General features: G+C 61.8%; 46 protein-coding genes, 3 tRNA genes and 6 pseudogenes (1 of these 55 running past the window's edge). 24 read left to right on the top strand and 31 right to left on the bottom strand.

What is annotated here, in order from left to right; translation table 11 throughout:
- Positions 1-217, top strand: partial view of a basic amino acid/polyamine antiporter gene (locus ACF2JD_RS05050; RefSeq protein ID WP_440986911.1) — the final stretch only. The gene continues 1,184 nt to the left of window position 1, outside the view; only the last 217 of its 1,401 coding nucleotides appear in the window; its start codon lies off the left edge, out of view; it ends in the stop codon at positions 215-217.
- 68 nt (positions 218-285) lie between these two features.
- Here ACF2JD_RS05050 and ACF2JD_RS05045 read toward each other — a convergent pair whose 3' ends face one another.
- Entirely contained in the window at positions 286-1,125 is an 840-nt protein-coding gene (locus ACF2JD_RS05045; RefSeq protein ID WP_440986910.1) for a sterol desaturase family protein, read from the bottom strand.
- Between the two features lie 257 nt (positions 1,126-1,382).
- Between ACF2JD_RS05045 and ACF2JD_RS05040 the strand changes: the two genes are divergently transcribed.
- The gene (locus tag ACF2JD_RS05040) at positions 1,383-1,745 is read left to right on the top strand and encodes a hypothetical protein (protein WP_106886385.1); all 363 of its coding nucleotides are present in this window, start codon (positions 1,383-1,385) and stop codon (positions 1,743-1,745) included.
- A 122-nt stretch (positions 1,746-1,867) separates the two neighbouring features.
- Here ACF2JD_RS05040 and ACF2JD_RS05035 read toward each other — a convergent pair whose 3' ends face one another.
- The 4 genes from ACF2JD_RS05035 to ACF2JD_RS05020 form a co-directional block, all read right to left on the bottom strand.
- Positions 1,868-2,611, bottom strand: a complete 744-nt coding sequence (locus tag ACF2JD_RS05035) for an amino acid ABC transporter ATP-binding protein (RefSeq protein WP_163149812.1) — start codon at positions 2,609-2,611, stop codon at positions 1,868-1,870.
- Positions 2,595-3,554: an ABC transporter permease subunit gene (locus ACF2JD_RS05030; RefSeq protein WP_440986909.1), complete on the bottom strand. Its 960-nt coding sequence runs from the start codon at positions 3,552-3,554 to the stop codon at positions 2,595-2,597. The genes ACF2JD_RS05035 and ACF2JD_RS05030 overlap by 17 nt, the downstream gene beginning before the upstream one ends.
- A 96-nt stretch (positions 3,555-3,650) precedes the next feature.
- Positions 3,651-4,439 carry a transporter substrate-binding domain-containing protein gene (locus ACF2JD_RS05025; protein ID WP_162520050.1) on the bottom strand — a complete coding sequence of 263 codons (789 nt, stop codon included), beginning with the start codon at positions 4,437-4,439 and terminating at the stop codon, positions 3,651-3,653.
- 749 nt (positions 4,440-5,188) lie between these two features.
- Positions 5,189-5,374, bottom strand: a complete 186-nt coding sequence (locus tag ACF2JD_RS05020; protein ID WP_440986908.1) for a hypothetical protein — start codon at positions 5,372-5,374, stop codon at positions 5,189-5,191.
- Positions 5,375-5,408: 34 nt separating this feature from the next.
- Here ACF2JD_RS05020 and ACF2JD_RS05015 point away from each other — a divergent pair, with 34 nt between their 5' ends.
- Positions 5,409-6,068: a diguanylate cyclase gene (locus ACF2JD_RS05015; protein WP_440986907.1), complete on the top strand. Its 660-nt coding sequence runs from the start codon at positions 5,409-5,411 to the stop codon at positions 6,066-6,068.
- Positions 6,069-6,156: 88 nt separating this feature from the next.
- Here ACF2JD_RS05015 and uhpC read toward each other — a convergent pair.
- From uhpC to ACF2JD_RS04975, 8 genes and pseudogenes are all read right to left on the bottom strand, one after another.
- Positions 6,157-7,476: pseudogene (uhpC, locus tag ACF2JD_RS05010) on the bottom strand (MFS transporter family glucose-6-phosphate receptor UhpC); the annotation flags it as partial.
- Positions 7,477-7,503: 27 nt separating this feature from the next.
- Complete coding sequence (gene uhpB, locus ACF2JD_RS05005) at positions 7,504-9,021, bottom strand: signal transduction histidine-protein kinase/phosphatase UhpB (protein WP_425934686.1); 1,518 nt, start codon at positions 9,019-9,021, stop codon at positions 7,504-7,506.
- Complete coding sequence (uhpA, locus tag ACF2JD_RS05000) at positions 9,018-9,608, bottom strand: transcriptional regulator UhpA (protein ID WP_139437025.1); 591 nt, start codon at positions 9,606-9,608, stop codon at positions 9,018-9,020. Before uhpA ends, uhpB begins: the two co-directional genes overlap by 4 nt.
- Before the next feature lie 189 nt (positions 9,609-9,797).
- A complete protein-coding gene (gene rnk / locus ACF2JD_RS04995; protein ID WP_025327497.1) occupies positions 9,798-10,193 on the bottom strand; it encodes a nucleoside diphosphate kinase regulator in 396 nt (131 codons plus the stop codon).
- 588 nt (positions 10,194-10,781) lie between these two features.
- A complete protein-coding gene (locus ACF2JD_RS04990) occupies positions 10,782-11,027 on the bottom strand; it encodes a hypothetical protein (protein WP_440986906.1) in 246 nt (81 codons plus the stop codon).
- A 228-nt stretch (positions 11,028-11,255) separates the two neighbouring features.
- Positions 11,256-11,942 carry a hypothetical protein gene (locus tag ACF2JD_RS04985; protein ID WP_440987205.1) on the bottom strand — a complete coding sequence of 229 codons (687 nt, stop codon included), beginning with the start codon at positions 11,940-11,942 and terminating at the stop codon, positions 11,256-11,258.
- Between the two features lie 62 nt (positions 11,943-12,004).
- On the bottom strand, positions 12,005-13,372 hold the full coding sequence (locus tag ACF2JD_RS04980) for an alkaline phosphatase (protein ID WP_440986905.1): 1,368 nt from the start codon (positions 13,370-13,372) through the stop codon (positions 12,005-12,007).
- 23 nt (positions 13,373-13,395) lie between these two features.
- Complete coding sequence (locus ACF2JD_RS04975; protein WP_371158544.1) at positions 13,396-14,787, bottom strand: alkaline phosphatase; 1,392 nt, start codon at positions 14,785-14,787, stop codon at positions 13,396-13,398.
- Between the two features lie 326 nt (positions 14,788-15,113).
- On the opposite strand from ACF2JD_RS04975, the pseudogene ylqF reads away from it, so the two are divergent.
- A pseudogene (ylqF, locus tag ACF2JD_RS04970) lies at positions 15,114-16,065 on the top strand (ribosome biogenesis GTPase YlqF).
- A 180-nt stretch (positions 16,066-16,245) separates the two neighbouring features.
- Entirely contained in the window at positions 16,246-17,394 is a 1,149-nt protein-coding gene (locus tag ACF2JD_RS04965) for an MFS transporter (RefSeq protein ID WP_440987204.1), read from the top strand.
- A gap of 173 nt (positions 17,395-17,567) precedes the next feature.
- Here the strand turns inward: ACF2JD_RS04965 and ACF2JD_RS04960 are convergent, their stop codons facing one another.
- The 3 genes and pseudogenes from ACF2JD_RS04960 to dinG form a co-directional block, all read right to left on the bottom strand.
- The gene (locus ACF2JD_RS04960; RefSeq protein ID WP_440986904.1) at positions 17,568-18,464 is read right to left on the bottom strand and encodes a histone deacetylase family protein; all 897 of its coding nucleotides are present in this window, start codon (positions 18,462-18,464) and stop codon (positions 17,568-17,570) included.
- Between the two features lie 72 nt (positions 18,465-18,536).
- Positions 18,537-19,196, bottom strand: a complete 660-nt coding sequence (locus ACF2JD_RS04955; RefSeq protein ID WP_440986903.1) for a DUF2057 family protein — start codon at positions 19,194-19,196, stop codon at positions 18,537-18,539.
- 144 nt (positions 19,197-19,340) lie between these two features.
- Positions 19,341-21,414, bottom strand: a pseudogene (gene dinG / locus ACF2JD_RS04950) (ATP-dependent DNA helicase DinG).
- 385 nt (positions 21,415-21,799) lie between these two features.
- On the opposite strand from dinG, the gene ACF2JD_RS04945 reads away from it, so the two are divergent.
- The 3 genes from ACF2JD_RS04945 (at position 21,800) to ACF2JD_RS04935 (ending at position 25,351) form a co-directional block, all read left to right on the top strand.
- Complete coding sequence (locus ACF2JD_RS04945) at positions 21,800-22,870, top strand: porin (protein ID WP_408752717.1); 1,071 nt, start codon at positions 21,800-21,802, stop codon at positions 22,868-22,870.
- A gap of 202 nt (positions 22,871-23,072) precedes the next feature.
- Positions 23,073-24,014, top strand: coding sequence for a hypothetical protein (locus ACF2JD_RS04940; RefSeq protein ID WP_440986902.1), 942 nt, complete (start codon positions 23,073-23,075; stop codon positions 24,012-24,014).
- A 146-nt stretch (positions 24,015-24,160) separates the two neighbouring features.
- Positions 24,161-25,351, top strand: coding sequence for an amino acid aminotransferase (locus ACF2JD_RS04935; RefSeq protein ID WP_111910086.1), 1,191 nt, complete (start codon positions 24,161-24,163; stop codon positions 25,349-25,351).
- A gap of 139 nt (positions 25,352-25,490) precedes the next feature.
- Here the strand turns inward: ACF2JD_RS04935 and ACF2JD_RS04930 are convergent, their stop codons facing one another.
- The 3 genes and pseudogenes from ACF2JD_RS04930 to ACF2JD_RS04920 form a co-directional block, all read right to left on the bottom strand.
- A complete protein-coding gene (locus tag ACF2JD_RS04930; protein ID WP_440986901.1) occupies positions 25,491-26,996 on the bottom strand; it encodes a helicase HerA-like domain-containing protein in 1,506 nt (501 codons plus the stop codon).
- Positions 26,997-27,122: 126 nt separating this feature from the next.
- Positions 27,123-27,618, bottom strand: a pseudogene (locus ACF2JD_RS04925) (DUF2062 domain-containing protein).
- Positions 27,612-28,130 carry a DUF2062 domain-containing protein gene (locus ACF2JD_RS04920; protein WP_025327482.1) on the bottom strand — a complete coding sequence of 173 codons (519 nt, stop codon included), beginning with the start codon at positions 28,128-28,130 and terminating at the stop codon, positions 27,612-27,614. The pseudogene ACF2JD_RS04925 and the gene ACF2JD_RS04920 overlap by 7 nt, the downstream one beginning before the upstream one ends.
- 28 nt (positions 28,131-28,158) lie before the next feature.
- On the opposite strand from ACF2JD_RS04920, the pseudogene ACF2JD_RS04915 reads away from it, so the two are divergent.
- From ACF2JD_RS04915 to ACF2JD_RS04860, 12 genes and pseudogenes are all read left to right on the top strand, one after another.
- Positions 28,159-30,416: pseudogene (locus ACF2JD_RS04915) on the top strand (DNA internalization-related competence protein ComEC/Rec2).
- Between the two features lie 204 nt (positions 30,417-30,620).
- Complete coding sequence (msbA, locus tag ACF2JD_RS04910) at positions 30,621-32,390, top strand: lipid A ABC transporter ATP-binding protein/permease MsbA (RefSeq protein WP_440986900.1); 1,770 nt, start codon at positions 30,621-30,623, stop codon at positions 32,388-32,390.
- Positions 32,390-33,385 carry a tetraacyldisaccharide 4'-kinase gene (gene lpxK / locus ACF2JD_RS04905; RefSeq protein WP_440986899.1) on the top strand — a complete coding sequence of 332 codons (996 nt, stop codon included), beginning with the start codon at positions 32,390-32,392 and terminating at the stop codon, positions 33,383-33,385. The genes msbA and lpxK overlap by 1 nt, the downstream gene beginning before the upstream one ends.
- 153 nt (positions 33,386-33,538) lie before the next feature.
- Positions 33,539-33,739: a Trm112 family protein gene (locus tag ACF2JD_RS04900; protein WP_005331987.1), complete on the top strand. Its 201-nt coding sequence runs from the start codon at positions 33,539-33,541 to the stop codon at positions 33,737-33,739.
- Positions 33,736-34,485 carry a 3-deoxy-manno-octulosonate cytidylyltransferase gene (kdsB, locus tag ACF2JD_RS04895; RefSeq protein WP_440986898.1) on the top strand — a complete coding sequence of 250 codons (750 nt, stop codon included), beginning with the start codon at positions 33,736-33,738 and terminating at the stop codon, positions 34,483-34,485. The genes ACF2JD_RS04900 and kdsB overlap by 4 nt, the downstream gene beginning before the upstream one ends.
- A gap of 210 nt (positions 34,486-34,695) precedes the next feature.
- Positions 34,696-35,340 carry a UvrY/SirA/GacA family response regulator transcription factor gene (gene uvrY, locus ACF2JD_RS04890; protein ID WP_025327477.1) on the top strand — a complete coding sequence of 215 codons (645 nt, stop codon included), beginning with the start codon at positions 34,696-34,698 and terminating at the stop codon, positions 35,338-35,340.
- A gap of 130 nt (positions 35,341-35,470) precedes the next feature.
- Positions 35,471-37,339, top strand: coding sequence for an excinuclease ABC subunit UvrC (uvrC, locus tag ACF2JD_RS04885; RefSeq protein WP_440986897.1), 1,869 nt, complete (start codon positions 35,471-35,473; stop codon positions 37,337-37,339).
- 256 nt (positions 37,340-37,595) lie between these two features.
- Positions 37,596-38,150, top strand: coding sequence for a CDP-diacylglycerol--glycerol-3-phosphate 3-phosphatidyltransferase (gene pgsA / locus ACF2JD_RS04880; protein WP_025327475.1), 555 nt, complete (start codon positions 37,596-37,598; stop codon positions 38,148-38,150).
- 181 nt (positions 38,151-38,331) lie between these two features.
- Positions 38,332-38,407, top strand: a tRNA-Gly gene (locus ACF2JD_RS04875).
- 35 nt (positions 38,408-38,442) lie between these two features.
- Positions 38,443-38,516: transfer RNA gene (locus ACF2JD_RS04870), tRNA-Cys, on the top strand.
- Between the two features lie 41 nt (positions 38,517-38,557).
- Positions 38,558-38,644 (top strand) — tRNA-Leu (locus ACF2JD_RS04865).
- A 66-nt stretch (positions 38,645-38,710) separates the two neighbouring features.
- Complete coding sequence (locus ACF2JD_RS04860; RefSeq protein ID WP_440987203.1) at positions 38,711-39,325, top strand: glutathione S-transferase N-terminal domain-containing protein; 615 nt, start codon at positions 38,711-38,713, stop codon at positions 39,323-39,325.
- Between the two features lie 214 nt (positions 39,326-39,539).
- On the opposite strand, the gene ACF2JD_RS04855 is transcribed toward ACF2JD_RS04860, so the two are convergent.
- The 4 genes from ACF2JD_RS04855 to ACF2JD_RS04840 all read right to left on the bottom strand — a co-directional run bounded on the left by ACF2JD_RS04855 (position 39,540) and on the right by ACF2JD_RS04840 (position 41,833).
- Positions 39,540-39,788, bottom strand: coding sequence for a GlsB/YeaQ/YmgE family stress response membrane protein (locus ACF2JD_RS04855; RefSeq protein ID WP_025327423.1), 249 nt, complete (start codon positions 39,786-39,788; stop codon positions 39,540-39,542).
- Positions 39,789-39,907: 119 nt separating this feature from the next.
- The gene (lpxH, locus tag ACF2JD_RS04850) at positions 39,908-40,636 is read right to left on the bottom strand and encodes a UDP-2,3-diacylglucosamine diphosphatase (protein WP_440986896.1); all 729 of its coding nucleotides are present in this window, start codon (positions 40,634-40,636) and stop codon (positions 39,908-39,910) included.
- The gene (locus tag ACF2JD_RS04845; protein WP_440986895.1) at positions 40,633-41,346 is read right to left on the bottom strand and encodes a DUF4269 domain-containing protein; all 714 of its coding nucleotides are present in this window, start codon (positions 41,344-41,346) and stop codon (positions 40,633-40,635) included. Before ACF2JD_RS04845 ends, lpxH begins: the two co-directional genes overlap by 4 nt.
- Positions 41,336-41,833 carry a peptidylprolyl isomerase gene (locus tag ACF2JD_RS04840; RefSeq protein ID WP_025327420.1) on the bottom strand — a complete coding sequence of 166 codons (498 nt, stop codon included), beginning with the start codon at positions 41,831-41,833 and terminating at the stop codon, positions 41,336-41,338. Before ACF2JD_RS04840 ends, ACF2JD_RS04845 begins: the two co-directional genes overlap by 11 nt.
- A gap of 203 nt (positions 41,834-42,036) precedes the next feature.
- Here ACF2JD_RS04840 and cysS point away from each other — a divergent pair, with 203 nt between their 5' ends.
- Positions 42,037-43,413, top strand: coding sequence for a cysteine--tRNA ligase (cysS, locus tag ACF2JD_RS04835; protein WP_234689896.1), 1,377 nt, complete (start codon positions 42,037-42,039; stop codon positions 43,411-43,413).
- Between the two features lie 202 nt (positions 43,414-43,615).
- Here the strand turns inward: cysS and ACF2JD_RS04830 are convergent, their stop codons facing one another.
- The gene (locus ACF2JD_RS04830) at positions 43,616-45,790 is read right to left on the bottom strand and encodes a hypothetical protein (RefSeq protein WP_440986894.1); all 2,175 of its coding nucleotides are present in this window, start codon (positions 45,788-45,790) and stop codon (positions 43,616-43,618) included.
- Positions 45,791-47,109: 1,319 nt separating this feature from the next.
- On the opposite strand from ACF2JD_RS04830, the gene ACF2JD_RS04825 reads away from it, so the two are divergent.
- Together ACF2JD_RS04825 and ACF2JD_RS04820 are read left to right on the top strand one after the other, a co-directional pair.
- Positions 47,110-48,150, top strand: a complete 1,041-nt coding sequence (locus ACF2JD_RS04825) for a diguanylate cyclase (protein ID WP_440986893.1) — start codon at positions 47,110-47,112, stop codon at positions 48,148-48,150.
- A 113-nt stretch (positions 48,151-48,263) separates the two neighbouring features.
- Positions 48,264-48,551 carry a hypothetical protein gene (locus tag ACF2JD_RS04820; RefSeq protein WP_440986892.1) on the top strand — a complete coding sequence of 96 codons (288 nt, stop codon included), beginning with the start codon at positions 48,264-48,266 and terminating at the stop codon, positions 48,549-48,551.
- A gap of 176 nt (positions 48,552-48,727) precedes the next feature.
- Here the strand turns inward: ACF2JD_RS04820 and ACF2JD_RS04815 are convergent, their stop codons facing one another.
- The 7 genes and pseudogenes from ACF2JD_RS04815 to ACF2JD_RS04785 all read right to left on the bottom strand — a co-directional run bounded on the left by ACF2JD_RS04815 (position 48,728) and on the right by ACF2JD_RS04785 (position 55,187).
- Positions 48,728-48,955, bottom strand: coding sequence for a hypothetical protein (locus ACF2JD_RS04815; protein WP_440986891.1), 228 nt, complete (start codon positions 48,953-48,955; stop codon positions 48,728-48,730).
- A 362-nt stretch (positions 48,956-49,317) separates the two neighbouring features.
- Positions 49,318-50,091: a transporter substrate-binding domain-containing protein gene (locus ACF2JD_RS04810; protein ID WP_440987202.1), complete on the bottom strand. Its 774-nt coding sequence runs from the start codon at positions 50,089-50,091 to the stop codon at positions 49,318-49,320.
- 162 nt (positions 50,092-50,253) lie between these two features.
- The gene (locus ACF2JD_RS04805; RefSeq protein WP_025327412.1) at positions 50,254-50,751 is read right to left on the bottom strand and encodes a GDYXXLXY domain-containing protein; all 498 of its coding nucleotides are present in this window, start codon (positions 50,749-50,751) and stop codon (positions 50,254-50,256) included.
- 216 nt (positions 50,752-50,967) lie between these two features.
- Positions 50,968-51,975, bottom strand: a complete 1,008-nt coding sequence (locus tag ACF2JD_RS04800; RefSeq protein WP_289984626.1) for a DUF4401 domain-containing protein — start codon at positions 51,973-51,975, stop codon at positions 50,968-50,970.
- A gap of 93 nt (positions 51,976-52,068) precedes the next feature.
- Positions 52,069-53,008: pseudogene (locus ACF2JD_RS04795) on the bottom strand (DUF2157 domain-containing protein).
- A 208-nt stretch (positions 53,009-53,216) separates the two neighbouring features.
- A complete protein-coding gene (locus ACF2JD_RS04790) occupies positions 53,217-53,774 on the bottom strand; it encodes a TMEM165/GDT1 family protein (protein WP_440986890.1) in 558 nt (185 codons plus the stop codon).
- Positions 53,775-54,680: 906 nt separating this feature from the next.
- Complete coding sequence (locus ACF2JD_RS04785) at positions 54,681-55,187, bottom strand: hypothetical protein (protein ID WP_440986889.1); 507 nt, start codon at positions 55,185-55,187, stop codon at positions 54,681-54,683.
- Positions 55,188-55,277: 90 nt separating this feature from the next.
- On the opposite strand from ACF2JD_RS04785, the gene ACF2JD_RS04780 reads away from it, so the two are divergent.
- Positions 55,278-57,671, top strand: a 2,394-nt coding sequence (locus ACF2JD_RS04780) for an immunoglobulin-like domain-containing protein (protein WP_440986888.1), incomplete at its 3' end; no start/stop codon positions are given.

Genomic DNA, 57,671 nt, shown 5'->3' with positions numbered 1-57,671 from the left:
CCTGGTGTCGAGCGGTTACGGTCTCTGGCTGCTCTATGCCGCCGGGGTGGAGTATCTGCTGCTCTCCTTGCTGCTCTACGGGCCGGGTCTGCTGCTGTTTCTCTACAGCCGCCGCCAGCTCGGGGCGGATCAGCGGCTCAGCCTGCGCGAGCGGCTGCTGGCCGGGATCACCCTGGTGAGCCTGGTGCCGGCCATCTGGTCCTTTGCCCATGTCTGAGTGAGGTGGTGACCCGATGAAAAGAGCGCCCTGGTGGCGCTCTCTTTTTTGGTGGCGGGTGGCGCGACTCAGGTACCCCCCGGGCCCGCCGGTTTGCCAAACAGCACCTTGATCTTCTCTGACCAGGGCAGGCCGCGGGCGTCGTGCAGCATGTCGCGCCACTCGTGGAAGGTGAGGGTGAGGGGATTGAAGCTGTGGACGGGCTTGGTGATGCCGAAGCGACAGGGCTCGCCCAAGTCTTCCTCCACGAAGGTGCCAAACAGCCGATCCCAGATGATCAGCACCCCGGCGAAGTTGCGGTCTATGTATTTGGGGTTGCTGGCGTGGTGCACCCTGTGGTGGGAGGGGGTGTTGAAGACCCGTTCCAGCCAGCCCAGCTTGCCCACCACCTGGGTGTGAACGAAGAACTGAAAGCCCAGGCTCAGCAGCACTGTGGCGACCACGGCCTCGGGGGGGAAGCCGATGAGGATCATGGGGATCCAGAACAGCCACATGCCGGAGACAGGGTACATCAGGCTCTGGCGAAAGGCGGTGGAGAGGTTGAGCCGCTCCGAGCTGTGGTGCACCACGTGGGAGGCCCAGAGCCAGCGCACATGGTGGCTGGCGAAGTGGAACAGCCAGTAGCAGAGATCCTGCAGCAGGAAGAGCAGCAAGAGGCTCCAGAGGTTCAGCTCTATGTCGAACAGTCGCCAGCCCCACAGACCCTCATAGAGGTAGGCGATGGCGATGGCCGCCAGGGCATCGCCCCCCTGGTGCATCAGGGCCAGGGCGGCGTTGGCGAACAGGTCCCGCCATTGGTAGGTGGCGGTGGGAAAGGCTGCCCCGTGTTTGCGCAGATAGAGCATCTCCCAGCCGACGAAGGCCAGAAAGAGAGGGGAGAGGTAGAGCAGCAGAAGTTGCACATCCATGTGAGGCATCCGGTTGGACCAGTTGGGTTCCAGCATACCGAATGGATTTAAAAATTCATTAACATTTGATGACCCAGGTGTGCCTGCCGCTACCGGTACCGAGATCCAATGGCTTGTTTTTGCTGACAAAGCCTGGCCGTTGGCGATAAGCCCTGGATGAGTCAGCTCTGGACGGTACCCGTCGTCCGGCGGGGCCTCGCATACACTGGGAGAACGAGGTTGCCAGGGGCGGCAGGGTGTCGCCAGTGGAGGGAAGAATGAGAGCGGTTCATCTGTGTGTCATGTTCGGCCTGCTGAGCGCGAGTGCGCAGGCCAATGACAGTTTCAACAGCGAGCTGAGTCATTTCGCGGGGGGCGCGGCCATGGGGGCAGGCTTCACGGCTGTGGCCGATCACTACGGCTATCGGGAGCACAGAGGCTGGATAGGGTTCGGGATCTCCACCGGGATCGGGGTGGTGGGGGAGCTGGCGTCGAGAAACGGCGACTTCTCTGCCCTGGACGCGGGCGTCAATGCGCTGGGAGCGGCGCTTGGCGCCTTTGCCACCGATCGCTGGATCCTGGCCCCCCTAGTGCTGCCCGAACAACACTACGCCGGGCTGATGGCCGGTTATCGCTTCTGAGGGGGGCTTCCGATCGGCCTCAACAACAGAGGGAGCCCAGGGCTCCCTCTGTTGTATCTCTTTCCCTTGCAGCACCTGACGCAGTCACTGGCGCAGGCGCTCTGGGTTGTCGAAGCTTGCGGTCACAACACCTGACTCAGGAACTGGCGCAGGCGCGGTGAGGGAGGGTTGTCGAAGAAGTCGGTGGGCTTCTCATCCACCAGCAGCTCGCCGCTCTCCATGAAGAGCACCCTGTCCGCCACTTCCCGGGCAAAGCCCATCTCGTGGGTCACCACCACCATGGTCATGCCTTCCCGGGCCAGGCCCTTCATGACGTCCAGCACCTCACCCACCATCTCGGGGTCCAGCGCGCTGGTGGGCTCGTCAAACAGCATGATGCGAGGCTGCATGGCGAGCGCCCGGGCGATGGCCACCCGCTGCTGCTGGCCGCCGGAGAGCTGGGACGGGTAGCTCTGGGCCTTGTTCGACAGCCCCACTTTCAGCAGCAGGGCCTTGGCCCGCTCCTCGGCATCCTTGCGGGACAACCCCCGCACCTTCTGGGGGGCGAGGCTGATGTTGTCCAGCACGTTCAAGTGGGGGAAGAGGTTGAAGGACTGGAACACCATGCCCACCTCTTCCCTCAGCTTGTTGACGTCGCCCGGCTCGGTCAGGCTGATGCCATCGACTTCGATATGGCCATCGTTGATGGTCTCGAGCTGGTTGAGGGTGCGCAGGAAGGTGGATTTACCAGAGCCGCTCGGGCCCACTATCACCACCACTTCCCCTTCGGCTACCTGGGTACTGACGTTCTTGAGGGCGTGCACCTCGGTGCCGTAGAATTTTTCCACGCCGCTAGCCTTGATAATGGGATCAGTTGCTGCGCGCATATTTCACCTCCAGACGACGCACCAGGAAAGAGAGAGTACCGGTGAGCACCAGGTAGAGCAGGGCCACGGTGAACCACACCTCGAACGGGCTGAAGGTGGAGCTGACCACCTCCCGCCCGGCCTTGGTGAGATCCGTGATGGAGATGACCGAGACCAGGGAGGAGTCCTTGATGAGGTTGATGAACTGGCCCGCCAGGGGGGGCAAGACCCGCTTGAACGCCTGGGGCAGGATGACGTAGCGCATGGTCTGGGCCGAGGTGAGCCCCAGGCTGCGGCCCGCCTCCATCTGCCCCTTGTGGATGGAGCTGATGCCGGCGCGCACGATTTCGGCCACATAGGCGCCGGTGAAGACGGCCAGCGCCGCTACCCCGGCGGTGAATCTGTCGAGGTTGAGCACAGTACCGATAAAGAAATAGACGATGAAGATCTGCACCAGCAGCGGCGTGCCGCGAATGAGCTCCACATAGGTGACCGCCAGGTTTCGCAGGGCGGGATTGGGGGAGAGGCGGGCGAGGCCGGCCAGGGTACCCAGCAGGATGGCGAAGATGCCCGCGACCAGGGAAAGCTTGACCGTGACCCAGACGCCCCAGGCGATGGGGCCGGCGGTCCAGCTCAGTTGGGTGTCGAGCGTATCGCCGATGAAGACTGTGTCCCCTTCGGCAACCTGGGCGCCTGTGCTGGCGATGGCCTGGCGACGGTTGGGGTCGAGATCGTCTTGCAGGAAGAGTTGTCCCTTCTCTGCGGCAGTGGTGCCAGCCACCACTGTGCCGTCAAATTCTGCGTACTGTTTCTGTTCGGCCTGGTAGGCGATGTACTGGGGAATGCGTTCCCAGCGCCAGGTGTAATCCACCGCCTGCACGGCCTTGTAGATGCCAAAGATGGCGGCCAGCAGCATCAGCAGGAAGACCCCGTGCCAGAGCAGCAGGTTGGGCTGTTTTTCCATCTGTCTTGTGATTTTGGGGTTGATCACTGTCACAACCTCTCTTGTCGTTATTGTGTGGGGTCTGCGTGAAGGGGCGGCGAACCGCCCCTTGAGAGGTTATTTGAGCTGGTTGAGCCAGGCGTTGGATTCAAACCACTTCTTGTAGAGACGGTCGTAGCTGCCGTCGCCCTTGATCTGGCGCAGGTAGTTGTTGAACCAGTTGAGGGTGTCCTGATCCCCCTTGCGGATGGCCCAGGCCAGCGGCTCGAAGGTGAAGGGTTTGTCGAGGTGCACCACGGCGCCGGTGTTCTGGGAGGCGAAGATGGCGTTGTAGGGCAGGTCGTAGACGAAGGCATCCACCTTGCCGTTGATCACTTCCAGCTTGGCGTCGTCCTGGGTTTCAAACTGCAGCAGGGTGGCCTTGGGGATCAGGCGCTTGACCGCCTGCTCGCCAGTGGTGCCGAGCTTGACCGCGATCTTGTACTTAGGATCGTTCAAATCGCTGAAGGACTTGATCTCCCCCGCCTTGTCCTTGCGCAGCACTATGGTCTGGCCCACGACTATGTAGGGGTCGGCAAAGTTGACGCGCAGGTTGCGCTGGGGGGTGACCGTCATGCCGCCCATGATGACGTCGAACTTGTCGGTCAGCAGGGCCGGGATGATGCCGTCCCAGGCGGTGTTGACGAACTCCACCTTCACGCCCATCTCCTTGGCGACCATCTTGGCCAGATCCACATCGAAGCCGATGTACTGGCCCTGCTTGTTGGTCATCTCGAAGGGTTGATAGCCGGCGTCGAAGCCGACCCGCAGCACACCGCGCTCCAGCACGGCGTCCAGGGTGGAGCTGGGCGCGGCGTTGGCGAGCCCGCACAGCAGCAGGGTAGAGAGAATGAGTTTTTTGATCATAAGTGACGTCTCTGTCGAAAGTGTGTTCGGCCTTGAACCTGCTCCGTGCGACTCCATGGCACAAGAGACTGCTGCATCCGGCAGCAGGCAAGACAGGATTATTGTCTTGATTGAGGCAAAAGCCCCATATGAGATTCTACTCCCCATTCATTGAGTGAAAAATGTACCAAAATCCGATTGTGTCAGACGACTCAATAGGTTAGTGGCGCTTTTTCCTCGCGGCACGGCTCATAAAACCACATGAAAACAACATATCTATCTAATGGCCGGTTCAAGCCCAAATTGTGTTCAATACATTTTGTTACACATGATGGGGCCCGCCATCAGGCTTGTCAATTGTTGCTCACCTGGCCACCAAGTGCTGCAAAAAACGGGATGATGCGAGTGATATAGCAGCGCGAAAAACCGGCGAACAGATGTTTTTAATTGAGAAAACGCTCAGACACCTCTGGGTCTTGGCAAACGCTTCTCATATACTCAGTTACCTTCTCTACATGGCACTGGTATGGACGCCTCACTACTGCTCAAGCTGGATGTATTCACCCTGATGATCATGGCGCTTGGTGGCTATTGTCTCGGTTTCCTCACTCTCACCATCATTCGCGTCGACCCACAGCGATATTCCCGGCGTCGGGGTACTGGTGGTGGTCCAGTCTGTTTGCCATGCTGGGTCAGAGCCTCTTTACCCTGCAGGCCTTCATGCCGACCCCCTATGGCGGGGATCTGGCTGGCCAATGTCTTCCTGTCTTTCATGTGTGATGCTGCTGGCGCTGCAGCGCTTCTTCCGCCAGCCGCCCGGCTGGCTGCCAGCGGCTGGATTCATCCTGCTGTTTGCCGCTGATCCTGAGCTGGTCATTGCCTTCGATGGCCGGATTGCCCCCCGGGTGCTGCTGGCCTGCCTGAGCTACATGGTGCTGGGGGCTGTACGCTCTCATCTGGCGGCATGGCTATCCGGCCTACCTGCCGGCCGTGCTGGTGTTTACCGTGGTCAATATCCTGCTCTACGGCTTCAACCTGGTGCGCATGGGGGCCCTGCTCAGTGGCGAGGTGCGGGTGCTGATGGATCCGCACGTGGTCAATGTGTTGCCCTTCCTCTCCATGCTGATGGGCAACTACCTCTCCACCTTCGGGGTGCTGCTGCTCTGTACCCAGTACCGGGCCCTGGCCCTGCGCCGGCAGGCGAGCCAGGATCCTTTGACGGGCCTGCTCAACCGGCGTGGCTTTATGGAGCGCTGTGTGACTGCGCCCAAACAGGGGGCGCTGGTGGTGCTGGATCTCGATGACTTCAAGCAGATCAACGATCGCCACGGTCACGAGGCGGGGGACAGGGTGCTGGCGGCTGTGGGTGCCTATCTGGCCGGTCAGGGGGATCTGGTGGCCAGCCGCTTCGGCGGCGAGGAGTTCGTGCTGCTGCTGCCCGAGGGGGATGCCCGGGCCAGCAGCAGCGCTGCGAGCAGATCATTGCTCTCTGGCGGCGAGGACATGGACGGGATCCAGGCATCACCGTCAGCATGGGGCTGGTGCACTGCCAGGGGCTGGCACTCGACACCCTGTTCGGGCAGGCGGATCGACGCCCTCTATCAGGCCAAGCGGGAGGGCAAGAACCGGGTCTGCCAGCTGGCAGCCTGATGCAGGTCAATTCCGGAATAAAAGCAGGGCGCGGCGATCCGGGCCCAGGCTGTTTCTGCTGGCGATGTGGCTTGTCAGCTGCCATCCGCTCTCCGGTTCTCGGCGCCTGGGCCTTGAGGAAGGGGAGCAGCAACAGGGCCGAGACCCCGGCCGCCACCGAGATGACCACGAAGAAGCCGTTCCAGTGCCAGATCTCCATCACCTTGGCCAGCGGATACCCCGACAGCGCCGCCCCCATGTAGGCAAAGAGCCCGACGAAGCCGGTGGCGGCCCCGGCGCAATCCTTGTGGGAGCACTCCGCCGCCGCCATGCCGATCAGCATCTGGGGACCGAACACGAAGAAGCCGATGGTGAAGAAGCAGGCCGCCTGCATCACGTAGCTGAAGAAGGGCATCAGCCAGAGTGACCCCACAGAGAGCAGTATCCCCATGGCGAAGATGAGATTCATCGGGCCACGGTTGCCGTTGAACAGCTTGTCCGAGCCCCAGCCCGCCACCAGGGCGCCGATAAAGCCCCCCACCTCAAACATCGAGATGGCCGAGTTGGCGCTCATCAGGTTGAAGCCGCGCTGCTCCGTCATGTAGAGATTGCCCCAGTCGTTGATGGCGGTGCGCACCACGTAGACCAGCACGTAGCAGCAGGCGAGCAGCCAGATGTAGGGGTTGCCGAGCACGTATTTGCGCAGGATCTGGCGCGGATCCAGGCCGACATCCTGGGTCTGCTGGGCCATCTCCAGGGCGTCCTGGCGCCACTGCCCGACCGTGGGCAGCCCCAGGGTGTTCGGGGTGTCCCGCAGTCGCCAGCACAGCAGCAACCCGGCCAGTATGGCGATGAGGCCGGGCACTATCATGCCGTAGCGCCAGCCGTGCTGCAGGGCTATGGTGCTGACGATAAGCGGGATCAGGGCCCCGCCCACGTTGTGGGCCGTGTTCCAGGCCGACCACCAGAAGCCGCGCTCGGTCCTCGAGTACCAGCTGGTGAGCAGCTTGGAGCAGGGGGGCCAGCCCCAGCCCTGGAAGAAGGCGTTGGCAATCCAGAGTGCCACAAACATCCAGAGCGCCGACGAGAGGCCGAACAGTATGTTGATGACCCCGGTCGCCATCAGCCCCAGCCCCATGAAGTAACGGGGATTGGCCCGATCGCTTATGATGCCGGAGACGAACTTGGAGCAGCCATAGGTGAGGTAGAACAGGGTCCACATCATGCCGATGTCGGCCTTGTCCAGGATGCCGCTCGCCAGCATGTCCGGCATGGCGAAGTTGAAGCTTTTGCGGGTGAAATAGAAGACCGCATAGCCCAGGTACATGGTCAGCAGTATGTGGAGGCGCCAATGGCGATAGCTGGCATCGATCTCGGCCTGATCCCGCACCAGAGGGGCCGCCGGGCGGCTCTTCATAAAGCTCAGCATGGGGCGCCCTGCCTTCTGGATCCTGGATCAGTCATGGGACTCCTCCCGTTTGCGGCTGGGGAGGTTGACAGTCAGCTGGGTCCCCTGGACGCAGGAGAGCCGCAGCGTCCCCCCCAGCGCCTGCACCCGCTCGCGAATGCCGAGCAGGCCATAGCCCTGGGGCGTCTGCTCGGGCAGGCCGCAGCCGTCGTCGTCCAGTTGCAGCAGCACCCGATCGGCCTGCTGGCGGGCCAGTATGGTGACAGCGCTGGCATTGGCGTGTTTGACCACGTTGTTGAGCCCCTCCTGACAGACCCGAAACAGGGTGACTCGCTGGGCGTCCGAGAGCGCCTCATCCGCGAGCCCCCACTCCAGCCGGGTGACGATTCCGCGCCGCTCCAGCTCCAGCTCCCGCAGCAGGCCGCGCACCGCCTGCTCCAGGCTCATGTCGTCGAGCTGGCGCGGGCGCAGGCGACCGAGCAGGCCGCGCACCGCATCGTAGATCCCCAGCGACAGGGTCTCGATAAGGGCGCTGCTCTGGCCGACATGGGGGTTGTCCGGCGCGAGGCGGCGCACTATACCCGCCTGGGTGCGGATGGCGGTGATGGTCTGGCCGATGTCGTCGTGCAGCTCCCGGGCCACCTCCTTGCGGATGCTCTCCTCGGTTTCCAGCAGCCGCTCGGTGAGCTGGCGGTTGTGGGCGAGCTGGCGGGTCAGCGCCTGGTTGAGCTCGCGCTGGCGCTGGATGCCGGCCCCCAGCAGCAGGCCGGTCAGGCTCTGGGCCAGCAGGGAGAGCAGCAGATCCAGGGGATGTTCGTGCCAGGCCTGGCCCGCCATCAGGGCCACCGTATTCATCAGGGTGGCGAGCAGGGCCCCCTGCCAGCCATAGCGCCAGGCCATGGCCATGATGGGAATGGCGAGGCAAAACGGGGTGAAGCGCACCAGGGAATCCGGCAGGCCGAGCTGCAGCCCCAGGCTCAGCACGAACAGCAGCAGGTACCAGACCAGATGGCGAAAGCGCCAGTCCACCGGCTGATCCACCAGCGCAGGGCCGAGCGGCACCCAGGTGGCGCGAGTCAGATAGTGCCAGATCAGCATGCAGGTGGAGGTGAGGGTCAGGCCGCCGGTCAGGGTGAGCAGCAGGGCGGTGAGGCCATCTTCCCCCGCCAGATGCCAGAGCAGGGATTGCAGGGCCGCCGCCACAGTGACGGTGGCGAGCAGCACCAGCAGTTGCTGCCAGTCGTCGCGCACCCGCTGGCGGCGGGCGATGAGCAGCGGCAGCAGGGTGAGCAGGCTGCCAGCCAGGATGAGGGGCCACAGGGGCATGCCCACCTCCCGATCGAGCCAGTGGAGCAGCAGGGCTTCACAGAGCAGCAGGGGCGGCCAGTAGGGGAGGGGGCTCTGCAACAACAGGCCCAGCCGCAGCCCGAAGGGGAACAGCAACACCGCCAGCACCGGGCTCTCCACCAGATGCAGCCCTATGCTCCAGAGGCAGAACCAGCCGGCGGCGAAGATGAAGCAGGCCGCCAGCGAGATGGCGACATAGCTGGCAAGGCGGGAGATCACCAGCTGTCCAGCATGCGGTGGGCCAGCTCCACGTTGTTGTTGACGTTGAGCTTGTCCATCAGGTTGGCGCGGTGCACGTGCACCGTCTTGGGGGAGAGGCCGAGGCGCTCGGCGATGGCCTTCACCTCCATGCCGCCGGCCAGCAGTTGCGCCACCTCCCGCTCCCTGTTGGTGAGGGGATCTCTGTGGCTGCTGGCGAGCTTGTGGGCTATGTCCGGGGTGAGGTAGCAACCACCCTGGGCGGCGGTGCGTACCGCGGCGATCAGCTCCTCCGGGCTGCAGCGCTTGGAGAGAAACCCCTTGGCGCCGGCCTGCAGGGCCTGCTCGATGAGGGCCGGGCTGTCGTGCACCGACAGCATCACCACGGCGAGGCCGGCGGGCAGTTGCCTGAGCAGGTCCAGCCCGGATTGATCCGGCATTGAGATGTCGCACACGCACAGCTGTACACCGCTGCCCGGCAAGCCGGCGAGGGCGTCGGCGGCGCTGCCAAATTCGGCGACGACCCGCAGATCGGGTTCGAGATTGAGCAACTGGGCAAAGCCGGAGCGGACTATCTGGTGATCGTCGATGAGGGCAATTTTTATCATGGTGTCAGCCTGAAATCTGCGGCCAGGGCGCTGGCGCGGCCAACAAGATACCTGCCGCCCCCGTCAGGCTCAAGCAGCAGCAGGAAAAGGGGCGGGAACCGGGGCGCTTCTGGTGGCAAAGCTTGATCGGGATCAGGGGCTGGGCACGTGGCAGGCCTGCGGGCCGGTCAACAGGGGTGCCCGGGAGGATCAGCGGTGCAGCTCGCCCGCCCGCTCCGGCTGATAGACCACTTCCAGTATCTCCACCTGTATGGTGCGCCCGGCCGGGCCCGGCCAGGCGATGCTGTCACCCACCTTCAAGCCCAGCAGGGCGCTGCCGACCGGCGCCAGCACGGAGATCTTCGACTCGTCCCCCTGCACGTCCTTCGGGTAGACCAGGGTCAGGCAGAAGTCGTTGCCGCTGTTTTGCATCTTGAAGCGCACAGTGCTGTTCATGGTCACCACGTCCGGCGGCATGTCGGCGGGGTCGCGGATCTCGGCGCGGTTCAGCTCCTCCTGCAGGGCCAGGTGTTGCGGGTGGTTGCCGAGCAGTTGCTCGATGCGATCCAGATCCAGATTGGAGATGACGAGATGTGGCTGTTGCATGGGGTATTCCTTATCAATAGCGTTAAAGGACCAGGATGACGGGGTTGGCCATCACACTGGTCGAAAAAATGGATGCAACAGGTTTAAAAACAGATTGAAAATGCCATGCCCCCAAGCGACTCGCTGTCGGGGCGAGGCGGGGGCTCAGCAGGGTGTGAGCAAATGCGATAAAATAGCGAGCGCTTTCATGGGGATACCATAACCATTCTGGCCGGCTTTGGCAACCGCGATTGAGTGACTACTCAGGAAGCCTGATAGTTGTACTGCTTGGATGATGCGCGCCAGGCTGCCATCACGGCGCATCTCCTCGATCGCCTTGCGCCAGCGCAGCGCCTCGGCTTGCAGGGGAACTCCTTGCTGGCGGCCAGATAGAGCTGGCCCGCTCAGCAGGGTTCCCCGCGCACCAGCCGCCAGGGCAAGCCGGCCTGCTGCTGGTTGTATACAGGATGGCATTCCACGCGGCGGCCCAGGCATCAATGCGGCCCATGCGCCAGCTTGCTGGCGTTGTGGATTTCTCGGCCACCAGCTCCTGCTCCACTTGCTGGTAGCTGAGCAGATGCTTGACCATAGTAGCGCAGCACACCCCGATCAGGTTTGGCCGGATCGCTCTTTGCCGGTGATGGGGAGCCGAAACTGGCGATGGCTGACGAGCACGAAGGCCTCGTCATCGAGCAGCGGCGTTACCCACAGGAACTGCGGCTCGCGTTGGGGGCTGCGCACCGGCGGCATCAGCAGCACATCCTGGCGGTGGCGGGTCTGGCTGAGGGCGCGGGCCAGCGGCATCAGCTCGATGGTCAGCGGCTCCTTGAGGCGGCGGGCCGCCTCCTCCAGCACCTCGATGGCGATGCCGCTTGGGCGCCCTGATGGGAGCGAATGACATAGGGGGGCAACTCGGCGGCCACCACCACCACGGCCTGGGCACCGGGTTACCAGCAAGAGCAGGGCGGTAAGCAGCAGGGAGGCAGAGGGAAGTACGCATCAAGGTCGTGAGCCAGAGTGAATGTTCAGAGTGTAACATTCCTGTCAGCGTTGTCAGTCCGCCCCATTCGGGGGATTGGGCCGTCAGTCGAAGAAATCCCGCAGATCCAGGGGCTGGTAGCTGCCCAGCTGCTGCCAGGGCAACTGCCTTGGCAAGGGCTTGAGGGTCACCTCCATCCGGTAGCTGCGATAGCCGTCCAGGCTCGCGGACTCCACCACCAGGGGCAACTGCCATTGGCTCGACCAGAGGATGCGGGTGCGCTGCCCGCCCTCGCGTTTTTCGTACCAGCGGGCCTGCTCGGGGGCCGCCTCGTCGAGGGGGGTCATGCCCTGCAGCAGGGCCGGATCCACGAGATGGCGAAGGCGCGCCCAGTCCGCGGTAAAGGCCACCTGGCCATACTCCTCCGGCGGCACCTCCACCAACTGGTTGTGCCAGGCGTCGGCGTAGCGAAGTTGCAGCTCCCCCTCATCACTGCGGCTGACCCAGCGGGCCGCCATCTGGTGGGTGAAGTGCTTGTGGCCCGGAGTGGCATCGTGGCTGGCGTGATAGGCGCGGGCCAGGGGCAGGGGGATCAATCGCTGGCTCCACACCTGGTTGCCGACCCGTATCCATTTCTCCTGCCAGTGGTTCTCCCGGGCTATGCCGTCGCTGCTGGTGACCCGGTCCTGATAGCGGATGCGGGCGGCCAGATCCGGGGACGTGTCATCGGCATGGAGGGGGAAGGCGAGGGTGCTGCCAAGCAGCCATAACGGAAGCAAAAGTCGCATCATCATCTGTCGCTCGAAAGAGCAGGGGGCCGGCATATTGCTCAGATGCACCGGGCCCCTGCTGCTTACAGGCCGAGCGCCTCCCGCAGTTTGCCGAACACCTTGGTGTTATCCAGCGTGCCCTTGAAGCGGCTGCTGCCGGCGCCATCGGCAAACAGCATCACGTCGCCGCCGCCGTGGGTCTCTGAGCCCAGCTTGACCCCTGTCTCCTGCAGGTAGTCATCCCCCATCACCTGGTTGCTGGTGAGGGTGGGGCGCAGGTCCGCGCGGTTCGGGCCGTTGCCGAACACCAGGGTAGTGAAGGGCTTGCCATCCACGTCGTTCTGGGTGGAGCCGTCGCCATTCTTGACCAGATCCAGCACAGGGTTGCCCTTGGCGGAGTAGCCGTTGATGGTCATGGTGTGGTCGTGATCGGCGGTGACCACTATCAGGGTATCGGTCAAGTCCACCTTGCCGAGCGCCGTCTTGACCGCCTCGTCCAGCGCCACCGCATCGGTGAGGGATCGTTTGGCGTTGGTGGCGTGCAGGGCGTGATCGATGCGCCCCCCTTCCACCATCAGGAAGTAACCCTGGCTGTTCTGACTCAAGAGATCGATCGCCTTGGCGGTCATCTCGGAGAGGGACGGCTGGGTATTGGCGGCCCCCTTGGCGACGCGGTCCAGCTCGTAGTCGAGGTGGGACTTGGCACTGAACAGACCCAGCACCTTGCCGCTCTCTATCTTGGCGAGATCGCCTTGGGTGGTGACGTACTGATAGCCCTGGGCACTGAGCTCGGCGGTGAGATCCCGGCCATCGGCCCGGCCCCCCTTGTTGCTGGCGCTGTAGGGGGTCCAGTGGTTGGCACCGCCCCCCATCAGCACGTCCACCCCGTCTCCGAGCGCGGCGTTGAAGCCGGCGCCTCCGGGGACCGCCTGCTCGGCGATGGCGTAGGCCGCGTCACGGTGGCAGATGTGGGAGTAGGTGGCCGCCGGGGTGGCATGGGTCAGCTCTGTGGTGGTGACGGCCCCCACCGACTTGCCCGCCGCCTTGGCCAGCTCCAGTATGGTCGGCACCGGGGTGCCGTTGTCGCCGGTGCAGTTGTTGATGCCCTTGTTGCCGTTGGCATCCTTGGACGGTGCCACGGCCTGGGTGTCGCTGCTCATGGCGATCACCTCGTTGTTCATCTTGACCCCTGTGGTGTAGGCCGCCATCGAGGGGGCCGAGTCCGTGGTCTGGGCGTCGTGGGAGAAGGTCTTGATGCGGGCGCTGCGTGGCAGCTTCATCATCTCGAGATCCCCCTCTTCCCCCACCTTGTAGAGGCGGGTGGCGGTGAGCACGCTGGGGCCCATGCCGTCGCCGATAAAGAGGATGACGTTCTTGGCGTCGCTGGCCTGGGCCTGGGACAGGCCACCGATGGCGGCGAACAGGGCGGTGCACACCAGGGTTTTGTTCATGGTTTTTCTCACGGGAATGATCCTCACAGCTTGGCCGCAGCCTTGACCTTGCCGAAGACGGCGGTGTTATCGAGGGAGCCGTGGAAGCTGTCAGCCCCCTGGCCTATGGCGCCGAGGAAGACGTCGGTGCCGCCGTGGGTTTCGTTGCCTAGCTCGCCCACCTTGACCACCACCTCCTGGTGATAGTCGTCGGCCGAGACGGTGGCATCGTCGAGCGGTGCCACGCTGCTGCGCGGGCCATCCACCCGGTTGTAGCCGTTGCCAAAGCCGATGATGGTGTAGGGCATGCCGTCGCTGTCCTTGCTCGGCTCGCCGGTCTCGTAGTTCTTCACCAGCCCGAGCACGCCGGGGTTGCCAGCCGTGGTCTTGCCGGTGCGCTTGGCGTAGCCGTTCAGCACTAGCGTATGGTCATGGTCGGCGGTGACCACTATCAGGGTGTTTTTCAGCTCGGGGTCGGTCTTCTTCACCTCGTCGATGGTGGCCTTGATGGCGTCGTCGAAGGCGAGGGTATCTTGCAGGGCGCGCTTGGCGTTGGTGTCGTGCAGGGCGTGATCGATGCGGCCCCCCTCCACCATCAGGAAGTAACCCTTTTCTTTATCCTTGAGCTGCTTGATGGCAGCCAGGGTCATCTGGGCAAGGGAGGGCTCGCTGGCGGGCCTGTCCAGGTCATATTTCATGTGGCTGGCGCCAAACAGCCCCAGCAGCGGCTTGCCCGTCTCGGCCTGGTTCAGCTCGTCCAGGTTGCTGGCAAACTGGTAGCCCTTGGCCTGCATCTCGCTGATGAGGTTGCGGCCATCCTCCCGCTTGCCCTTGTCGGCGGTGGGCAGGAAGAAGCTGCTGCCACCCCCCAGCACCACGTCCAGCCCCTCTTTCAGGGCGCCGTTGTAACCGGCACCGCCCGGCACCAGCTGGGCGGCGATGTCGGCCTCCAGATCCCGGTTGCAGATGTGGGCATAGGTGGCGGCCGGGGTGGCATGGGTGACCCGGGTGCTGGTGACCACGCCGGTGCCGCGGCCGTCGGCCTTGGCCAGCTCCAGCAAGGTGGTGACCGGCTTGCCGGCGCTCTGGCTGCAGTCGCTTTCATAGGTGGCGTCGCTGTCCATGCTGATGACGCCGTTGTTGCTCTTGACCCCTGTCATGTAGGCCGCCATGGAGGGGGCAGAGTCGGTGACCTGGGCGTCGTGGGAGAATGTCTTGATGAAGGCTGTTTCCGGCAGTGTGTCTATGGTGAGGCTGCCCTCTTCCCCCACGCCGTAGATGCGGGCGGCGGTCAGGGTGTTGAGGCCCATGCCGTCGCCGAGGAAGAAGATGACGTTTTTGGCGCTGGGCTCCGGGGTGCTGCTGTCATTGTTGGAGTTGCAGCCGGCGACCAGGGTGGCGCCTATCATCACTGCAAGTCCTGCCATGTTTCTCATTGGGGTTCGCTCCTTGTAAAACCTGAGCGCAGCCTAGAGGGGGCAGATGACACTTTTAGTGAGTCTGGATGACAATACGGTGAAGGCACCGTATAAATGTTATGTTGTATCAACCACTTATTGATGGCTGTCTGCCCTTCTGCCCCAGGCCGTTGTGGTGGCACCGGCGCCGCGGCCGTGAACGCCTGTGGCCACAATGGCCTGTCAAATCGGGGCCGCAGCAGGTAAAATGCGCCCCCTTGCGATGAGTGCCAGCGGTTTGGCGCATCACCAGGCGCCCGCAGCCCCCAGCGGGGGCCAGCATCCCCAATGAGAGAGTAACGGATATGTCCATCAACTGGTTCCCCGGCCACATGCACAAGGCCCGCAAAGAAATTGCCGAGGTCATGCCCCAGGTCGATGTCATCATCGAGATGCTCGATGCCCGCATCCCCTTCTCCAGCGAGAACCCCCTGGTGCCCGAGCTGCGTGGGGATACCCCTGTCATCAAGGTGCTGAACAAGGCGGATCTGGCCGATCCGGCGATCACCGAGCTGTGGGTGGCGCACATGGAACAAGAGAAGGGGATCAAGGCGTTGCCCCTGACCCAGCAGGAGCCGGAGAAGATCAAGGCGCTGCTGACCCTGTGCCACGAGATGCTGCCGGAGCGCAACTTCGACCTGCGCGGGGTGCGGGCCATGATCATGGGCATCCCCAACGTGGGCAAGTCCACCCTGATCAACACACTGGCGGGGCGCATCATAGCCCGGACCGGCAACGAGGCGGGGGTGACCAAGTCCCAGCAGCGGATCAAGCTGGACAACAACGTCATCCTGACCGATACCCCGGGGTTCCTCTGGCCCAAGCTCAACCCGCCCTCCTGCGGCTACCGGCTGGCCATCACCGCGGCCATCAAGGACACCGTCTTCGACTACGCCGACATCGCCATGTTCGCCGCCGATTACTTCATCAAGGCCTACCCCGAGCGCATCAAGGCCCGCTACCAGATAACCGATCTGCCCGAGACCGAGATCGAGCTGCTGGAGATGATCGCCCGTCAGCGCGCCTTCGTGCGCAAGGGCGGCCTGGCGGATCTGCACAAGGCCTCCGAGATCCTGGTCAACGAGTTCCGCTCAGGTATGCTGGGGCGCATCTCCCTGGAGACCCCTGAGATGGTGAGTGCCGAGATCATACTGGCAGCAGAAGAAGCGGCGCAAAAAGCCAAGTGAGAAGGCAGAGCGGGAAGAGGAGCGCCAGGCTAGAGCCCGTCGCAAGTACGCCCGCAAGCGTCAGAAATAGTAGTGAGCGCCCCCGCATCCCCTTTTGTTATGCCGCTGCCCGTCGGCATCATGTTCATGGCGCCGCGCGTTCAGCGTTAGCAATGGCATTGATGAGTGCTGCTGAGCGGTGCCAAATGAGGTTTTATTGCCGGCGTGAAAAAAACATCCCCTGCGCCAATTAACGCCGATTGACAATGGCATTGGCGGGTACTCCCGGCCAGTGCAGTTATTGCTCTGTGGCCTGCTGCTACTGACCCTGGCCATAGCAGTGTTGAATACCCTGGTGCCGCTCTGGCTTGCCCATGACAAGCTGCCGACCTGGCAGGTGGGCATGGTCGGCTCCGCCTATTTTTGCGGCAACCTGCTGGGGACTTTGCTGGCGGGGGCGCTGATCAAGCATGCCGGGTTCAACCGCAGCTACTACCTGGCTTCTGCGCTCTTCGCCGCAGCCTGTGTCGGGCTTGGGCTCACCCTGGGGTTCTGGAGCTGGCTTATCTGGCGATTCATCGCCGGCATCGGCTGCGCCATGATCTGGGTGGTGGTTGAGAGTGCGCTGATGTGCAGCGGCAACGCGCGCAACCGGGGGCGCCTGCTCGCCGCCTACATGATGGTCTATTACATGGGGACTGTGCTCGGGCAACTGCTGGTCAGCACGCTGCCGACCGGTCTGATGGATGTGCTGCCCTGGGTCACTGGCCTGGTACTGGCCGCCATCCTGCCGCTGCTCTTTACCCGCATTGTCAACGAGCAGGGCGAGCAGCAGGGGGCAACCCGGGTGTGGCCCATGCTGCGCCTGCGTCAGGCGCGCCTTGGGGTCAATGGCTGCATCATCTCCGGCATAGTGTTGGGGTCGCTCTATGGCCTGATGCCGCTTTACCTGAACCACCAGGGAGTGAGTGATGCCGGTATCGGCTACTGGATGGCGGTCATGGTGAGCGCCGGCATCCTGGGGCAGTGGCCTGCCGGCCGTCTGGCAGACAGGTTCGGTCGCTTGCCGGTACTGCGGCTGCAGGTGCTGGTGGTCATCCTGGGCGCCTTGGCGATGCTCGGTAACCTGGCGATGGGCCCGGCGCTCTTCATCCTGGGCGCCGCCGGTTTTACCCTCTATCCGGTGGCCATGGCCTGGGCCTGCGAGAAGGTCGAGCAGCATCAACTGGTGGCGATGAATCAGGCGCTGCTGCTGAGCTACACCATAGGCAGCCTGCTCGGCCCGGCCTATACCTCGCTCTTGATGCAGCACCTTTCGGACAAGTTGCTGTTTATCATGATCGCCAGCGTGTCCTTCATCTATCTGCTGATGCTGCTGCGCCCCGTGGGTGAGCATCCGACCCCGGTGGCACATGCCTGATGGCGAGTGTCTGATGGCTAGTGTCTGAAGGAAAGAGGCGTCGAGAGCCATGGATGACGCCCTGCCCTGTCTCTGGTGACAGGTGCTGCAAAACGCAGCTGTGCCCTATATAAGAAGAGGCGGCCCCGGGGCCGCCTTGTTGTTATCAGAGACTGGCGAGGGGGAAAGGGGCGCTAGCCGTAGCGCTTTTTCGCCTCTTCGAACAGGGAGAGGTGCAGCGGGATCAACTGCCGCCAGTCGCGCCTATAACCGCCCCCAGGTACGGCGGCGATGGGCAGGCCGTGGCTTATCGCACAGTCAAACACCATGGCGTCCCGCTGGCGCACCCCGGCGTCGCTCAGGGAGAGATAGCCGAGCTCATCGGCCTGGTGCACGTCGACCCCGGCCTGGTAGAGGATGAGGTCGGGGCGGTAGAGGCGCAGCGCCAGTGACAGCGCCTGGGTCAGGGTCTCGAGGTAGGCGTCGTCCTCCATGCCGGTGGGCAGTGGGAAGTCGAGGTGAGAGGCGGGCTTGTGGTGGGGAAAATTGTGCTCCCCATGCAGGGAGAGGGTGATGATATCCCGGCTCCCCGTGCACAGGGCGGCGCTGCCATCTCCTTGATGGACATCGAGATCCACGATCAGCACCCGCTCGCAGCGCCCCTCGTCGAGGCAGGCTCTGGCCGCGATCACCAGATCGTTGAACAGGCAGAAGCCGCTGCCAAAGTCTCTGTGGGCGTGGTGATAGCCGCCGGAGACCTGCAGGCCGCAGCCCTGCTCGAGGGCGTGGCGGCTGGCGGCTATGGTGGCGCCGACCGAGCGCAGGGTGCGTTCAATCAGCAGGGGTGACCAGGGAAAGCCGAGTCTGCGGATGGCGCCGTCATCCAGGGTGCCGGCAAGGGCCGCCGCCACATAGTCGGCGTCGTGGACCCGGGTTATCTGCTGGCGGCTCGCGGCGGGCGCCTCTGACAGCGGATAGCCCTGTGTTGCCAGCATCTGATAGAGCGCCTGGTACTTGGCCAGGGGAAAGCGGTGACGCTCGGGCAGCGTCAGGGAGGAGTAATGGGGGTGATAGAAGATGCGCAGGGACATGGCAATCGGCCTGAACTGATATGAAAAAGGGGAGCCAGGCTCCCCTCTATGCATAAAGCGACGCGCTGCGCCTTATTGCTGCTGGATTACCCAGATCTGGAAGGCTTTGCGGGTCTCCGCATCCGCCTTGTTGTACCAGCTCTGCAGCTGGGTCAGGGCTTCCGGATTGCTCTGGGCCTTGCTCGGCGCCACTTCGACCGGCGCGCTGGCGGCGGCCATCACGGCAGCGGTGGAGACGGCAACGGTCGCTGGCTGGTTGAAGGCCTTGCCCATCTTGAGCAGCTCCTGCTGATAGTCACGGGTCAGCTGGAAGCCATCCACTTTCGGCATGACGAACTGCTCGCTGGCCAGGGCCTGACCGCTGACCTTGTCCTTGAGGACGACTTTCTGCTCTTTCACGAATGCCTTGGCTTCGTCTTCATTGCGCGGCTTCTTGAAATCCAGCACCAGGGTCTGGTTGTCACCAGAGGTGAAGTTGATCACCAGGGGCTCGGCGGTCACCAGCTTGATCTCGTTGCGGCTGGAGTAGTTGCCCTCGAAGGCCACCACCAGCTGGTGCTTGCCGGCGCTGATGGGGAAGCTGCTGGTCTTGTCCAGCAACTTGGGATTGATGGACTCGCCATCGATCAACTGCACCACATAGGGATTCTGTATTTCCAGTTGGCTATCAGCCAGGGCGCTACCTGCCCACAACAGACCAGCCAGAGCCGGCACCAGAACAGTCAGTTTCATTTCATCTCCTTGAACAGTCAGGCGATTGCCCACTGAAAAATAGGGGCTCATTTTTACAGGTTTGCCCCAGAGCGGCAATAGCCGTTTGTGGCGCCGCCCGGCAGGCAGCTTGCTGACTTATCTGTCAAATAAACCCGGCATGGCTCACTCGATACGCCGGGTGAAGGGGGGGAGGGCGTCGAGCAAGCCCTTGCCGTAGCGTTTGGTAAGCAGGCGCCGATCGAGAATGGTTACTCGGCCCCGATCGGCTTCCTTGCGGATCAGGCGGCCGCAGGCCTGAATGAGTTTTCGGGACGCTTCCGGCACCGTCAGCTGCAGGAAGGGGTTGCCACCCCGTTTCTCGACCCACTCGGCGGTCGCCTCCTCCACCGGGGAGTTCGGCACCGCAAAGGGGAGCTTGGTGATCACCAGGTTGGTGAGGTAGTGACCGGGCAGGTCCAGCCCCTCGGAGAAGCTGCCGGTGCCAAAGAGGATGCAGGCCTGGCCGCCGTCGCACTTCTGTTTGTGCAAGGTCAGCAGGGCGTTGCGAGACGCCTCTCCCTGCACCAGCAGGGAGAGCCCCTTGGCCCGCAGCCCCACCGCCACCTCGTTCATCTGCCGGTAGGAGGAGAAGAGCACCAGGCTCGCCTCCTTGCCCGCCAGCAGCCGGGGCAGGGTATCGACCAGCTCCTGGGTAAAGCCGGGAGCGCTGGGTTCATGGGTCATCTTGGGCAGATAGAGCTCGGCCTTGTGATATTCGAAAGGAGAGCGCAGCCGCAGATAGCGGGTACCGTCGTGCTCCTTGAGCCCCACCTGGTGGCGGAAATAGCTGAAGGAGGAGAGGGCGGTGAGGGTGGCCGAGACCAGCACGGCGCCGAGGCACCTAGACCAGAGCCACTCCTCCAGCAGATAACCCACCTCTATGGGGGAGGCGTGCAGCCAGATGTCCCCATCCTCGCTCCTGGCCATCCAGCGGGCCAGCGGTGTCTTGCCCGTCGGCACGTGGCGACTCAGCATCTCCCACAGGGCGCAGAAACTCTCCAGCCGCTGCAGGTGAAAACCGCTCTCCGCCAGCAGGGGCTCGGCCTCCTTGCGACGGATTTCGCCGTCTTTGAGTGCCTCGCCGATGGCACCCTGCATCCTGTCCAGCGCCCGCAGCGCCTTCTTGCTCGCCTCCTTCAGGTTCTCCGCCAGCATGGGCAGGGGATCGGGCAGCACCCCTTCGGCAAATCTGTGGTGCTGCTCGGAGCCAAACAGCTGATCGTTGCCGGTGAGCCACTGCTCGACCGCCTTCAGATCAGGCTGGATGGAGGCCAGTGCATCCTGCAGTTTGAGTTGGGGGTCGAGCAGGCTCTCCTTATTAAGAGCCCGCGCCAGCTTGCCTGCACTCTGTACCAGCTTTTCCAGCCAGCGGCGGGATCCCTTGACGCTGGCAGAGGCAGCGCCGTGATCCCGGGCTATGGTCGGCAGGTGGTGAGCCTCATCCAGCACATAGATACACTCGTCCGGTGGCGGCAGTATGATGCCGCCGCCCATGGTGAGATCGGAGAGCAGCAGGGCATGGTTGACCACCAGCACATCGGCGGCGTCCATGTCGTTCCTGGCACGGTGGAAGGGGCAGTGCTGGTGGTGGCTCAGCGCCTTGTTGCAGCTGTGGCGATCGGCGGCGATGCGATCCCAGCACAGATCCGGAATCGGCTTGGGCCAGTTGTCCCTGTCCCCGTCCCACTTCCCCTCGGTATAGGCCTGCCACAGCGCCTGATAGCGCTCCTTGTCAGAATCTGACGGCTTGTGCTTGCTCAAGCTGCCGAAATCGAGTTCGAAATTGGCCATATCGGCGCCGCTTGCCGCTTGTTCAAGCAGATGCTCGCAGCAGTAACGCTGGCGCCCCTTGACCAGCATGAAGCGAAACGGCAGCTCGCTGTGGCGATGGTAGAAGGGCAGATCCTTGTGGATCAGCTGCTCCTGCAGGGCGACGGTGGCGGTGGAGATCACCAGCTTCTTCTGGGTGAGCCGCGCCACCGGGATGGCGCCCTGGGCATAGGAGAGGGACTTGCCGATGCCGGTGCCCGCTTCGGCCACCAGGATGCGGCGAACTCTTTTCATACTCTCCGGTGAGGGTCTTGGCGATTTCGGCCACCAGAAAATTCTGCTCCTTGCGCGGCACAAAACCGGGTAAACCATCGGCAATCTGTCGATAGGTATTGCGAATGGTGGCTTTGAGGCGAGTCGATAGCATGAATGGGGCGTGACCGTGTCTGGAATGAATGGTCACAGGATACCCGCAACAGGCGGCCTGGGTCGAGGCAAGGTGAGGCAGGGGTTATGGGCCGGGATCCGCACTTATGTCATGGGGTGGATTGTGCGTGCAATAAACCACCAAAAAAGGGCGTTTCAGGCAGCGAGTATCGCTGTAAACGTTTTCCCTGAGAGGGCAAACAATATGGGATTCAGCTCACAATTTTTTCCCTATGACTATGGTTTTCTCAAAAAGTTCCAAGTTTTTTCGTTGCGGATCGTAAAACCCGGTGATAGTCTCGGCGGCATAGTGATGCAAAGAACATCGCTAACACAGGGAATAACAAGGACTTAGTGTTTAATTACAGTAGGCATTGGAAACAACTATGAAAAAGACAATTCTGGCTATCGCTATCCCGGCTCTGTTCGCATCTGCCGCTAACGCCGCAGTCGTTTATGACAAAGACGGTACCTCTTTTGATATCTACGGCCGTGTTCAGGCTAACTATTATGCTGACCACAACGAAGCTGATGATAAAGCTCCGTCTGGTTACTCTGACGTTGATGGTGAACTGGTTGGTTCCTCCCGTCTGGGCTGGTCCGGTAAAGTTGCACTGAACAACACCTGGTCTGGTATCGCCAAGACCGAGTGGCAGGTGGCTTCCGAGAACTCCAATAACATCAGCGACAAGAACGGCGACTCCTTCAAGGCTCGTCACGTTTATGTCGGTTTCGACGGCACCCAGTACGGCAAGATCATCTTCGGCCAGACCGACACCGCGTTCTACGACGTGCTGGAGCCGACCGATATCTTCAACGAATGGGGTGACGTAGGTAACTTCTACGACGGTCGTCAAGAAGGCCAGATCATCTACTCCAACACCTACGGCGGTTTCAAGGGCAAGCTGTCCTATCAGACCAACGACGATGAGGCTGTTGAAGTGTCCGATGTTGGCAGCGACACCAACGTGACTATCTTCCCCAACACCAAGCGTAAATACGGCTATGCAGCTGCTGCCGGTTACGACTTCGACTTCGGTCTGGGCCTGAATGCCGGTTATGCTTACTCCGACCTGGAGAACAAGACCACTGGCGACAGCGGTGAGAAATCCGAGTGGGCCTTGGGCGCACACTACGCCATCAACGGCTTCTACTTCGCCGGTGTCTACACCGAAGGCGACCTGAAGAATGACGCCAATGGTAACAAGGGTGAAGGTCGTGGCTACGAGCTGGCTGCTTCCTACAACGTTGACGCCTGGACCTTCCTGGCTGGCTACAACTTCAAAGAAGCCAAGAACAACGTAGCCAACACTGGTTATGTTGACAAAATTGACGAAACCCTGCTGGGTGTTCAGTACTCCTTCACTTCCAAGCTGAAGGCGTACACCGAGTACAAAATCCAGGGTATCGACAACCTGGACGACGAGTTCACTGTTGCCCTGCAATACAACTTCTAATCCAGTCTTAGTACGGATTTAGTTGATAAACGGCCAAGCTTGCTTGGCCGTTTTGTTTTATCTGTCTTTCGCCTTCCTCATTCCCCTCCGTTTGGCCCTGCGCCAGGTCACGTTGTCTCTTTTCCGCCCTTGGCTCCTTAGTCGTAAATCGCTAGATTATTCAATTCGTTGAAAGATGGTCTGCCGACAGGGAAGGATGCGTGTGATCGATTTCAGTCACCCCGAGTGGCGAGCGCTGGCTCAGCAGTTGCTGGACGAGGCGCCCCAGGTTATCCGCGGTCGCCAGTGGCAACCCCTCATCGGCATGCTCAGGGACAATCAGTTGCTGCTCCCCCTTGGCAATCATCGCTATGAGCTGACCCCGGCCGGACGGCGCTATCTCACCCGTGAGCTGGTGCTGGCCGAGCTGGCCTGTGCCCCCCCCGAGCCCGAGGAGTGGCTCCATGCCCAGGGTTGGCAACTGGGGGAGCGGGTCAACGAGCGGGTGCTGGCGGCGCTCTATCGCAAGGGGGAGGCGAGCTTCAGTCCGGTCGAGCAGATCAACTTCGAAGACAAGGGGATACGGCTGTGCAGCGATCTGCCGTTGCGCCTGCGGGCCGCTCGCCCGTTCAGCCTGTTCTTCAGCGGCGGTACCCTGCTCGATGCGGCCCCCTGGCTGCACACCCTGGGAGAGGTGGCGCTGCCCGCCCGCACCCTGGCGGGGCTTGGCAAGATCCTCTGGGGCGAGGGGGAGATCCAGCGGGTGATCAGCACCGACTCCGTCGGCGTCTTCGCCGAGCTGAGTCTCCCGGATGACGCCTTGCTGGTCTGGCTTCCTGCCCAGGATCCCGGCGCCCTGCAACCCCTGATTGCCGCCTTGCCGCCCCAGACCCTCTGGAGCCACCTCACAGCACTGGATCCGGCCGGTGTCGACAGAGTCCTGGTGTTGGCCCAGCGGCTGGGGCGCCCGGCCAGCTGGTGGCTGCCCCGGGACCTGGCCCCCATCAAGGAGGCCTATGCCGCCCCTCTGCAGGACGCTCGCCCCTGGGAGCCGAGCCGGATCCCCCGTCCATTGCGGGCCCTGTGCAGCGATCTGGTGGAGTCCAACCGCGGCCTGTCGGCCGAGGTATGCGCCCTGGCATCGGGCTGGCATGCCATCGGCTGAGGGGGCCCGTCATCACCCTTGAGAAAGCGGTTTTCCCCTATGGAAGGCAGTGGTATAAAGAGTTGACGGAGCGCTCGCCAAAGGAGCGCTTTTGTTTGCCAACCTAGTTTGCCAGCCAATGAACTCAACGGAATACAGGGAATACCATGTTTGAAAAGGTTGTTGCCGCCCCAGCGGATCCGATCCTGGGCCTGACCGAAGCCTTCCGTGCCGACTCTCGCAGCCACAAGATCAATCTGGGGGTCGGGATCTACAAGGATGAGACCGGTGCCACTCCTATCCTTCATTGCGTCAAGAAAGCCGAGCAGAAGCTGCTCACCGACGAGAAGACCAAGAACTACCTCGGTATTGAAGGCAATATCGAATATGGCCGCATAGTGCAGCAACTGCTGTTCGGGCAGGATTCCGCCCTGATTGCCAGCGGCCGCGCCAAGACAGCCCAGGCGCCGGGCGGTACAGGTGCCCTGCGCATCGCCGCCGAGTTCGTGGTGCGCAACGGTCTGGCCAAGACCATCTGGATCTCCGATCCCACCTGGGCCAACCACGTCAGCGTGTTCCAGGCCGCCGGCCTCACCGTCAAGTGGTACAAGTACTACGATGCGGCGACCAAGGGTCTCGACTTTGCCGCCATGCAGGCCTCGCTCTGCGAAGCGCAGGCCGGCGATCTGGTGCTGCTGCACGGCTGCTGCCACAACCCGACCGGTATCGACCCCACAGCTGATCAGTGGCGCGCCCTGGCCAAACAGAGCGCCGCCGCCGGCTGGCTGCCGCTGTTTGACTTCGCCTATCAGGGTTTTGCCCGTGGTATAGAGGAAGATGCCGAGGGGCTGCGCATCTTCGCCGAGTGCCATGACGAACTGCTGGTGGCGAGTTCCTTCTCCAAGAACTTCGGCCTCTACAACGAGCGGGTCGGTGCCTTCACCCTGGTCAGCGCGACCAAGGCGATTGCCGATGTGGCCTTCACCCAGGTCAAGACCGTCATCCGTGCCAACTACTCCAACCCGCCGTCACACGGCGCCGCCGTGGTGACCACCATAGTCAGCGATCCGGCCCTCTATGCCGAGTGGGTGGAAGAGGTGGCGGCCATGCGGGTGCGCATTCGCGAGATGCGCGAACTGCTGGTAGAGAAGTTGGCTGCCCTCGGTGTGAGCCAGGACTTCAGCTTCATCCGCGAGCAGAACGGCATGTTCTCCTTCTCCGGTCTCTCCAAGGATCAGGTGGAGCGTCTCAAGAGCGAGTTTGCCATCTACATCGTCGGCTCCGGCCGGATCAGCGTGGCCGGGATCACCCGCGCCAACATAGATCCCCTGTGCGATGCCATTGCCAAGGTGCTGTAAGTGTAGTGAGCGTTGTGGGAGGTCCCTCGTTCCATGATCGATCCCCTGTGTGACAGCACTGCCAAGGTACGGTAAGACACAAGCAATTCAATAAAAAGCCCGCCATGTCGGCGGGCTTTTTCATGCCTGTTTCCCGGCATCAGCGGCGCCGTTTGCTGCCCCCCAGCAGGGAGCCGAGTACGCCCCGTACCAGCTGGCGCCCCACCTCGTTGCCCAGGGTGCGGGCCACGCTCTTGGCGGCGGTCTGCACCACGCCGTCATGCTGGCCACCGCGCGGGCCTGTGCGCCCGAACAGGATACCGTTGAGGGCGTCGAGCAAACCGCCCCCCTGCTCCGACGGGGTCTGGGAGGCATCATCCGAGGCGGCTGGTGCCCCGCCATTGAGGCGCTCGAAGGCGGATTCGCGATCCTCGCGGGTCTCGTATCGGCCGTGGAGCACGGATCCCTGGATCAGGGCCTGCCGCTCGGCGTCGCTCAGGGGACCTATGCGACTGGCGGGCGGGGCGATAAAGGCGCGCTCCACCACGCTTGGGCGCCCCTTCTCATCGAGCAGGGAGACCAGGGCCTCGCCCACCCCGAGCTCGGTGATGACGCCAGCCGCGTCGAAGGCCGGGTTGGCCCTCAGGGTGTTGGCGGCGATGCGCACCGCTTTTTGGTCGCTCGGCGTAAAGGCGCGCAGGGCGTGCTGCACCCGGTTGCCGAGCTGCCCCAGCACGCTGTCGGGAATGTCGGCCGGGCTCTGGGTCACGAAATAGACGCCCACTCCTTTCGAGCGGATGAGGCGCACCACCAGCTCTATCTTCTCCAGCAGCGCTTTGGGGGCGTCGTTGAACAGCAGGTGAGCCTCGTCGAAGAAGAACACCAGTATGGGTTTATCGGGATCCCCCACCTCGGGCAGCTGCTCGAACAGCTCGGACAACAGCCAGAGCAGAAAGCAGGCATAGAGCCTGCTGGACTGGGTGAGCTTGCCGGCCGCCAGCACATTGATGTGGCCGTGGCCGGCCCCGTCGGTCTGCAGCAGATCCTGAATATCCAGCATGGGCTCGCCGAAGAAGTGATCCCCTCCCGCGCTCTCCAGGGTGAGCAGGTTGCGCAGTATGGCGCCGATGGAGGCGGTGGACACATTGCCATAGCGGGTGGTGAGGGATTTGGCGTTGTCCCCGGCAAACTGCACCATGGCGCGCAAGTCTTTCAGATCGAGCAGCAGCAAGCCCTCGTCGTCCGCCACCTTGAACACCAGCTCCAGCACCCCGCTCTGGGTGTCGTTGAGGCCGAGCAGGCGGGCCAGCAGCAGGGGCCCCATGTCGGAGACGGTGGCCCGCACCGGGTGCCCCTGCTCCGCAAACAGGTCCCAGAACAGGGTCGGACTGGGGGCGAAGGCGGGGGCCGGGATGCCGAGCTGGGCCAGCCGGGCATCCAGCTTGCTCGACGGGGTGCCAGCGGCGCCGAGGCCGCTGAGATCCCCCTTCACATCCGCCAGAAAGACCGGCACCCCGAGGCGGGAGAAACCCTCTGCCAGCACCTGCAGGGTGACTGTCTTGCCGGTCCCCGTGGCACCTGTGATGAGGCCGTGGCGGTTGGCCATGGCGGGCAGCAGTGAGATGGGTTGGCCATTGGCATAGGCCAGCGTCAGGGGTTGGGCCATGGTGAACTCCTTGTCTTTGCAGGTAGCGGCAAGCTGAGGGCTACAAGGAGTGTGGTGGCAGAGCCAAACGATGGCAAGGCGGCGCGAATTGCGCCCTGTGGCGCAGCCGAAGGAAGGGCAGGGGGCTCAACGGGCGCGGGTCAGCCTGCCCAGTTGCAGCATCATGAAGGTGAGTAGGGCCCCGGTGGCGGCGGTCAGCACCGCCAGCAACAGGCTGCCGAGCAGGAAGGGGGGCACCAGGGTCGCCGCCTCGTGCTCCAGCCAGTGCAATGACCAGGTGAGGTGGAAGGGCTCCGGCGTCTGGTGCAGCACCAGGCAGCCGGTGCGATAGGCATAGAGATACATGAAGGGCAGCGTCAGCGGGTTGTTGAACCAGACCGCCAGCAGGGCCAGCGGCAGGTTGAGGCGAAACGCCAGCGCCAGTCCGACCGCGACGAGGGAGTGCATGGGGATGGGGATCCAGCTGGCGAAGAGGCCTGCGGCCACGGCGCCGCTGAGCGCCCGGGTGCCGCCCTGCCAGAGGGCGGGGGTTCAGCAGGCGCTCACCAAAGAGGGCGAACCACTTCTGCTGGCGCAGGGTGTCCGGGTCTATCTTGATACGGGCCAGCCAGCGGCTCAGCATGCCCGCGCCTCCTTGCGCTTCTGCCATTGGCGCACTGTGTTGATGCGCCAGAAGGTGCGGATGAAGGCGTAACCCATCAAGGAGCTCAGCAGCGCGAGCACCAGGGAGCCCAGCAGCAGCGGCGGGGCCAGGGTTTCAAATACCGAGACAAGCCACTCCCAGGTGAACTGGATATCGATGTGCTGGGCGGGGTGCCCGAGCAACTGGCAGCCCACCAAGTAGGCGCCATAGAACAGCGGCGGCATGGTGAAGGGGTTGGAGAGCCAGACCAGGGCGACCGAGAGGGGCAGATTGACCCGAAAGAGGATGGCGCCACCGGCCGCCAGCAGCATCTGGCAGGGGAGGGGGATCCAGGCCATGAAGAGGCCGACCGCGAAGGCACCGGCGGCGGAGCGGCGGTTGAGGTGCCAGAGGTTGGCATCGAGCAGCAGCTTGCCGAACAGCCGCAAGTGCTTGTGTTCCTTGAGCTTGTCCTGATCGGGCAGCCAGCGTTTTATGAGTCGTTTGGGCATGTTTGAAACCTTGCTAAATACTTGCTCCATGGATCTGCGTCTGTTGTCGTTTGCCCTGGGGGCAAGCTCCTCACTGCTCTGGCCCTGGTTACCCTCCACTGCATGGGGCGGCGCGCTGCTGGCCCTCGCCATCCTGCTCGCCCATGGCCGTCATTGGCGGCTCTTGTTTTTGGTGCTAGGCGTGCTCTGGATGCAGCTGAACCTGCAGTATCGGTTGGCCTGGCTGGACAAGCTGGAGACACAGACCAGCCACATCATAACCGCACGGGTGCAAAGTACGGAGTCCTCGGGCGATAAACCGCGAGATAAATTTGCCCGCCTGCTGCTGCGGGTGGAGACGCTGGACGAGCAGCCCCTCACCATATCCCCCCTGGTCAGGATCAATTCCTACCAAGGGTTGCCCCCTTTGCCGGCCGGCAGTCGCATCACTCTGGTGAGCTCCCTCAAGCCCGCCCATGGGCTGGCCAACGAGGCGGGCATGGACGGGCGGCGCCTGCTGCTAGGCAAGGGGATCACGGCGACCGGCAACCTGCGCCGGATCGTCGAGGTCCAGGAGACGGCCCCGGGGATGCGGGAGCGCTGGCTTGCCGCGGCCAGCAGCGCCTGGCAGGGGCTGGAGCAGGCCCCCTTGCTGGCGGCGCTCAGCTTCGGGGAGCAGGGGGGCATCACGGATGCCCAGTGGGATCTGTTTCGCGGCAGCGGCCTGACCCACATCATCGCCATCTCGGGCCAGCATATCGCCCTGGTGGCGGTGCTCGGCTGGTGGCTGGGGCGGCTGCTGGGGTTGCGGGGGGCCATTGTGGTCTCCCTCTTGTTTGCCGCCGTCTACAGCTGGCTGGCGGGATTTGCGGTGGCGACCGAGCGGGCCCTCATCATGGTGCTGGTGTGGAGCCTGCTGCGCTGGTTGAATCGGGACTGGCCCAGCCACCGCATCTGGCTGTGGGCCTTCGTGGTGATCGTGCTCTGGGATCCTTTCGCCCTCTACTCGGCCGGTTTCTGGCTCTCCTTCATGGCGGTGGCCCTGCTGTTGCTGGCGAGCCTGCTGCACGCGCGCCCCGGACTGTTGCGGTTGCAATGCCTGTTACTGCTCGGCCTGCTGCCCCTGCAACTGTTGCTGTTCGAGGGCATGGCCCCGTTGGCGCTCTTGCTCAATCTGCTGGCGTTGCCGCTGTTCTGCCTTGGCATCATTCCGCTGGCGCTGATCGGCGTGCTGCTGGCGCCCCTCTCCACCGCCCTGGCTCATGCTCTCTTCTGGCTGTCCGATCTGGGGCTGACCTGGGTGTTGTGGGGACTCGGGGCTTGCTGGCGGACCATCTGCAGCTCTGGTGGCCTGTTCCCGGCTGGCTGATGCCCGTAAGCGCCTTGCTGGTGCTGCTGTGGGGGGCCTGGCAGTTGCCGGGAGGGCGCGGCTTGCTGCTCCCGGTGGGGGCCGCCCTGCTGCTGGGTGCCTGGCCTGCTCCCACTCCCTGGCAGGTGCGGGTGCTGGATGTGGGGCAAGGCTTGTCTGTGCTCGTCACCCGGGGCGAGCGCGGCATCCTCTATGACACCGGGGATAGCTATCCCGGCGGCTACAACATGGCGGAGGCCGCCATACTGCCTGTGCTGAGCCGCCTCGATGTGCGGGTGCTCGATGCCCTCATCATCAGTCACAAGGACAGGGATCATGCGGGCAACAGGCGCGCCATGCTGCAGGCGATGCCGGTGCGCCGCGAGCTCTCCTCGTTCGGCTTCTCGCGCAGCACTGCGCTGTGTCGCCGCGGTCAGCGCTGGCACTGGCAGGGGCTGGAGGTGCGCGTGCTCTGGCCCGAGCGGCCGGGGGCGGGGCGCAACAACGACAGTTGCGTGGTGCAGATAAGCGATGGCCGGCATCGCATCCTGCTCAGTGGCGACATAGAGCAGGGGGCGGAGCGCCGCCTGCTGGCCCTGGAAGAGCAGGGAGAAGGAGAGGAACTCGCCAGCACGTTTTCCAGCATTCACCTCAGCACCCTCTCCAGCACAGTGCTGGTGAGCCCTCACCATGGCAGCCGCACCTCCTCGACCCCGGGCTTCGTGGCGGCGGTGAACCCGGATGTCGTCATCCACAGCGCCGGCGACAGGAACCAGTGGCAGTTTCCCCGCCCCGAAGTGGTGGCAAGATACCAGGGGGCCCGTCAGTGGGTGACGGGGCAGGATGGTGCCATCCTGATCGAGGCGGGGGAGAGGGGGCTCAAGATCCGGGCCGAGCGCGAGCAGGGCCCCTGGTACAGGCGCAATGGCCACTGGTGGCAGCCCAGGTTATGGCGCTAGGGCCACTCCCTTAGCCGTCATTTCTCCTTGGGATTGGGCCGGAGTTATGGCAACGCCTGGTGTAATCCTGCGCTTTGGCCAGGGCAATAATCCGTCATTTCCCTTTGAGGAAGGGGTAGGGAGATGGTCAGGCTATGGCAACGCTTGGTGTAATCCTGCGCTTTGGCTAGAATACCCCGTCATTTCCCTTATTAACGGCTATTCATGCAACAAGAAACCTCACAAGAGAGCTGGCCCGTCTTCAAACGCCTGCTCGGTTATGTCCGGGATCGCAAACTGGGGCTGGTGGGCGGCATCATCGGCATGCTGGGTTATGCGGCCGTGGATACCACCTTCGTCTACTCCATCAAGCCGCTCATCGATCAGGGCCTCAACGGCAACGACAGCAGCGTGCTCAAGTGGATGCCCTTCTTCGTGCTCGGCATCGTCGCCCTGCGCGGTTGCGCCGCCTTCCTCTCCAACTACTGCATGGCCTGGGTCGGCAACCATGTGGTGATGCGGCTGCAGCAGCAGGTGTTCAGCCACCTGATGGCCATGCCCATGAGCTTCTTCGACCGCCAGAATACCGGCAACCTGCTCTCCAAGGTGACCTATGACGCCGGTCAGGTGTCGTCAGCCGCGAGCTCCACCCTGGTCTCCCTGGTGCGCGAAGGGGCCACCGTCATCGGCCTGCTCGGCCTGATGTTCTGGCACTCCTGGCAGCTGTCGGTGATCTTCCTGGTGGTCGGCCCCGTGGTGGGTGTGCTGATTGGTCTCATCAGCCGTCGTTTTCGCAAGATCAGCCGTCACATACAGCAGGCGGTGGGTGACATCACCACCTCCACCGAGCAGATGCTCAAGGGCCATAAAGAGGTGCTGATGTTCGGCGGCCAGCAGGTGGAGGACAAGCGCTTCTTCACCGTCAGCAACCGGATGCGCCAGCAGACCATGAAGATGGTGGCGGCCGACGCCATCGGCAGCCCCATAGTCCAGATGGTGGCCTCGGTCGCCCTGGCGGTCTTCCTCTACGTGGCGACCATAGACTCGGTCAAGGCGACCCTGACCGCGGGCACCTTCACCGTCATGGTCACTTCCATGATGATGCTGCTCAAGCCGCTGAAAAGCCTGACCGACGTGAACAACCAGTTCCAGCGCGGCATCACCGCCTGCCAGAGCCTGTTCGGTCTGCTGGACTCCACCCCGGAGCAGGACACCGGCACCCGCACCCTGGAGCGGGCCCGTGGCGAGATAGAGTTTCGCAACGTCACCTTCACCTACCCGACCAAGGAGACCCCGGCGCTGCACAACATCAGCTTCAAGGTGGAGGCGGGCAAGTCAGTGGCCCTGGTGGGTCGCTCCGGCTCCGGCAAGAGCACCATCGCCAGCCTGCTGACCCGCTTCTATGACATAGAGCAGGGGGAGATACTGCTGGATGGCGTCAACATCCACGAATACAAGTTGAGCGAGCTGCGCAAGCAGTACGCCCTGGTTTCCCAGCATGTGCACCTGTTCAACGACTCCGTGGCTAACAACATCGCCTACGCGGCAGAAGACAAGTACAGCCGGGAAGAGATCCAGCATGCGGCCCGCATCGCCCATGCCGACGAGTTCGTGCGCAAGATGCCGGAAGGCTATGACACCGTCATCGGCGAGAACGGCGCTTCGTTGTCTGGTGGTCAGCGTCAGCGCATCGCCATCGCCCGCGCCCTGCTGCGGGACTCCCCCGTGCTGCTGCTGGACGAGGCCACCTCGGCCCTGGATACAGAATCCGAGCGCCACATCCAGGCGGCCATCGACGAGCTGTGCAAGGCGCGCACCTCTCTGGTCATCGCCCACCGTCTCTCCACCATAGAGAAGGCGGACGAGATCCTGGTGATCGACGAGGGTCATATCGTCGAACGCGGCAACCATGACGCCCTGATGGCCCAACAGGGCACGTATGCCCAGTTGCGGGCCATTCAGTTTGGCAACGTCACCGTGAGTAACAAGGGCTGATGCTGGAGCGCCTCTGGTACGGCAAGAGTGGCTGGCGCTGGGCGCTGGCCCCCCTAGCCCTGCTGTTTGCCCTGATCAGCGGCGGGCGCCGTTTCGCTTACCGCCGCGGCTGGTTCAGCGCCTATCGGGCCAGCCTGCCGGTGATAGTGGTGGGCAATATCTCGGTCGGCGGCAACGGCAAGACCCCTGTGGTGGTCTGGCTGGTGGAACAGCTGCAAGCCCGTGGCTGGCGCCCCGGCGTGGTCAGTCGGGGTTATGGTGGCAAGGCGCCCCATTACCCTTATCGGCTGGACGCCACCAGCACCACCGCCCAGGCGGGGGATGAGCCTGTGCTCATCGCCCGGCGCTGCGGCTGCCCCCTGGTGGTGGCGCCCAAGCGCGCCGATGCGGTGCGTCTGCTGGAGCAAAGCGGCGAGGTGGACATCATCATCACCGACGACGGCCTGCAGCACTACGCCCTGGCTCGGGACATAGAGCTGGTGGTGGTGGATGGGGCCCGGCGCTTTGGCAATGGCTGCCTGCTGCCCATGGGGCCGCTGCGGGAACCCATGACCCGCCTCAAGCGGGTCGATGCCATCATCTGCAACGGCGGGACCCCGGCCCAGGGGGAATACCCCATGGCGCTGGTGGCGGCCGCGCCGCGCCGCGTATGCGACGATGCCCCCCTCGAGGCTCCCCTCGCCGGACCTGTGGACGCATTGGCGGGCATAGGCCATCCCCCCCGCTTCTTTGCCACCCTGACCGGGCTCGGTTATGAGCTGGTCGAGAGTGCCGGTTATGCGGATCATCAGGCCTTTGATCGGGATGAGCTGCTCGCCCGCTTCGGCGAGCGTCCCCTGCTGATGACGGAGAAGGATGCGGTCAAGTGCCGGGCCTTCGCGCCGGCGCACTGGTGGTATCTGCCGGTGAGCGCCGAGTTGCCCGCCTCACTGCTCGACGCCCTGCTGCAGCGGTTGACCCCGCCGCAAGCGCCGGGCCCTGACCATGCACATTGAATGGCACAAGATCATCGCCTGCACGGCATCATAGCCCGTGCGGCGCCGTTGCAAGGAGCCGGCTTCCGGCTCCGGCGATGGACCATTAAACTGCTCGGCAGCATAGCCCGCTCGAGATCGTCGCTTGCTCGACATCGTTGAAGGAGTTTCGTTTTGGCACTGGATATCAAATTGCTCGACATCATCGCCTGCCCGGTTTGCAAGGGGAAGCTGCACTATCAACCGCAATCGGACAAGGCCGCCCATGAGCTCATCTGCCGCTTCGACAGACTGGCCTATCCGCTGGAGGAGGGGATCCCCGTCCTCTTGGAGAACCGGGCGCGTCATCTGCCCCTGGAAGAGCTGAAGCCATGAGTTTCGTCGTCGTCATTCCGGCCCGCTACGCCTCCACCCGCTTGCCGGGCAAGCCGCTGGCGGACATCCATGGCAAGCCCATGGTGCAGCACGTGGTGGAGAAGGCCCTGCAATCGGGCGCCGATCGGGTGATAGTCGCCACCGACGATGAGCGGGTGCAGCAGGCGCTGCAGACCACTGGCGTCGAGGTGTGCATGACCTCCGTGGATCACCAATCCGGCACCGAGCGTCTGGCCGAGGTGTGCCGTCACTACGGCTTTGCCGCCGATACTATCGTGGTCAACGTGCAGGGGGATGAGCCCCTGATCCCGCCCGCCATCATCCGCCAGGTGGCGGACAACCTGGCCGCCGCCACGGCCCCCATGGCCACCCTGTCGGTGCCCATCCAGGACGCCGAAGAGGCGTTCAACCCCAATGCGGTCAAGGTGGTGACGGACAAGGATGGCTATGCCCTCTACTTCAGCCGGGCCAGCATTCCTTGGGACAGGGATCGCTTCGCCCAGAGTCGGGAGCAGATTGGCAGTCACTATCAGCGCCACATCGGCATCTACGCCTATCGCGCCGGCTTCATCCAGCGTTACGTGGACTGGGCGCCGAGCGCGCTCGAGCAGGTAGAGGCGCTGGAGCAGTTGCGGGTGCTCTGGTACGGGGAGAAGATCCACGTGGCCCAGGCCCTGGAGGCCCCCCCGGTCGGGGTGGATACCCAGCAGGACCTGGACAAGGTGCGTGCGCTGCTGGCCCCCTGAGGCTGGCGGCACCAAAGTTGACCGATACGGCGCCTTCAGGCGCCGTTTTTTCGTTGATTATTTATATAATAAGTTGATTTAAAACGGCTTTTACGAGCGTTTTCAAACTTTTCCCGGCCATGGTTTGCCAAATCATCGAGTTTGGTTATGATGCAAGACGCCGTGTTAACCCTAACTGGCATATAACGAGATAAAAAACGGGGTGTTTGGGTGATTAATGTATTCCTGGTCGATGATCATGAGTTGGTGCGTACAGGGATAAGACGCATTTTGGAAGATGTCCGCGGGATCAAGGTGGTGGGCGAGGCACAGAGCGGGGAAACCGCCGTGGCCTTCTGTCGGCAGCATCACCCCGACGTGATCCTGATGGACATGAACATGCCGGGCATCGGCGGTCTGGAAGCGACCCGCAAGATCCTGCGGCTGCGCCCCGATGTGCGCATCATAGTGCTGACCATTCATTCCGAGAATCCGTTCCCCACCAAGGTGATGCAGGCGGGTGCCGCCGGATACCTCACCAAGGGGGCCGCGCCGGACGAGATGATCCACGCCATTCGCCTGGTGCACTCCGGCCAGCGTTACATCTCCCCCGAGATAGCCCAGCAGATGGCGCTCAGCCAGTTTGCCTCGGCGGACGAGAACCCCTTCAAGTCCCTCTCCGAGCGCGAGCTGCAGATCATGATGATGATCACCAAGGGGCAGAAGGTGACCGACATCTCGGAGCAGCTCAACCTGAGCCCCAAGACGGTCAACAGCTATCGCTACCGCCTGTTCAGCAAGCTGGGGATCAATGGCGACGTTGAGCTGACCCATCTGGCCATTCGCTATGGCATGCTGGATGCCGACACCCTGTAAGGGAGTATCAGTGCCCACCCAAGGCGGCGAGTGCCGCCTTTTTGCTTTTTCAGCCCCTTTTGCTTTTCAGTCTGTGGGCGCAGTATGCTTCCCCCGTCTTTTTGCATTCATCCGTTGAGTCGAGTTGCCGATGACCCTCTCTCCCGAGCCCCTTTTTGACAGCAAGGCCTTTCTGAGTGCCGTGACTCACCAGAGCGGCGTCTACCGCATGTATGACGGCGGCGGCACCGTCATCTATGTGGGCAAGGCCAAGGATCTGAAAAAGCGGCTCGCCTCCTACTTTCGCACCAATGTCGACAGCATCAAGACCCGCACCCTGGTGCGCCAGATAGCCGACATCCAGGTTACTGTCACCCACACAGAGACAGAGGCGCTGATCCTCGAGCACAACCTCATCAAGCAGTACCAGCCGCGCTACAACGTGCTGCTGCGGGATGACAAGTCCTACCCCTGGATCATCATCACAGCGCACCAGCATCCCCGCATCGGCGTGCATCGCGGTGCCCGCAAGGTGAAGGGGGAGTACTTCGGCCCATATCCCTCCGGCGGCGCCGTGCGCGAGAGCCTGCACCTGATGCAGAAGATCTTCCCGGTGCGCCAGTGCGAGGACGCCGTCTATGCCAACCGCACCCGCCCCTGCCTGCTCTATCAGCTCAAGCGCTGCGCCGGCCCCTGCGTGGCGGGGCTGGTGAGCGAGTCGGAATATGCCCAGCAGGTGGAGCTGGCCAAGCTGTTCCTGGCGGGCAAGAACCAGCAGGTGATAGGGGAACTGGTGGGCAAGATGGAGTCCGCCAGTGGCGATCTGCGCTTCGAGGAGGCGGCCCGCTACCGGGATCAGATCCAGGCCCTGCGCCGGGTCACCGAGCAGCAGTCGGTGAGTGGCAACGTGCTCGACGAGCTGGACGTGGTGGGGGTGGCCTTCGATCAGGGGGCGGCGTGCATCCACGTGCTCTTCATCCGTCAGGGCAAGGTGCTGGGTTCCCGCAGCTACTTCCCCAAGGTGCCGGCCGATACCCCCCTCGACGAGGTGGTGCAATCCTTCCTGCTGCAGTTCTATCTGTCGGGGCAGGGGGGCAGGCAGATCCCGAGCGAGGTGCTGCTGGATGTGGCGCTGGAAGACGAGGCGGTGATAGCCGAGACCCTGAGCCAGACCGCCGGTTACAAGGTGCGGGTGCAAAGCCGCACCCGCAGCGAACGGGCGCGCTTTATCAAGCTCGCCTCCATCAACGCCCAGACGGCGCTGCGCTCGCGCCTGGCACACAAGAGCACCATCACAGCCCGCTACGACCAGCTGGAGGAGTTGCTGGAGCTCGAGCGACCCATAGCCCGCATGGAGTGTTTCGACATCTCCCACACCATGGGGGAGCGCACCGTGGCCTCTTGCGTGGTGTTCAACCGGGAAGGGCCGCTTTCGTCGGAATATCGCCGCTTCAACATCGACGGCATCACGGGGGGCGATGACTACGCCGCCATGGAGCAGGCGCTGGAGCGCCGCTTTGGCAAGCAGCAGGAGCCGGATAAGGTGCCTGACGTGCTGTTTATCGACGGCGGCCTCGGCCAGCTGCGCCGCGCCGAGGAGATCCTGACACGCCAGCTGGAGTTTCTTGGCGGCAAGTACCCGCTGCTGGTGGGCATCGCCAAGGGGGTGACCCGCAAGGCGGGGCTGGAGACCCTGATCCTGGGAGATAGTCACGAAGAGCTGCACTTGCCGGCAGATATGCCCGCTTTGCACCTTATCCAGCACATTCGCGATGAATCCCACCGTTTTGCCATCACAGGCCACAGGGCCCGCCGAGCCAAGGCCCGCACCACCAGTACCCTGGAGGACATTCCGGGGGTGGGGCCAAAACGGCGGCAGGCACTGCTCAAATACCTGGGTGGCCTGCAGGAGGTGAAGAAGGCGGGGGTAGACGAGCTCGCCAAGGTGCCCGGTATCAGCCAGGAGCTGGCCCAGTCCATTCACGACGCCCCGCCCTGCACTCGCTTTGACCCGGGATAAAGGTTGCTGTTCAGGAGAGGCGATACCCAGGAGCGGGTCTGACCCGGGCCACCTTGAGTGGGTGGCATTTGATGTGGATCCCGCAAACCGGCCCCGGCAGCACAAGAGCCGTGACGCAGGGGGCCCGCAAATGCCATAATGGCATGCATCCTGAGGTTATTGATGGATTAATAGACCAAGGCGGGCGCCTGTCCGGTTGCAAGGGTGATCGGCTTGGGGCTACCATGTAGCGGCATACAAGAAGTGGCTGAAAATAATGACAAATATTCCTAACCTGCTGACGTTTTTTCGGATTTTGCTCATCCCCGTCTTCGTCATCCTGTTCTACCTTCCCTATCAGTGGTCCTACATGGCGGCTGCGCTTGTCTTCATCCTGGCGGCCGCGACCGACTGGTTTGATGGCTACCTCGCCCGCAAGCTGAACCAGTCCACCGCCTTCGGCGCCTTCCTCGATCCCGTTGCCGACAAGATCATGGTGGCGGCCGCCCTGGTGGTCATCGTCGAACACTACAACACCATCTGGGTCACCATACCGGCCATGACCATGATTGGCCGCGAGATCATCATCTCCGCCCTGCGGGAATGGATGGCGGAGCTCGGCAAGCGCTCCTCGGTGGCGGTCAGCTGGATTGGCAAGTGGAAGACCATGATCCAGATGGTGTCGCTCACCGGCCTCATCTGGCAATACGACATCTGGATGGTGTGGCTTGCCTACGTGCTGCTCTATGTCGCCACCGTGCTCACCTTCTGGTCCATGTTCCAGTACATGAAGGCCGCCTGGGGCGATCTGACCTACCACTCCCGCTTCTAGTTCGCCTATGGGCAAATGGCCGTTTCCTTGCCGTTGGGGCAGAGAAACGGCCATGAGTGGCAAAAGTGTGGGAGAAGGGCAAAAAATGCCCGAACGATCAGAGTATTAAATGTTTTTGGTTGACTGGACGAGGAACATCGCTAGAATGCGTTCTCGTAGTCAGGCAGTCAGCCAGACCGATGCGGGAATAGCTCAGTTGGTAGAGCACGACCTTGCCAAGGTCGGGGTCGCGAGTTCGAGTCTCGTTTCCCGCTCCAAATTCAGACAATAGAGAGCCAACTCTCTTTTGCATGGCGCGTTAGCAAAGCGGTTATGCAGCGGATTGCAAATCCGTTTAGTCCGGTTCGACTCCGGAACGTGCCTCCATATTGACAAGCCCGCGGCGCGGACTTGATACCGATTGCGGTGCCCGAGTGGTGAAATCGGTAGACACAAGGGATTTAAAATCCCTCGACGTTCGCGTCGTGCCGGTTCGATTCCGGCCTCGGGCACCAGTTATTGAAGAAAGCAATCAAAGACTTACGAAGGCCACTAGCGATAGTGGCCTTTTTGTTTTTCCTATACTGGGCAAGGGGTCGTCAATCAATGTGCGCAAGGTGTTGTGGGCCTGCGCCGAGCTGGATCTCCCTTTCGAGCGGGAGGAGTGGGGGAGCGGTTTTCAGTCCACTCGGAGTGCCGAGTTTCTGGCGTTGAATCCCAACGGTATGGTGCCGGTCATGAGAGATGGGGACTTCACCCTGTGGGAATCGAACAGCATCATTCGGTATCTGGCGACGCGCTATGGTGACGGCGCGCTCTATCCCGCCGAGGCGCGGGCAAGGGCCAGGGTCGATCAATGGATGGATTGGCAGTCGTCGGACTTGAACCGCGCCTGGAGCTACGCCTTCATGTCGCTGGTCAGGCACTCCCCCGCCCATCAGGACAGCCAGGCGATGGGGGCGAGTTGTGCCGAGTGGTCCAGGTATATGCAGATCCTGGACTGGCAGCTCGAGGCCACCGGCGGCTATGTGGCCGGGAGCCGCTTCTCGCTGGCGGACATTCCCGTCGGCCTGTCGGTGAATCGCTGGTTCCATACCCCCTTCGAGCGCCCGCCACTCGCGGCGGTGAGCGATTACTACAAGCGATTGAGCGAGCGCCCCGGCTTCTGTCTGTATGGCAATAACGGGATCCCATAGGCGCAAGCGCGAGATCTGCGCCAGTGCCGCACCCGCCAACCTCTATACGTCAGCGCCTCGCGCCAGAACCCCGGCGCCTGGCAGGGCGACTTTCCCTGCCAGCTGCACCGGGGGTGAAAGGAGTGGCTCGCCCATAAAAAATCCGAAACCCAAGGTTTCGGATCCTGGCACGGGGGCATACACATCGAGTGCTGAAAAAAACGGATTCAGCGGCTCAGCTGCGGATCTTGTTGTAGAAAAACAGCACTATCAAGGCACCCACGGTGGCGATAAGTATGCTCGGCAGGTTGAAGCCGGTGACAGTCCCCATGCCCAGCAGGGTGCCGATGTAACCACCCACCATGGCGCCTATGACCCCCAGGATCACCGTCATGAAGAAACCGCCCCCATCCTTGCCCGGCATTATCCATTTGGCCAGGATGCCGACGATCAATCCCAATACAACCCAAGTAAGAAATCCCATCATTTAGTCCTCATTTGTGTGCACAGACACAGAGTATATGCAGGGTTCTGCGTTGCATCCTGCTCGGGGAGGGGGACAGACGTTGTCATATGGGCACCCCTCATCCCCGAGGGGGACCGTCACTCGGGGAGGGGGCGACTCTCGAGCCGCTGGCCCTGCGGGGAGCAGCTCAGCACGGACCCTTGCTCGAACCAGTCTCCCAGCACGATGCGCCGCGCCGGCTTGCCGTCCAGCATGAAGTCATGGACGGCGGGCCTGTGGGTGTGGCCATGGATAAGCAACTGGCAGCCATGCTGGCGCAACAGCGCATCGACCGCCGCCGGGGTCACATCCATGATGGTCTGTGGTTTGCCGGCATTCTCCATCTGGCTCTGGCCACGCATCTTGCAGGCGATGAGCTGGCGGCGGGCCAGCGGCAGGCGCAGGAAGAGCCAGCGCAGCCATTTTTGCTGGGTGATGCGGCGAAACTTCTGATAGCCCTCATCCAGGGTGCAGAGCAGGTCCCCGTGGCTCAGCAGCACCCGCTCCCCGTAGAGATCGATGACGCAAGGGTCGCCGAGCAGCGTCATGCCCGCCCGTTTGGCGAAGGCCTTGCCCAGCAGGAAGTCACGGTTGCCGTGGATGAAGTAGATGGGCACATCCTGCCGGCTCAGGGCCAGGAAGGCCTCGGCCACCTGGCTGTGGAGCGGGTTGGGATCGTCGTCGCCAATCCAGAATTCGAACAGATCTCCCAGCACATAGAGGGCATCGGCCTTGGGGGCGTCGCGCTCGAGAAAACGCACCAGTGCGGCTGTCATGTCGGGCCGCTGGGTGCACAGGTGAATGTCACTGATAAAAAGGGTGCTCATGATGTGGGATGAGTGCTCTTGATGGGATCCGGGCAAAGGGGGGCAGGGGAGTCTGCCAGCGTGGACGAGTCGCACTGGGAATGGGCCTGCCAGTGGAGCGCGGCAAGATCGCGCCCCTCCAGGGTCAGCAGCGCGGCGTAAGGATCGCCGCCAAGGCCAAGCAGACGGCAGATGGCCGCCTCTCCCTTGAGTCCTTCCTCGAGGCGAAGGCGCAGCACGGCCTGATAGAAGTCGTGGCCAAAGTGCCCCAGCAGGGCGGCCATCAGGCTGAGGTGACGCCAGCCGTTGAGCGTCTCAAGCCGGGCTTGGGTGACATAGAGCTCCACCGGCCAGCGCGCCTGGTCCGGGCCTGTCAGGGTCTGCTCCATCAGCCACACCTGGTGCCCCTTGTCGCTGGCCGTCCAGCCCTGCTCGCGCAAGAGGGCGGCGAGGCGCGCGGGCTCAGGGTGCTGGCAGAGCACATCGAGATCGCTGCCGGGCCTGTCGAGCCCGATGGCGACAGTGCTCACCAGGGCCAGGTCCTGGCACAGGCGCTCAAGCGCATCCCACACACCACTGCTTAGCAAGGCATGGGCGGAGCGCTGGCGAGGATTGCCTTGGGCCAGATAGTCGAGGCGGCGCCAGTTGGCGGGGGTGGCCTGCGCAGATGGAAAAACTGCGGCCGGGGCCGCAGTTATATCAGTGCGCAGAAGGCGACAATCACTCAGCAAGGGTCACCTTGGTGATGACGACGTCTTCGGTCGGCACGTCTTGATGCATGCGGCCGTAGTTGCCGGTCTTGACGCCCTTGATCTTGTTGACCACGTCCATGCCGGCGGTGACTTCACCGAACACGCAGTAGCCGAAGCCCTGGGTGGTGGGGGACTTGAAGTCCAGGAAGTCGTTGTTGTTCACGTTGATGAAGAACTGGGCGCTGGCGGAGTGCGGCTCCGAGGTGCGGGCCATGGCGATGGTGCCAATCTTGTTGGACAGGCCGTTGGCCGCCTCGTTCTTGATGGAGGCGCGGGTCTCTTTCTCTTCGAAGCCAGGGGCATAACCGCCGCCCTGGATCATGAAGCCGTCGATGACGCGGTGGAAGATGGTGTTGTCGTAGTGACCGTCACGGCAGTATTGCAGGAAGTTGGCCACGGTCTCGGGGGCTTTTTCCGCGTTCAGGGTCAGGGTGATGTCGCCGTGGTTGGTGTGCAGAGTAACCATGATATGTCCTTTCAAATGTTGCGCGAGCACGAAGCCGGCTCGCGGCTGTTGCATGGGCTATGGCCTAAAGTGGTGGCAATTCTAGCCCATCAAGGAGCTGCGGCATAGATGGCATGGGGGATCCGGCGCTTTTTCTGCCTCGTTTTCTCCACCGGATGCGGTTAGAATGTCAGGCCATTTTACTCACAGGCAGTGGTCATAAGATGCTGAAGATATACAACACACTCACTCGTCAAAAAGAAGAATTCAAACCTATCCACCCGGGCAAGGTGGGCATGTATGTGTGTGGCGTTACCATCTACGATCACTGTCATATCGGCCACGGCCGCACCTTCGTCTCCTTCGACGTGGTGGCCCGTTACCTGCGTTACGCCGGTTACGATCTCACCTATGTGCGCAACATCACCGACGTGGATGACAAGATCATCAAGCGCGCTGCCGAGACCCAGGTCACCTGTGACGACCTCACCGAGCGCCTGATCGGCGACATGCATCAGGACTTCGACGCCCTCGGCATGCTGCGCCCGGACATCGAGCCCCGCGCCACCCAGCACATCCATGAAATCATCGCCCTGGTCGAAACCCTGCTGGAAAAAGAGCACGCCTACGTGGCGGACAACGGCGACGTCATGTTCATCGTCGAGTCCTACGCCGACTACGGCAAGCTCTCGGGCCAGGATCTGGAGCAGCTGCAGGCCGGTGCCCGGGTCGACGTGGTCGAAGCCAAGCGCAACCCCCTGGACTTCGTGCTGTGGAAGATGTCCAAGCCCGGCGAGCCGACCTGGGACAGCCCCTGGGGCCCGGGTCGTCCCGGCTGGCACATAGAGTGCTCCGCCATGAACTCCAAGCACCTTGGCAACCACTTCGACATCCACGGCGGCGGCTCGGATCTGCAGTTCCCCCACCACGAGAACGAAATAGCCCAGTCCTGCTGCGCCCACGGTGGCGACTACGTCAACACCTGGATGCACAGCGGCATGGTGATGGTTGACAAGGAGAAGATGTCCAAGTCCCTTGGCAACTTCTTCACCATCCGCGACGTCCTGGCCCATTTTGACGCCGAAACCGTGCGCTACTTCCTGATGTCCGGCCACTACCGCAGCCAGCTCAACTACTCGGAAGACAACCTGAAGCAGGCCCGCGCCGCCCTGGAGCGGATGTACACCGCCCTGCGCGACCTGCCTGCCGCCGCTGCCGCCGGTGGTGACGAGCAGGTGGCCCGCTTTGTCGATGCCATGGACGACGACTTCAACACCCCGGAAGCCTACTCCGCCCTGTTCGATCTGGTGCGCGAGATCAACCGCCAGAAGGCCGAAGACATCAATGTCGCCGCTGGCCTGGGTGCCCGTCTGCGCGAGCTGGGCGCCGTGCTCGGCATACTGCAGCAAGACCCGGACGCCTTCTTGAAGGGTGGTGAAGCGGACGACGAAGTGGCCGAGATCGAGCAACTGATCGCCCAGCGCAACCAGGCCCGCGCCGACAAGAACTGGGCCGCCGCCGACGCCGCCCGCAACCGCCTCACCGAGATGGGCATAGTGCTGGAAGACAGCGCCGGCAAGACCAGCTGGCGCCGTGCGTAAGATCGGTGGCTCTGTTAGAGCCAACAGGTTGAGCCAATAAAAACGCTGCTGAAATGAAAATTGTACAGGAAAACAGCACCGACAAAACCAGTGACTCTGTGCTGGAGTTGGTTTAATTGGATAGATAAAAAATCGAAACCAAAGGGTTGCGGTTTTTGTCTATGAACATTTCATGGTTTCATAATTAACATTTAATAGTATTTTACATTTGCATGATATTTTTAATGTCAATATATAACGCATAAAGACGACAAGCTGACATATCTAAAATTGGTTCATACATAAATGAATTAAGATGGATGTTCTCTGGAGTCATTAAGTTGACTTGATCTAATAAAGCGATATTTTCTAAATCTGTTGAAAATACTGCTGTATATTTGTCAAAAAGCTCACGTGTTTGGTTAGAGGTGATAGAGGTTACGAACTCTTGGTCAGAAATCCTATCTATCATGAACTCTTCGGCTTTAAGCCTGATAGCCATAGCCAAAATAACTTTACACTCAAGCTCAGGGGTTTCTTGGTTATCAATTACTAGGGCGTCACTGTGTTGGAATATTTTATCTATTATGGAGTCATGACCATTTGGTAGTGATAAATTGGGTAGGTCACTAAATATATCACGGTAAATAAATTGCAAATCACTCACGATGATGTTTGCGCTATTTTCTTTTAGATGCAGTAAAGATGTAAGTTTTTCGAAATGTTCATTACGCCCACAATACTCTGCAATATTTCTGGCAAACGGAATGCTTGCCAGCATGTATTTTTCATTGGTACTTAAATTTTGTTTCCAGGTTGAAAACACATCCTTCTGATATCTTTCTTGAATTATTTTTATTCCATCAAGGGACTTTATAGCTATCAGTCTATTCTGCCGCTTAGCATTTAGACGGCTACTAACAATTCTGTGGAAGTCAAAGTTATGAGTAAGTAAAAGTAAATGAAAACAAGTTGTCTTTGATAAATCGCGCAGATACTCTACGATTGCATATTTATTTTTATAATCAAAAGACTCTGCAATATCATCAACAATGATCAAAATAGGTTGAGTGCTTTGCTTTCTAACTTCTAGCTCAAATAACACATTAAGGATATATAATGCGCGTTTTTCACCTTGGCTTAATGCGGAAATTAAGCTTTGATGATTTATATTTTCTGAGTTACCACGACCATCATTGAATCTGAATTTTATCGTAGGTGTTGCTGCATTGAGAATGACTTCATCTTGGTTTTCAACACTAAGCTTAAATGGTACGTCAAAGCGTTTGTTGAAAGTGTCAACAACAGTTTCCCATGTAGTTCTTTGTTCTTGGGCTTGTTGGATAATTTGTTTTATTAGTTCTTGATTTTTTTTGTAAGTGTCTACTAAGTCGTGCCAAAGAACTTGTTGTGATTGTAGATAACTTAAAATTATTTTTTTCTTGAATAGATTTATGTTTTGATATTCTGGAAGCAAGTCTTGATGCTCTGAAATATAATCACGAAATGTTTGAGTGTCTTTTGTCTTAAGTTTGTTATCGAATTTGCTGAGTTTTTCTTTGAGTACTGGGTTTTTTAATATTTGGTCTTGTTCCTGCTGAAGTAGTGCATTTAGATCTTCTTGTGAGGTAACTTCACATTTTTCACCCTTAATTGAAATGTTGACGCTGTGCGATGCTGTAAAAAAACCTGATTCATTCAAATTTTTAGATACATCACCAGCTTTCTGGTGATTAAATGTTCTGGATAGGATTGTAGACTCACTAATAAGCTTCTCATAAGTCTCAACATATTCAGTTAGCTCTTGATTTAAGTCTCCAGAGGAAATAAGTTCAATAACTTTTTGGTTGAAAAGATCATTGTATTTAAGATTACTGAAGTGACTTAGGTTATCATGCTTTTCTTCATATAATTCCACCAGCAACTCTAGTAGTTTCTTTTCTGGTTTTGAGAATGCCTCGCAAATAATTTCTGGAATACCTTTGGCTGCTTTTCCAGAGGATTTTGACAGGGATTTTATTAGTGACTCCCGTTTATCATCTACTTCTTTCAATGCTATATCATATTGTTGTTTTAGTCCGTTATCGACAAGTAATGTGGACAGTTGTTGAGAGCTATAACTTTCATTGTAAGAGTCAATGGTTAGAACTTGCTCAGCAGTAATGTCAGTGTCATTTATCTTTACTGATCTAATAGTTATACGCTCAGGGAAAATAATATCTTTAGTGGTTTTTTGGTTTTCAATATCTTTGAAGGTTTTTGTTAGGGAAGTTTTTAATGTGCCATTAGGCGCATATAGAGAGTTAACTCCACAGCAAGAATCAGTTTTTGTAAGATTAAATTTTTTTGATAATTTGCTGATCCCATAGCAATTCTCTAATTCTATATCAAGTAGCATGACATACCTTCTCATAAAATAAGGTTAATTAATGCCGTCGATTATAAATAGGGTTTTTAGCCCATAGGTTCGATCAGCGGAGCGTAATCGGACGTGCTAGAAATAAGGTGTTATCACGGATAAATACTCACTATCAGGCCTTTAATATAAGGTCATTCCTCGATAGGACGGTGTACCGCTTGTTGCTGTACTCATATTAATTTTTACCATGTCGATTGTGCTTGTTGCATAGGTGCGACAATTTGGTCTTGCCATACGGTGGGCGAGGGGCCAGATCAGAGATAACAACCCTCCCGATCATTGTCCCGAATACATTGGGTTCGGTTAACTGGCCTCGGAGTTGAGGATTTGGTTTTTTGCCCCCTCTTGTTCGTCGAGGTGAGCCCGTTTGTCCAGGCCGCGAGGCAGGACGCCGAGCGAGCGCCGCTGGGCCATGGATGGCCCATCGGCGCGTGCCGTCGGACAAAGGGGTGAACCGAGGGAACCCGACGCAGGAGGGCGAACAAGCGGGGGAGAAGACCTTTGGTGACTTTGGGTCTTTCCAAAGTCACTCGCCCAAGCCCGAAGGGCGGGCGAAACCCCGTCGAGGACGGAGTCCTCGTGTCCTGCATGGCGAAGCCGTGCCCAAGTTACCCAACCCCTAACCCTCTCCCGCAAGGGGAGAGGGGATGGTTACCGTGGTGCAATGCGCTGTGCTTATTGCACCCTACCCCTCTCCCGCAAGGGGAGAGGGAATTGTTACCCTGGTGCAATGCGCTGTGCTTATTGCACCCTACGCCTCTCCCGCAAGGGGAGAGGGGATGGTTACCGTGGTGCAATGCGCTCCGCTTATTGCACCCTACGCCTCTCCCGCAAGGGGCGAGGGGATTGTTACCGCGGACGATTACGCTTCGCTACTCGACCCTGCTTGTCTCGGGGTCGTCGGAAACCCCGTCGAGGGTGGAACCCTCGCACCTTGCCGAGGCGCGGGATGCCGGGCTGGCATCCGCCAACGACGCTACCGCCCCTGGCTCTCGCTACCACAATGCGCCGCTGACCCTGGCATACGAAAAAGGGTCCAACGGGCACCCACCCCCATCCTACGGAGCCGACGGGGCCCGATCCATGGATATTGCTGACCCAAGTGTCAGAATCGACAGGTTTTTTGCGCTGGTTCAAAGTTACGGCCGCACGCCTGGGGTGGGGAGGGGCCTCAGGCGTGGCCCGCCAAAGTGTGAACGGGCCGATATTTCCCCGGCCTACCCCTTTCTCGCACTTGTCTGGCGTGTCCCGAGTTGGCTAAGGTGGTCGCCCATCACATGCAGGCAGTGGAGAGAGGCATGGACAAGATATTGCAGACCTTGTCGGAGCGGGTCACGCAGGCGCGGGATCTGGAGAGCCTGACCCGGCCCCTGCTGGAAATGCTCGAGGCGGTGACCGGGCTGGAGTCGACCTATCTCACCCAGATTGATGTCGAGCAGGGCACGCAGAGCATCCGCTATGCCAACAACGCCAACGACGTGGCCGGGCTGCAGATCCCGGAGGGGATCACGGTGGACTGGAGCGATACCCTGTGCCGGCGCGCCATCGATGAGGGGCGCATGTTCACCGACAACGTGGCCGAGTGCTGGGGCGATTCGGATGCGGCCAGGATCATGGGCATTCGCACCTATCTGAGCAGCCCGGTTCGCACTCCCTCGGGGTCACTCTATGGCACCCTGTGTGGCGCCAGTGCCGAGCGAAAACCCCTGGTGGAGGGGGCTGAGCAGCTTATCGGCTTCTTCGCCCGGCTCATCGCCGAGCATGTGGAGCGGGAGCAGTTGCTGCAGCAGTTGCAGCAGGCCAACCAGGAGCTGGCGCGCCAGGCCCTCAGCGATCCCCTGACCGGCCTGCCGAACCGGCGGGCGCTGATGCAGGAGCTGGCTCGCCTGTTTTCCCTGTCGGAGCGGGCCGGGCACCCTGTGCTCATCGCCTTTATCGATCTCGATGGCTTCAAGCAGATCAACGATACCCACGGTCACGAGGCGGGGGACAAGCTGCTGATCACCATGGCGCAGCAACTGTCGGCGGCCCTGCGCGGCGGCGATCTGCTGGCGCGGGTCGGGGGGGACGAGTTCGTCGTGGTGGGCATGGGGCCTCATCAGGGGCATGAGACGGTCGAGGGGGCGGTGCAGGGCTTCCAGCGCCGGTTGTTCGAGCAGAGCGTTTTTCAAGTGCCAATCCCCTCCCGGGTGCTGGACTATCCCGGCGCCAGCGTGGGGGCCGTGGCCATAGATCCGGCGCACACCAGCATAGACGACGCCCTGCGCCAGGCCGATGCGCGCATGTATGCGGTCAAACGCCAGCGCCGCGCGCTGGAGGGACGGGCAGGTTGCACCTGAGACGCCCTTGCCCATGGCAAGGGGGCCAGGGGCCGCGGCTTTGATGCCGCGCATTGTTGCCCCCGCGCCCGGGATGCTAGGATGCGTCTCCCTCAACACAGGCACCCTCTACCATGGCAAACCGCGTTATCGGCCAGTTCCGCGCCCTGGCGGCGAAAGTGGCCACCCTCTTTGCGGAGCTTTCCGAGTTTCAGCAGCGCATCTGGGTGGTCAGCATCATCAAGAATGCCTACACAGACACCTTCATCGTCAACGAAGGCAGCTTCGAGGAGCCCATGCAGTGGATGCACCGCAAGGGCTACAGCGCCGAGATGCTGGCCCGGGTCGATGCCATGGCCCGCTCCCAGGTTGTCCAGCTGGAGCTCGGTGGGCAGTGCCACCGTCTGATGCGGGTCAAATAGATGGCCCGGGTCGATGCCATGGCCCGCTCCCAGGTTGTCCAGCTGGAGTTTGGCGGGCAGTGCCACCGTCTGATGCGGGTCAAATAATGACCCCTTTTGGCCCGAAGGGCCCAAACCATAAGGTTCGGGCCACTCACCCTGCTGCCTGATGGCAACCCCTGGCAGGGTTGCCCGAGTCATGATTTCTCGGTGGTGCGCTCCGGTTTCAATGCCCCCGAGTAGACGCAGATGGCGGAGTTGTAACTGTTGTAGGCGACGGCGTAGTTGAAGTCGCAGAAATAGGCCGGGTGCTTGGTGGCCACAGTGTCACCCGCCTTGCATTTGTCCTGCATCCCCTCCACCAGAGAGTCATTGTTGGCGCCAAGACAGGCCTTGCCCGTGGTCTTGTCGCCGCCGCACGCCATCAACAGGGCGCAAACCGAGATCTGTTCAAACGAGATGCCGGTGCCATGGGCTCCGGGGTATAGGGAGATGGCGCCTGGGGGAAGGGTACCCGGCGGCTTGCCGTCGTGCGCGCCACCAGGGGCGCTGCCGCAACGGCTTGGCCGCCATTGTGCGCCGTCCCCTTGCCCGAAGAGAGGGTCAACAGACTCCCGGCGTCATTTTACGGACCCATAGCGGCCCCTGTCACCCCTTGGGGCGACCGGCGTCAGACATTCAATGGTGTTCGTGATGGGGGTCAAGGGTTGGGCGGGGCTGAGTGAAGAGAGCGGTGCCCGGCAGGCGAGAGGCCCATGGCGGGCCTCTCTGCTGGCATCGAGGGGCACTAGGGCGCCGGGAAGTACTTGTGCTGGATCCGCTGGAACTCGCTGCTGGCCAGCACCTGGGTCAGGCCGTGCTGGAACTCCTTGACCAGGGCATCGTCCACCGGATGGCTGAAGGCGAAGCAGAACTGCTCGGAGCTCAGCACCCAGCGCACCTCGAACTGGGCGGGATCCAGCTGCTGGGCCTGGATGAGATCCATCAGGGTGGCCTTGTTGCTGGAGATGAGGTCGACCCGGCCCGAGGTGAGCATCCGCAGCGCCTGGGGGAGGCGGTTGGCTGTCATTATCTTCTGCTCGTCGAAGCCGCTGTTGAGCAGCAACTGCTCCCCCACATCGGCGCGCACGGCGCCTATGGTGTGCTGCTGAGCATCCTCCAGCCGGGTGAGCTTGAGGGGATGGCTGGCCAGCCCCATCAGCACGATTTCGGCATAGCCGATGGGGCAGGCCCACTTGAACAGGGGATCCCGCGCCTCGGTGCGGGCGGTGGCGAAGAGCACCACGTTGGGCTTCTGGGTCAGCAGGTAGTAGCCCCGGGCCCAGGGGAGGATGCTGATCTCCTGAGGCGGGGTGCCCGTCTTCTGCCACACCTGGTGCAGCAGCTCGATGGCAAAGCCGCTTGGGGTGCCATCTTCCCCGGTGAAGTTATAGGGTTTGTACTCTTCGGTGAGGTAGTGAAGCTTGCCAAGAGCCGGGCTGGCGCTGGCCTGTCCCATCTCCCCCGGCCCGGCCCAGAGTGTGGCTAAGAGTGTGGCCAAGAGGGCGGTTCTGTTCCTGATCCTTCCTATTCCTGCGCTCATCCTGACCATCCTGCTGCCGAGTGCCCAGCTTCAAGTGTTGCCAAGCCGCGGGGTTTCGCCACCCGAAGGGGCGAGCTATCGCCGTTGCTGTGCCAAGGCGTGGCGCAACAGGGGGCGGCAGCGCGCTCCCGGGACGGCCCATCACCAGGCCGGGCGGGTATGGCCTATGGGCTTGAGGGCCTGATCGCGAAGGCCGACCAGCAGGGTTGCGCCGTCCGCCTGCAGCCGGAATTCGCCATAGCGCGCCTGCTCGTACTGGGCGGCTGTCCCCTCCTCGAAGAAGAAGGCATCCGGCCCTATCCACCACTGGCCCTGCTGCCAGCGGGCCTGCAGCAGGCGCTGATCCGGGGCCAGGGCGTCGGGGGTGCCCCCCTCCACCCGCTGCGCTACTTGCTGCTCATCGAGGCGGATGACCAGGGTCTGGGTGGCAGCACCCTCCTGGTGCGGGCTCCCCAACTGACGGGCGAGGGCGTAGCTCAGGCGCATGTAATCCCCCTGCATCAGGGAGCGGGGATCGACCGGGGCCAGCTCCAGCAGCACTGTCTCGCCGCTGCTCATGGCATGCTCGAAGCGCCAGACGGTGACATTGATGCCCACCAGGATGGCGAGGCCGGTCAGCAAGAAACCAAGGCGTCTCATGAGGGGAGCCTCCCATGCAGGTGTTTGAACCCTTGGTCGTCGCCGAGCAACAGGGGGCGGGAGCCCGGCAATGTGGCGAGGCCGGTCAGCAAGAAACCAAGGCGTCTCATGAGGGGATACTCCCATGCAGGTGTTTGAACCCTTGGTCGTCGCCGAATAACAGGGGACCGGAGCCCGGCGGTGTGGCGAGGCCGGTCAGCAAGAGGGCAAAGTGTCTCATGAGGCGATCTCCTTGCCGAGGATGTTCAACAACTGGCGGGCGCCGAGCAGCAGGGCCCCCGAGCCCAGCAGCAGCCAGGATTTGGTCATCAGGGTCAGCCCGAGATCGTAGTAGTAGAGGGAGCCAAAGCCGAGCAGCAGCAGGCCGGCCAGGGTCATGAGCCCCAGGCTCCCGGCATAAAAGCCGAGCACCAGCACCAGGGCGCCGGCCCCCATGCCGGGGATGATGGCGCTGATCACCACCAGGGGCAGGCCGTAGAGCAACGGCAGTTTCAGTTTCACCATGACCCCGAGCAGCAGGGCGGCGCAGAGCAGGGGATTGAGCATAAGCGGCAGGCGGGAGAGCCCGAGCTCGTCGAGCGCGCTGGTGCCGCCATCCCAGAGTGGATGGTGCAACCGACCCAGCACCAGCAGGGAGAGTGCCAGCCCCAGGGTCAGGGACTCATAGAGCGAATGGCGTTCTGGGTCGCGCTCGGCCTGCAGCCAGCAGAAGGTTAGGGCGGCCATCACCAGCGGCAGGGCCAGCAGTTGCAGGCCGAGGCAGGCGAGCCCCATGGTCAGCAGGATGGCGGCGGCGAAGCTGTGGAAGAGGCGAACCAGCCAGTGCTCGAACAGGGCGGCGATGGCCAGCGACAGCAGGGCCAGTCCCAGCCAGAGCGGGGCCGAGTGGGGGTCAATCTGGTCGATGAGGCCATAGAGCAGCCAGGCATCGGCCGCGAGCGCGAGCGCCAGCACGAACTGATCCCAGAGATCGCTGCGCCGGGCCAGGCGGTTGAGGCCGAGGGCGGCGGCCATCAGCAGGGTGCCCATGACAAGGGCGTGGTTCGCTTCGCGGATCAGGCTCTCGAAGGCCATGAACAGGAAGAACAGCAGGAAGAGGGCGGCCAGCCAGCCCACCATGCCGAGCAGGAAGCGGCTCGACCAGTGAGGTTGCTCGTCTTGGGGGGCGTCGCCCTCCACCAGATGGGCGGCCCGCAGCCTCTCCCAGGGGCTCAGATCAGACATGCTGCCTCCGTTGTTGTTGCAGCCAGCGGCTGGCCATGACCATGAAAGTCCGATGGCGATGGGATGGCCAGCAGGGGTGACCAGAGGATCGGCTCAGGCATGGGACCTCCGTTGTTGTTGCAGCCAGCGGCTGGCCGCGACCGACAGGCCGATGGCAATCAGGCTCAGCAGCAGGAAGCCGTTCATGTCGGGCTCCATCCACTTGCCGAGCGCCGCGAGAATGACGGCGATAAGGCTCAGGCACCCCATGGCGAGCCCGGCGATAAATCTGTGGTGCCAGCGCAGGTAGGCGGCCCCAAGCCATGCGAGCCAGGCAGGCCAGACCCAGGGGGAGGCGGCATCGAACAGCGCCAGCAGGGCCAGCAGGGTGACCCCGAGCCCAGCGGCCAGCCCCGGGAGCCAGGAGGGCATGAGCCCGAGACGCGCTGGGGCCAGGATGAGCGCCCCCCAGAGGGCGGCGTTGAGCAGGGTCAGGCACCAGCCGAGGGCCTCTTCATTGAAGGAGAAGAAGAGATCGATGAGGCCGAGCCGCCAGTAGAGTACCAGGGCCAGCTGGCCGAGCAGCCAGCAGAGCGTCCAGAGCAGGGGGCTCCTGCCGAGCGCCGCCAGGGGCAACAGCAGCAGGGCCCAGGTGGCGAAGAGCTGCCAGGGATCGGCACCTGTCTGGTAGGTCTGACCCACCAGGGCCAGCAGGGCGCCTATGTTGAGGGCCACCGCCAGCAGCAGGGCCTGGCGTGGGGTATCGGCCAGGGGCTTGCGCCAGAGCACCAGCAGCATGGCGAGCAGGGGCAGCTCCAGCAGGGCGAGGCGGGAGAGGCGGCCCAACGCCTGCCAGTTGAAGGCGACGAAGAACACCAGGCCAGCCCCCAGGCAGAGGCAGCCGAGCCAGAGCAGCAGCCTGTCGAACAGCCACTGCCAGCGCACGGGGGCCGGGGGCAGATCGCAGAGGGCGAGGGCGGCGGGCAATGACTCCCGGGGGGAGACGACCGCGTCTGACCCAGTCGAGCAGGGTCTGTCTTGAGGTGACGAGCATGGCGAGGCTCCTGGTGCCGTCGTGCCTGAATGGTAAGGCATTATGGCACGGCGCCGCGTCCCGGGGCAGACCCCGGTGGCGCTGATGCGACAGGGAGGCAGGAGCGGACGACAAAAAAGCCCCGACCGGGAGGAGGGGGCTCTGATAAAGGGCAGGGGGGGATATGGATGGGTGCTCACGCCCATCCCATCCCCTCGTTGCTGGCGAGTCAGACGAAGATCAGGGTGCTGGCGCCCAGGCCCACGAAGAGGATGGCGCAGGCGATGCGGATCCCCTGGAGAGGCAGCTTGTCGGCCCCCAGCTTGCCAAGCAGCACCACGGGCACGTTGGCCAGCATCATGCCGATGGTGGTGCCCGTGATGACCTGAGTGAGAGAGTCGTACTTGGCCGCCAGCAGCACAGTGGCTATCTGGGTCTTGTCACCTATTTCGGCGATGAAGAACAGCACGAAGGTGGCCATGAAGGGGCCGTATTTGTCGAGGGAACTCTCTTCATCGTCCATCTTGTCCGGCACCAGGATCCAGACCGCCATGGCGATGAAGGCCCCGGCGACCAGCCAGGTCATCACCTTGGGGTCCATCCAGCTGCTGATGAACTCCCCTATCCAGGCGGCACCCGCATGGTTGAGCAGGGTGGCGACCAGCATGCCGGCGATGATGGGCCAGGGTTTGCGAAAACGACAGATGAGCAGCAACGCCAGGAGCTGTGTCTTGTCGCCGATCTCGGCGATGGCCACGCTCAGGGTTGAGGTTAACAAGGCTTCCATAAATATGACCGGGGGACGGAATTGTTATAAACCAAAGACAAGCCTGCGCCATCCGTCCCCGGTATTGGCACTGGCCCGTCAAAGGTCTTGTCAAATCCGGCATTGCCCGGATCACCCTGACCATGGTGAGTTGGCACCAAGTATGTTGATCAGGATCGCGCACCGGGTTGGCACCCGTGGCGAGACTACTCCCCCTCGATGGGAGCCGGCATTCTAGGGAAAAACGTTCTCTGAAGCAAGGTGTGTGGCTGGGGGATCACCCCTTCACCGATTTGATGTGACCGCTGGCTCTCTCCAGCCCGATCTGGCTCAGGCCCCCTTTGTCCCCTGACTCTCGATGTTCCCTCCTGCGTTCATCTCCACCATCCCCTAGCGGTTGCCCCGCCTTCACCGACCCCGGGGGAGGGCAGGATAAAGCACGCCCTGACACCCGGGCCGGAGCGGCGCACCTGTCACAGGGGGCAAAGCGGCAAACAAAAAATGCGTTGTGAAACAGGCAACAAGCACCGCTGCCCAGAGCCCCGCGGGCGGGGAAAAATGGCGTAACACCAATTTCCAGAGGCAGCAAAAAAATAAATTCGCAACTGTCAAATCTGACAGCAACTACGCTTAGCCAAAAATAAATGCGCCACCATGGCGAGTGCGTTTTCAAGACCGGGACAGGTTGAAGTTGATGTGCCTTGCAGAGGCATCACGGATGACGGTGATTGACTCTGACTATCTCTCTTAAATGGATTTAAGGGGTTTAAAATGGGGGTCGATGTTTTAGGGTCAGGTGTCGTCGACATCTGGCCACAGGGGCCGATGTGTCCCATGGCAATCGACGGCCAGCGGCGTTCCGGGGAAGGGGATGCCAGTTGCAGACCTTTCGCCGTCGAGACCGCCCTCGACGCTGTGAGCGCCGAGTCACCGCAAGCTGACCTGATACCGCCACTCTCCCGCAATCCAATCCCATCCGGCAGCGGCCTTGTGCGCACGCTGGCGCAGGCCCCCACACCTTGGGCTTATCCGGCTCGGCGCCTTGTTGTCGTTGGTGTGCCAGCGGCAGGGCAGGCCGGGCTCGCTGGTGGCCCCTGCGCCAGGCGCTGCCAGCAGAGCATCCGCCAACGCGGCCACCAGGGCCGCCGTCAAACCACTCTCCCCGCCAGCGCGCCTTATCCCCATCAGCAGAACCATCGCCTGCCGCTTCGCCCTGATGCCCCGTTTCCGAGCACCGCCAGGTCGCAGGATGGCGCCGTGCCGAATGCGCCCCGCGCCGTGCTCAGCGGCCATCGCCGTCCCTCGTTGAATGGAGAGGATGGCTTCACGGCGACAGATTTCACCACGCAGCTCAGGAAGGGGGGCTATGGAGAGAACAGCCCGCTCCTCATGACTGCTGGCCCAGATCCACTTTGTAAGACAGACGGGGCTCATCTCTCGCCGCGTGCGAGGCAGATGCGCCCTTGTCACCCCCAGATCCTCAGCGATATCGCACTTTCCCCCACTTTTTAAAGGAACTTGCTCATGGCCAATATCAACGGAACGAACAGAAACGACATCATCAACGCCACTGCCGGCAACGATGCGATCAATGGCGGTGCCGGGGATGACACCATCAATGCGGGGGAAGGCAACAACGCTGTCGATGGGGGCTCGGGCAACGACTCCATCACAGCCGGTGCCGGCAATGACGTGATCGACGGCGGCAGCGGCAACGATGTCATCAACGCGGGCAATGGCAACAACACGGTCGATGGTGGCTCGGGCAACGACAACATCACCACCGGCAGCGGCAATGACAGCATCGACGGTGAGAGTGGCAACGACACCATCTTCGCCGGGGCGGGCAAGGATGTGATCCTCGCCGGCGAAGGCAATGACACTGTCTATGGCCAGGATGGGGACGACGTCATCTACGGCGAGGCGGGAGACGATCTGCTCGATGGCGGCGATGGCAACGACTACATCAACGGCGGTGATGGCCGCGACATTGTCTACGGCGGCAAAGGGAGCGATCGGCTTGTAGGAGCCGACCAGAATGACACCCTCTACGGTGGCTCAGGGGACGATGTGATCGGTGTCGACGATGCCTGGCGCTGCAACTTCAGCCGCGAAAACGGTCAGGATGTGATCTACGGCGATGGCAAGAACTCGGCCAGCGGCGCCTGGTTGAGTGGCGCAGACGAAGTGGGGAGCGATCTCATCTACTCCGGCCGTGGCAATGACCACATCTATGGTGACAGCGGGTTGGGTGGCACTGTCGGCGGCAATGACAGGATCTATGCCGGTGGCGGCAATGACGCCGTGTTCGGTGAAGGGGGCAACGACGTCATCTACGGCGAGGACGGTGACGATCTGATCGACGGTGGCGCCGGTGATGACACCCTCAAGGGAGGGGATGGCCGGGATACCGTCTATGGCGGTGCAGGCGGCGACATCATCAGCGGCGCTGATGGCCGCGATCTGCTGTATGGCGGCTCGGGAGACGACCGCATCGGCAACAATGACGACAACAGCTGGCGTCACGGCTACTTCAGCGAAAGTGGTGGCGACATCATCTATGGCGATGGCAAGGACTCGGCGTCCGGCCTCGCTGGCGCCACAGGCAATGACTTCATCTTCTCCGGCCAGGGCAACGACACGCTCTACGGCGACAACGGCAACAACTTCGCAGGCGCCGGTGCCGGAGGGGCCGATACCATCTATGCCGGCAGCGGCAATGACACCGCCTATGGAGAAGGGGGGGATGACGAGCTCTTCGGTGAGAAAGGCAATGACAGCCTGTATGGGGGAAGCGGCGCCGACGAGATCGCCGGCGGTCTGGGGGCCGACACCCTGAGTGGCGGCAGCGGCGCCGACACCTTCATCTTCACCGCCGAGCTCAATCAGCACTCTCACCGCGGTTGGCATGGCTGGGGCGGCTGGCATGGGGGTTATGATCACTACGATCTGCAGAGCTGGTCCGACTCCACCACCATGGGGATGGACACCATCACCGACTTCCTGAGCATCAAGGATCTCGGCTCAAACCCGCTGATCACGGCCGGCGGCCCCGACAAGATCGATCTGGTCCAACTGCTCGGAGACGACGTCGACCTCAAATGGGGTGGAACCACCCCGACCGCCTACGGTGTGTGGTTCAAGCACGAAGGCGGCAACACCTATGTCTATGCCGATATCAGCGGCAATCCGGCCGTGGCCGAGCTGGCGTTCAAGCTGACGGGCATCCACCACCTGGTGGTGGGGGACTTCCTGGGGGTGAGCCAGGTCAATATCACCCTGGGCGATGTGACTGTAAATGAAGGCAGCGGCACAGCGAGCATTGTTGCAAGCGTTGATCAGGTTGTAACGGGAAGCAATCTGCAGATCATCCTCTCCAACGGAGCCACTGTGACCATCCTGGTAGGCCAGACCACTGGTACATCCAGCGCCTTTGCTGTGCAGGGAGATGACATTTTTGTCGACGGCGAGGCTTATTCGGTCAGCATCGCCAGTGCCACAGGTGGCAACCTTGGCACACCTGATATCAGCGATACTGCCACCATCACCGTCAACGACACCATCGACATCACCACTGTGACCCTCGACGATGTCACGGTGAACGAAGACCAGCCCCTCACCTACACCGCCAGTGTGAACAACCCGACCCAGGGCGCCTTCTCGGTAACCCTGAGCAACGGCGTGGTGATCCACTTCGCCGACGGCGCCTCGGTCGGCAGTTCGGCGCCGCAACCGGCCCAGGGCGATGATGCCAACCTCGACAGCGACAGCTTCGTAGTCAGTATCGCCAGCAGCGCCGGTGGCAACTACGAAGGCCTGGACACCAGCACCGCCAGCGCCACGGCGCAGATCGCCGACACTATCGACGAGGTGACCGTCAATCTGTCGACCAGCGACGTGGACGAGGACGACGCCAGC

Source organism: Aeromonas ichthyocola (assembly GCF_046087985.1).
In the GTDB taxonomy this organism is placed as follows: domain Bacteria; phylum Pseudomonadota; class Gammaproteobacteria; order Enterobacterales; family Aeromonadaceae; genus Aeromonas; species Aeromonas rivipollensis.
Note: the sequence above shows the minus strand (reverse complement) of the source record. Positions and strands in the feature narration are given on the sequence as shown.

Coding starts and splice junctions, on each gene's coding strand:
- ACF2JD_RS05045 (WP_440986910.1), bottom strand. CDS start 1,125: ATGGATGTGCAACTTCTGCTGCTCTACCTCTCCCCTCTCTTTCTGGCC.
- ACF2JD_RS05040 (WP_106886385.1), top strand. CDS start 1,383: ATGAGAGCGGTTCATCTGTGTGTCATGTTCGGCCTGCTGAGCGCGAGT.
- ACF2JD_RS05035 (WP_163149812.1), bottom strand. CDS start 2,611: ATGCGCGCAGCAACTGATCCCATTATCAAGGCTAGCGGCGTGGAAAAA.
- ACF2JD_RS05030 (WP_440986909.1), bottom strand. CDS start 3,554: ATGGAAAAACAGCCCAACCTGCTGCTCTGGCACGGGGTCTTCCTGCTG.
- ACF2JD_RS05025 (WP_162520050.1), bottom strand. CDS start 4,439: ATGATCAAAAAACTCATTCTCTCTACCCTGCTGCTGTGCGGGCTCGCC.
- ACF2JD_RS05020 (WP_440986908.1), bottom strand. CDS start 5,374: ATGAGAGCGTACAGCCCCCAGCACCATGTAGCTCAGGCAGGCCAGCAG.
- uhpA (WP_139437025.1), bottom strand. CDS start 9,608: ATGATAAAAATTGCCCTCATCGACGATCACCAGATAGTCCGCTCCGGC.
- rnk (WP_025327497.1), bottom strand. CDS start 10,193: ATGCAACAGCCACATCTCGTCATCTCCAATCTGGATCTGGATCGCATC.
- ACF2JD_RS04985 (WP_440987205.1), bottom strand. CDS start 11,942: ATGATGCGACTTTTGCTTCCGTTATGGCTGCTTGGCAGCACCCTCGCC.
- ACF2JD_RS04980 (WP_440986905.1), bottom strand. CDS start 13,372: ATGAACAAAACCCTGGTGTGCACCGCCCTGTTCGCCGCCATCGGTGGC.
- ACF2JD_RS04975 (WP_371158544.1), bottom strand. CDS start 14,787: ATGAGAAACATGGCAGGACTTGCAGTGATGATAGGCGCCACCCTGGTC.
- ACF2JD_RS04960 (WP_440986904.1), bottom strand. CDS start 18,464: ATGTCCCTGCGCATCTTCTATCACCCCCATTACTCCTCCCTGACGCTG.
- ACF2JD_RS04955 (WP_440986903.1), bottom strand. CDS start 19,196: ATGAAACTGACTGTTCTGGTGCCGGCTCTGGCTGGTCTGTTGTGGGCA.
- ACF2JD_RS04945 (WP_408752717.1), top strand. CDS start 21,800: ATGAAAAAGACAATTCTGGCTATCGCTATCCCGGCTCTGTTCGCATCT.
- ACF2JD_RS04935 (WP_111910086.1), top strand. CDS start 24,161: ATGTTTGAAAAGGTTGTTGCCGCCCCAGCGGATCCGATCCTGGGCCTG.
- ACF2JD_RS04930 (WP_440986901.1), bottom strand. CDS start 26,996: ATGGCCCAACCCCTGACGCTGGCCTATGCCAATGGCCAACCCATCTCA.
- ACF2JD_RS04920 (WP_025327482.1), bottom strand. CDS start 28,130: ATGCCCAAACGACTCATAAAACGCTGGCTGCCCGATCAGGACAAGCTC.
- msbA (WP_440986900.1), top strand. CDS start 30,621: ATGCAACAAGAAACCTCACAAGAGAGCTGGCCCGTCTTCAAACGCCTG.
- lpxK (WP_440986899.1), top strand. CDS start 32,390: ATGCTGGAGCGCCTCTGGTACGGCAAGAGTGGCTGGCGCTGGGCGCTG.
- kdsB (WP_440986898.1), top strand. CDS start 33,736: ATGAGTTTCGTCGTCGTCATTCCGGCCCGCTACGCCTCCACCCGCTTG.
- uvrC (WP_440986897.1), top strand. CDS start 35,471: ATGACCCTCTCTCCCGAGCCCCTTTTTGACAGCAAGGCCTTTCTGAGT.
- pgsA (WP_025327475.1), top strand. CDS start 37,596: ATGACAAATATTCCTAACCTGCTGACGTTTTTTCGGATTTTGCTCATC.
- ACF2JD_RS04855 (WP_025327423.1), bottom strand. CDS start 39,788: ATGGGATTTCTTACTTGGGTTGTATTGGGATTGATCGTCGGCATCCTG.
- lpxH (WP_440986896.1), bottom strand. CDS start 40,636: ATGAGCACCCTTTTTATCAGTGACATTCACCTGTGCACCCAGCGGCCC.
- ACF2JD_RS04840 (WP_025327420.1), bottom strand. CDS start 41,833: ATGGTTACTCTGCACACCAACCACGGCGACATCACCCTGACCCTGAAC.
- cysS (WP_234689896.1), top strand. CDS start 42,037: ATGCTGAAGATATACAACACACTCACTCGTCAAAAAGAAGAATTCAAA.
- ACF2JD_RS04830 (WP_440986894.1), bottom strand. CDS start 45,790: ATGCTACTTGATATAGAATTAGAGAATTGCTATGGGATCAGCAAATTA.
- ACF2JD_RS04825 (WP_440986893.1), top strand. CDS start 47,110: ATGGACAAGATATTGCAGACCTTGTCGGAGCGGGTCACGCAGGCGCGG.
- ACF2JD_RS04820 (WP_440986892.1), top strand. CDS start 48,264: ATGGCAAACCGCGTTATCGGCCAGTTCCGCGCCCTGGCGGCGAAAGTG.
- ACF2JD_RS04815 (WP_440986891.1), bottom strand. CDS start 48,955: ATGGCGTGCGGCGGCGACAAGACCACGGGCAAGGCCTGTCTTGGCGCC.
- ACF2JD_RS04805 (WP_025327412.1), bottom strand. CDS start 50,751: ATGAGACGCCTTGGTTTCTTGCTGACCGGCCTCGCCATCCTGGTGGGC.
- ACF2JD_RS04800 (WP_289984626.1), bottom strand. CDS start 51,975: ATGTCTGATCTGAGCCCCTGGGAGAGGCTGCGGGCCGCCCATCTGGTG.
- ACF2JD_RS04790 (WP_440986890.1), bottom strand. CDS start 53,774: ATGGAAGCCTTGTTAACCTCAACCCTGAGCGTGGCCATCGCCGAGATC.
- ACF2JD_RS04785 (WP_440986889.1), bottom strand. CDS start 55,187: ATGAGCCCCGTCTGTCTTACAAAGTGGATCTGGGCCAGCAGTCATGAG.